The organism is Pontibacter litorisediminis, assembly GCF_029360645.1.
GTDB classification, from domain to species: Bacteria; Bacteroidota; Bacteroidia; order Cytophagales; family Hymenobacteraceae; genus Pontibacter; species Pontibacter litorisediminis.
The window spans coordinates 804,120-845,545 of sequence record NZ_JARDUA010000002.1 but is presented as its reverse complement, the minus strand read 5'-3'; the positions used below and the strand labels follow the sequence as shown (position 1 = coordinate 845,545).

General features: G+C 53.4%; 33 protein-coding genes and 1 pseudogene. 22 read left to right on the top strand and 12 right to left on the bottom strand.

The features are described 5' to 3' along the window. Positions 1–154 precede the first annotated feature (154 nt). The 12 genes from PXG97_RS09795 (at position 155) to PXG97_RS09740 (ending at position 15,497) form a co-directional block, all read left to right on the top strand. The gene (locus tag PXG97_RS09795; protein WP_276497575.1) at positions 155–2,152 is read left to right on the top strand and encodes a BatA domain-containing protein; all 1,998 of its coding nucleotides are present in this window, start codon (positions 155–157) and stop codon (positions 2,150–2,152) included. A 1-nt stretch (position 2,153) separates the two neighbouring features. After that, positions 2,154–3,419, top strand: a complete 1,266-nt coding sequence (locus tag PXG97_RS09790; protein WP_276497574.1) for a dihydroorotase — start codon at positions 2,154–2,156, stop codon at positions 3,417–3,419. A 62-nt stretch (positions 3,420–3,481) separates the two neighbouring features. Further along, complete coding sequence (locus PXG97_RS09785) at positions 3,482–3,991, top strand: DUF4199 domain-containing protein (RefSeq protein ID WP_276497573.1); 510 nt, start codon at positions 3,482–3,484, stop codon at positions 3,989–3,991. A gap of 27 nt (positions 3,992–4,018) precedes the next feature. After that, the gene (locus PXG97_RS09780; RefSeq protein ID WP_276497572.1) at positions 4,019–4,561 is read left to right on the top strand and encodes a DUF4199 domain-containing protein; all 543 of its coding nucleotides are present in this window, start codon (positions 4,019–4,021) and stop codon (positions 4,559–4,561) included. 3 nt (positions 4,562–4,564) lie between these two features. Beyond that, a complete protein-coding gene (locus PXG97_RS09775; protein WP_276497571.1) occupies positions 4,565–5,539 on the top strand; it encodes a glycosyltransferase family 2 protein in 975 nt (324 codons plus the stop codon). Then, positions 5,539–6,687: a glycosyltransferase gene (locus tag PXG97_RS09770; protein WP_276497570.1), complete on the top strand. Its 1,149-nt coding sequence runs from the start codon at positions 5,539–5,541 to the stop codon at positions 6,685–6,687. The genes PXG97_RS09775 and PXG97_RS09770 overlap by 1 nt, the downstream gene beginning before the upstream one ends. Positions 6,688–6,962: 275 nt before the next feature. Next, entirely contained in the window at positions 6,963–7,598 is a 636-nt protein-coding gene (locus tag PXG97_RS09765) for a hypothetical protein (RefSeq protein WP_276497569.1), read from the top strand. Between the two features lie 53 nt (positions 7,599–7,651). Further along, positions 7,652–10,432 (top strand): TonB-dependent receptor, encoded by a 2,781-nt coding sequence (locus PXG97_RS09760; RefSeq protein WP_276497568.1) that lies wholly within the window; start codon positions 7,652–7,654, stop codon positions 10,430–10,432. Positions 10,433–10,435: 3 nt separating this feature from the next. Beyond that, a complete protein-coding gene (locus PXG97_RS09755) occupies positions 10,436–11,590 on the top strand; it encodes a DUF4249 domain-containing protein (RefSeq protein WP_276497567.1) in 1,155 nt (384 codons plus the stop codon). Positions 11,591–11,620: 30 nt separating this feature from the next. Further along, positions 11,621–14,068: a hypothetical protein gene (locus PXG97_RS09750; protein ID WP_276497566.1), complete on the top strand. Its 2,448-nt coding sequence runs from the start codon at positions 11,621–11,623 to the stop codon at positions 14,066–14,068. A 15-nt stretch (positions 14,069–14,083) separates the two neighbouring features. Next, a complete protein-coding gene (locus PXG97_RS09745) occupies positions 14,084–14,605 on the top strand; it encodes a GNAT family N-acetyltransferase (RefSeq protein ID WP_276497565.1) in 522 nt (173 codons plus the stop codon). A gap of 106 nt (positions 14,606–14,711) precedes the next feature. Further along, positions 14,712–15,497 carry an SDR family NAD(P)-dependent oxidoreductase gene (locus PXG97_RS09740; protein WP_276497564.1) on the top strand — a complete coding sequence of 262 codons (786 nt, stop codon included), beginning with the start codon at positions 14,712–14,714 and terminating at the stop codon, positions 15,495–15,497. A gap of 81 nt (positions 15,498–15,578) precedes the next feature. Here the strand turns inward: PXG97_RS09740 and purB are convergent, their stop codons facing one another. Continuing rightward, positions 15,579–16,934 (bottom strand): adenylosuccinate lyase, encoded by a 1,356-nt coding sequence (purB, locus tag PXG97_RS09735; protein WP_276497563.1) that lies wholly within the window; start codon positions 16,932–16,934, stop codon positions 15,579–15,581. 361 nt (positions 16,935–17,295) lie between these two features. Here purB and PXG97_RS09730 point away from each other — a divergent pair, with 361 nt between their 5' ends. Together PXG97_RS09730 and PXG97_RS09725 are read left to right on the top strand one after the other, a co-directional pair. After that, on the top strand, positions 17,296–19,281 hold the full coding sequence (locus PXG97_RS09730) for a biosynthetic peptidoglycan transglycosylase (protein ID WP_276497562.1): 1,986 nt from the start codon (positions 17,296–17,298) through the stop codon (positions 19,279–19,281). Between the two features lie 93 nt (positions 19,282–19,374). Further along, positions 19,375–20,412 carry a bile acid:sodium symporter family protein gene (locus PXG97_RS09725; protein WP_420851762.1) on the top strand — a complete coding sequence of 346 codons (1,038 nt, stop codon included), beginning with the start codon at positions 19,375–19,377 and terminating at the stop codon, positions 20,410–20,412. 905 nt (positions 20,413–21,317) lie between these two features. Here the strand turns inward: PXG97_RS09725 and PXG97_RS09720 are convergent. The 8 genes from PXG97_RS09720 to hemG form a co-directional block, all read right to left on the bottom strand. Continuing rightward, a complete protein-coding gene (locus PXG97_RS09720) occupies positions 21,318–21,647 on the bottom strand; it encodes a DUF3817 domain-containing protein (RefSeq protein ID WP_276497561.1) in 330 nt (109 codons plus the stop codon). A gap of 130 nt (positions 21,648–21,777) precedes the next feature. Next, a complete protein-coding gene (locus tag PXG97_RS09715) occupies positions 21,778–22,893 on the bottom strand; it encodes a chorismate mutase (RefSeq protein WP_276497560.1) in 1,116 nt (371 codons plus the stop codon). Between the two features lie 2 nt (positions 22,894–22,895). Continuing rightward, positions 22,896–24,080, bottom strand: a complete 1,185-nt coding sequence (locus PXG97_RS09710) for a pyridoxal phosphate-dependent aminotransferase (RefSeq protein WP_338088603.1) — start codon at positions 24,078–24,080, stop codon at positions 22,896–22,898. A 2-nt stretch (positions 24,081–24,082) separates the two neighbouring features. Then, complete coding sequence (locus PXG97_RS09705) at positions 24,083–24,949, bottom strand: prephenate dehydratase (RefSeq protein ID WP_276497559.1); 867 nt, start codon at positions 24,947–24,949, stop codon at positions 24,083–24,085. A 226-nt stretch (positions 24,950–25,175) separates the two neighbouring features. After that, on the bottom strand, positions 25,176–26,282 hold the full coding sequence (locus PXG97_RS09700) for a chorismate mutase (RefSeq protein WP_276497558.1): 1,107 nt from the start codon (positions 26,280–26,282) through the stop codon (positions 25,176–25,178). Between the two features lie 329 nt (positions 26,283–26,611). Then, on the bottom strand, positions 26,612–27,553 hold the full coding sequence (locus tag PXG97_RS09695) for a TerC family protein (protein WP_276497557.1): 942 nt from the start codon (positions 27,551–27,553) through the stop codon (positions 26,612–26,614). A 238-nt stretch (positions 27,554–27,791) separates the two neighbouring features. Then, positions 27,792–28,526 (bottom strand): polyprenol monophosphomannose synthase, encoded by a 735-nt coding sequence (locus tag PXG97_RS09690; protein WP_276497556.1) that lies wholly within the window; start codon positions 28,524–28,526, stop codon positions 27,792–27,794. Positions 28,527–28,543: 17 nt separating this feature from the next. After that, entirely contained in the window at positions 28,544–29,890 is a 1,347-nt protein-coding gene (gene hemG / locus PXG97_RS09685) for a protoporphyrinogen oxidase (RefSeq protein WP_276497555.1), read from the bottom strand. Positions 29,891–30,025: 135 nt separating this feature from the next. On the opposite strand from hemG, the gene PXG97_RS09680 reads away from it, so the two are divergent. The 4 genes from PXG97_RS09680 to PXG97_RS09665 all read left to right on the top strand — a co-directional run bounded on the left by PXG97_RS09680 (position 30,026) and on the right by PXG97_RS09665 (position 32,304). Beyond that, the gene (locus tag PXG97_RS09680; protein WP_276497554.1) at positions 30,026–30,556 is read left to right on the top strand and encodes a D-glycero-alpha-D-manno-heptose-1,7-bisphosphate 7-phosphatase; all 531 of its coding nucleotides are present in this window, start codon (positions 30,026–30,028) and stop codon (positions 30,554–30,556) included. 127 nt (positions 30,557–30,683) lie between these two features. After that, positions 30,684–31,124, top strand: coding sequence for a hypothetical protein (locus PXG97_RS09675; protein ID WP_276497553.1), 441 nt, complete (start codon positions 30,684–30,686; stop codon positions 31,122–31,124). A gap of 48 nt (positions 31,125–31,172) precedes the next feature. Continuing rightward, a complete protein-coding gene (locus tag PXG97_RS09670; protein ID WP_276497552.1) occupies positions 31,173–31,571 on the top strand; it encodes a hypothetical protein in 399 nt (132 codons plus the stop codon). A 70-nt stretch (positions 31,572–31,641) separates the two neighbouring features. Beyond that, on the top strand, positions 31,642–32,304 hold the full coding sequence (locus PXG97_RS09665; RefSeq protein WP_276497551.1) for a hypothetical protein: 663 nt from the start codon (positions 31,642–31,644) through the stop codon (positions 32,302–32,304). 102 nt (positions 32,305–32,406) lie between these two features. Here PXG97_RS09665 and PXG97_RS09660 read toward each other — a convergent pair whose 3' ends face one another. Continuing rightward, positions 32,407–32,574: a hypothetical protein gene (locus tag PXG97_RS09660; protein ID WP_276497550.1), complete on the bottom strand. Its 168-nt coding sequence runs from the start codon at positions 32,572–32,574 to the stop codon at positions 32,407–32,409. Between the two features lie 85 nt (positions 32,575–32,659). After that, positions 32,660–34,054 (bottom strand): type III PLP-dependent enzyme domain-containing protein, encoded by a 1,395-nt coding sequence (locus tag PXG97_RS09655; RefSeq protein WP_276497549.1) that lies wholly within the window; start codon positions 34,052–34,054, stop codon positions 32,660–32,662. Positions 34,055–34,134: 80 nt separating this feature from the next. On the opposite strand from PXG97_RS09655, the gene rocF reads away from it, so the two are divergent. The 4 genes from rocF (at position 34,135) to PXG97_RS09635 (ending at position 38,652) form a co-directional block, all read left to right on the top strand. After that, entirely contained in the window at positions 34,135–35,103 is a 969-nt protein-coding gene (gene rocF, locus PXG97_RS09650) for an arginase (protein ID WP_276497548.1), read from the top strand. Positions 35,104–35,108: 5 nt separating this feature from the next. Then, a complete protein-coding gene (argS, locus tag PXG97_RS09645; protein ID WP_276497547.1) occupies positions 35,109–36,899 on the top strand; it encodes an arginine--tRNA ligase in 1,791 nt (596 codons plus the stop codon). A 227-nt stretch (positions 36,900–37,126) separates the two neighbouring features. Further along, positions 37,127–37,624 (top strand): glutathione peroxidase, encoded by a 498-nt coding sequence (locus PXG97_RS09640; protein ID WP_276497546.1) that lies wholly within the window; start codon positions 37,127–37,129, stop codon positions 37,622–37,624. 92 nt (positions 37,625–37,716) lie between these two features. Then, the gene (locus tag PXG97_RS09635; protein WP_276497545.1) at positions 37,717–38,652 is read left to right on the top strand and encodes a 1,4-dihydroxy-2-naphthoate polyprenyltransferase; all 936 of its coding nucleotides are present in this window, start codon (positions 37,717–37,719) and stop codon (positions 38,650–38,652) included. 189 nt (positions 38,653–38,841) lie between these two features. Here PXG97_RS09635 and PXG97_RS09630 read toward each other — a convergent pair. Further along, a pseudogene (locus PXG97_RS09630) lies at positions 38,842–41,301 on the bottom strand (outer membrane beta-barrel protein). Positions 41,302–41,426: the final 125 nt, after the last annotated feature.

Sequence of the window (41,426 nt, the reverse complement as noted above, 5' to 3'; positions counted from 1 at the left end):
CTTCTTCTTTTTCCCACCCCACCCACCCCACCGCCGCCAGCCTAACCGGCAAAGGAGACAGGCCAGCCAAGGCCGCAAAGCCAACTTCTCCCCCCCAATCCCAGTATAGCCTCTGGGCAATTGTTTTTTCTGTTGCTCCTCCTTAACTTGAGCTATGGCATTCCTGTACCCGTCTTTCCTCTTTGCACTGGCAGCTGTGGCTGTACCCATCATACTTCACCTGGTGCAGCTCAGACGCGCCAAGCGGGTGATGTTCAGCAACGTCCGTTTTATTCAGGTGTCAAAGGACCTAACAGCTAGCCAGCGGAACCTGAAGGAGCTGCTTATACTTCTTAGCCGCATCCTCTTCATCGTATTCCTGGTGCTGGCTTTCGCGCAGCCTTTCCTACCCGCCTCAAACATGGCAGTTGCCCCAAACGACTCAGATGTGGCCATCGCCATTGATAATTCCTTCAGCATGCAAAACCTTCATCAGGACGACGACCTTGCCCTGTTACAGGTAGCAACAGATAAAGCAAAAGCTATAACAGATCTATTTGCCGCTTCTGCTTCTTTCAAACTCTCTTCCACAGAAAATCTAAATCATGGAAAGGCCCTACAGAAGGGAGAGGCCGCGGCTGTGCTTGACCTGCTGGACTACTCCGCCAAAAGCTTTGATCCTTCCTCAGCTCTACAAAGCAAAGGGTCGCACATTTTTATACTTTCTGACTTTCAAAAGAACGGCTTTACACCAGCTTTGCTCGATGCAGTCGATTCAGTTTCGCAAGTTCATTTGATACCGGTGGCTGCGGCTAGTACTGCCAACGTCACGATTGATTCGGTGTACCTGGAGGATGAGTTTATCAGGGCTGGCGTGGAAAACAGGCTTCATGTGCTGCTCTCTAATACTGGTACGGAAGTAATAGAAGACGTGCCCGTTAAACTGTTTATTCAGGATGAGCAGGCATCTGCCTTAAGTATAGACTTAGCGCCAAGCCAATCCACTGCTGCGGTGATGTCGTTCAAAGCAACGGGCGATAGGGTTACAAAGGCCTATGTGCAGGTGGAGGACTACCCTGTAGAGTTTGACAACACGTATTACTTTGTGCTTGCCCCATCGGCTCCAATACAGGTGGTGGAAGTCACCGACGCGCAAAGCTCCTTGCAGCAGTTGTACAGCAACGAGCCCTTCTTTAAGTTTAGCTCTTTCCGGAGCGGAAACATTGATTACGCCTCGCTGGCTGCTGCTGATATGGTAATCCTGAATGGGGTGAGCTCTTTGTCGGCTGCCTTGGCGGCTACCGCGGCGAATTATGTACGCGAAGGAGGCACGCTTGCCGTGATTCCTCCTGCAGGGAGTGACCGTGGGGCACACGCTGCCTTGTTTCAGAATTTAAACATTGCTGCCTCTTTCACCGGAGCAGCAACATCAAAGACAAACCTGGCAGTACCAGATCCTAACAACCCTTTCTTCCGGAGCATTTTTTCTGATTTCAACGCAGATATGCAGATGCCTGCTGCAGCCAGAAATATCGCCTGGTCGAGAGCTTCAGACAACATCCTAAAGTACAGGGGTGGCGCTCCCTTCCTCTCGCGCTTTGACAGGGGAGGTGGCACTGTTTACCTCATGGCGGCGCCGCTGCAGGAAGAGTACAGCACCTTGCCCAACCATGCCCTTTTTGTACCCATTATGTACAGGATGGCCATCAGCAGCTACAAGCAGGCACAGCAGGTGGCCTATACGCTAGGTGGCGGCACAATTCAGCTGCCAGCCCCTGTGCAGACGAAGCGGGAGGGGATTTACGAGTTAAGGAAGGATACGGTGTCTTTTATTCCGGAGCAGCAGGTGCGTGGCGGTAAGTTGTACTTCAATGTGCCCCCGGATATGAATGAGGCAGGCTTTTATACGTTGCAGCTGCAGGACTCGGTAGTTGCTAACCTGGCCTTTAACTACGGCAAAGAAGAGTCTTACCTGGAGCAGTATAGCCCGGATGAGCTGCGGGCACTATTGGGGGAAAGCCGGCCAAACGTGCATGTTTACGACTATGGGGATGCTTTTTCGGTGAAGGGGGAGTTCGAAAAAAGATATTTTGGCGTAAAGCTTTGGAAATATTGCCTAATATTGTGTCTGTTTTTCCTGATGGCCGAAATAGCACTTATTAGATTCCTCTAACATGAAAGTACTTCTCCGAGCAGCAACCATTTACAACCAACAGTCTGAGTATCACCTGCAGCAGCAGAACATCCTTCTTGAAAACGGCACCATTACGTACATAGGTCCTGATGAACAGCAGGCCGATAAAATAATAGCCGCCGACGGATTAAGCGTATCGGCCGGTTGGGTGGACATGCAGGCGTATGCCGGGGAGCCGGGCCTGGAGTATAAAGAGGACCTGGAGAGCCTGGCCGCCGCCGCTGCAGCCGGTGGCTTTACCGAGGTGCTGCTGCTGCCCAACACGCAGCCGGTGGTGCAAACAAAAGGTGCCCTCACTTTTATACGCAACAAAAGCTTCAGCTTACCGGTAACGCTGCTACCCGCGGCTGCCATAACAGTTGATGCCGAAGGCAAAGACCTGACCGAGATGATCGACCTGCACCAGTCAGGTGCGGTGGCCTTTACAGACGGCACGCACCCGCTGCAGGGCGCTGATGTGATCCTGAAGGCGTTGCAGTACCTGCAGCCTTTTAACGGACTGCTGATGAACAGGCCGGAGCATACGCGCCTCACCGAAAATGGGCAGATGCACGAGGGAGAGGCCAGCACCCGACTGGGCATGAAGGGCATTCCCTCCCTGGCGGAGGAAGTAACCGTGGCCCGCGACCTACAGCTGCTGCGTTATGCCGGAGGCAAGCTGCACTTTTCTCTTATCTCTACGGCTGCTGCAGTAGAGGCTATCCGTAAGGCCAAGGCAGAGGGGCTGCAGGTAACCTGCGACGTAGCCAGCTACCAGACGGCCTTCACCGATGAAACCATCGAGCCATTTGACACCAACTATAAAGTAACGCCGCCCTTCCGAAGCGAAGCGGATGCCGCCGCCATAAAAGAGGGACTACGAGACGGCACCATTGATGCCCTGGTATCGGCGCACATGCCGCAGGATGTGGAGGCTAAGAAGCTGGAGTTTGACCTGGCGGAGTTTGGCATCACGAACCTGGAAACGGCTTTTGCCGTGGCCAACACCACGTTGGAGCTGCCGCTAGAGCAACTGATCGAAAAGCTGACCTCCGGCCCGCGCCGCATACTCGGTTTGCCGCAAGCGCGCTTTGCGGTGGGCGAGGCTGTTTCTATCACCCTGTTCACCCCTGACAAGCCCTGGACCCCAACGGCGGAGCAGAGTAAGTCAAAGTCGTACAACAGCCCGTTCTTTGGCCGCGAGTTGCGGGGCCAGGTACTAGGAACAATTCATAAAGGGCAGCTAGTGCTCAACGATTCTTTTTAATATATTTATACCTATATTTAAGAAAGGAGCGCTTGGCGCCGCTCTTGCCCAGGAAGAAAGCTATGTTTAATCAAACTGTTGTGCGGATAGGTATACGCTATGGCGTGCTGAGCGGGCTGGTGTGCTTTGCATTGGTGGCGTTGCTGTACTTTATCGGGTATAATCCCTTTGGGGACGTGGGGCGGATATCCTACCTGCCTATCCCGATCTTTATTTTCCTGGCCATCCGCAACTATAAAAGCTATATCGACACAGACCTTACCTTTGGAAGGGGCTTTCGGGTTGGGTTAGCCGTAACATTCTATACTGCCCTAACCTCGGCACTGTTGGTGCTGGCCTTCATCTACCTGGTAGGACCGGAGATATTGCAGAACCACATTGCCGAGATGCGGGCGATCATGGAGCAGACGCGCGAGCAGCAGGTACAGCTGCTAGGGGAGGATGCCTACCAGAAGGTGTATCAGGCGATGGGGGAGACTACTCCCACCACGCAGGCGGCCGATTTCTTTTTGTGGCGGATGATAGTGGGAAGCGTTTTTACGTTGGTGGCAGCCGTGTTTTTCAGGAAATGATTTATCTAAAACTATAACACATCAACTATGACTGAGAACCAACCCTTCGCGAGCGAGAAAGCTCCTTCTGTGTTTCCTGTTTCCCTGAAGTGGGGCCTGCTGGCAGGTGTTATTTCCATCCTGTTCTCGCTGTACGGGTACATTACAGAAAGCTTTGGGAATATTTTCTTAGCCTTTGCTGTGTCCCTGATCATTTCCATCACCATTATTGTGCTGGCCATGCGCGAGTACAGAAAAGCCAATGGCGGTTACATGACGTACCTGCAGGGGCTCATGGTTGGTATATTGACCATGGTGATCGCCAGCCTGATCTCCGGCCTGTTCACCATGCTCTACGTGCAGTTCGTGGATCCGACCATACCTGAGAAGATGGTGGATGCCGCCCTGGAACAAATGATCATGCTGGGTGTTGATGATAGTGTGATTGAGGAGCAGCGCGATGCGATCCTGGCGGAGAATACGCCGGTAAACCAGCTTTGGGGAGCTCTGAAGAATGGACTTATTGGAGGCTTTATCCTGTCGCTGATCATCTCTGCCATTATGAAGAGATCACGACCGGAGTTTGAATAGAACATGCAATACGCTTATGATATTTCGGTAGTAGTTCCGCTTTTTAACGAGGAGGAGTCGCTGCCTGAGCTCGTGCGCTGGATCAGGAGAGTGATGCACGCGCACGAGTTCTCTTATGAGGTGATACTGGTGGACGACGGCAGTACCGACCGCTCCTGGGACGTGGTAAACGCCTTGGGGGAGGAGGACAAAGCCGTGAAGGGCATCAGCTTTAACCGCAATTACGGCAAATCCGCCGCCCTGAACGAGGGCTTCCGCCGTTGTGAGGGCGAAGTGGTGATTACGATGGACGCTGACCTGCAGGATAGCCCCGAGGAAATCCCGGTGCTCTACGACATGATCAAGAACCAGAAGTATGACCTGGTGAGCGGCTGGAAAAAGAAACGCTTTGACCCTCCAAGTAAAACCATCCCTACCAAACTGTTTAACGCGGCCACGCGCAAGTTGTCGGGCATAGAGTTGCACGACTTTAACTGTGGCCTGAAAGCTTACCGGCAGCTGCTGGTGAAAAGCATTGAGGTACATGGTGAGATGCACCGCTACATACCCGTTATTGCCAAGTGGAACGGCTTTACCAGAATTGGGGAAAAGGTGGTGCAGCACCAGGAGCGCAAGTATGGCACCACTAAATTTGGCCTGGAGCGCTTTGTGTACGGATTTCTGGACCTGCTCTCTATTACCTTTGTGAGCCGCTTTAAGAAGCGCCCGATGCACTTCTTCGGCTCCTTTGGCACGCTTATGTTTGTGGTAGGTCTGGGCATTACGGTTTGGCTGATCGTGCAAAAGCTGTTTGGCCTCTATGCTGGTGGCCGCGTGCGCGATATCGTGGATCAGCCTTTGTTCTTTTTGGCTTTGGTGGCCGTTATACTGGGTGTGCAGCTGTTTTTGGCAGGTTTCCTGGCCGAGATGATTTCTATGGCTTCGAACAAGCGGAACGAATACCTCATCCGCGACAAAGTGGGCGCCATTAAGAAGTAATGGCGAAGCGGGTAACCATAGTTGGGCCGGCGCACCCCTTGCGTGGCGGTGGCATGGCTACCTTTAACGAGCGGCTGGCTTACGCTTTCCAGGAAGCAAGCTGTGAGGTGGAAATCGTTACGTTCAGCCTGCAATACCCTTCGTTTCTTTTTCCGGGCAAAAGCCAGTTAACCACAGAGCCGGCCCCTCCGGGGCTGCGCATCAAGGTCCTCATCAACTCCGTTAACCCCTTAAGCTGGTGGCGTGCGGGGCAATACATCAGCAAGCAAAAACCCGACCTGGTGGTGTTCCGCTACTGGCTGCCGTTTATGGGGCCTGCGTTAGGCACCATGGCCCGCCTCATCCGCCGTAACAAGTATAGCCGTATTCTGGCGATAACCGATAACGTGGTGCCGCACGAGAAACGGCCCGGCGATGTGCCTTTCACGAAGTATTTTCTCCGTTCCTGCCACGGGTTCGTGACGCTGTCGCGTTCGGTGCAGCAGGACCTGGAGCGGTTTGAGCCCAAGAAGCCAAATGTTTACCTGCCACACCCCCTCTACGATAACTTTGGCGACGCCGAGACCAAAGAGGCAGCCTGCGCAGCCTTAGGCCTCGATCCCAAGTATGACTATCTTCTCTTTTTCGGTTTTATCCGCGCTTACAAGGGGCTGGACCTGCTGCTGAAGGCGATGGCCGACCCGCAGGTAAAGGAATTGCAGCACCTCAAGCTGATCGTTGCCGGTGAGTTTTACGAAGATGCCGCACCGTACCTGCAGCTAATCCAGGAGCTGCAGCTGGAGGACAAGTTGGTGCTGCGTACCGACTTTATACCTAACGCGGAGGTGCGCCACTACTTCTGCGCCGCCGACCTGGTGGTGCAGCCTTACAAGCATGCCACGCAGAGCGGCGTGACCCAGGTAGCTTACCACTTCGATAAACCCATGGTGGTGACCCGCGTTGGTGGCCTCTCTGAGTTGGTTCCGCACGGCGAGGTGGGCTATGTGGTGGAGCCGCAGCCGGAGGCAATTGCCGCTGCCATTCATCAGTTTTATACTTCCGCGGCAGGAGCCGCCTTCTCAGAGAACAGCAGCAAGTATAAAAAGCGCTTTAGCTGGAGCCGCTTTGTGCAGGCTGTGTGGGAGCTGGCGGAGAAGGTGAAAGTATAGGTGTTTTGTAGCCTCCAGTCATATTACAGCTTGCTCAGGATAGAGCCAACCCCTTCGGCTTGTCCTTAACTAAGACAGATTAGAAGTTTGCAGCCAAAAAAAGTTTGTTATAACATACAATTAAGCATATATTAGCTAGAAATTGCCAGGTGCGTCTCTCTCTGTTTATGCAAAAGTATTTGTCTGTACTTATTATCGCTTTAGTTCTTGTAATTCGGCCGCAGCTGGTGGTAGCTCAAGTCCAACTTCCGGATACCAGCTTTGTGAGGGAAGCAATGGCAGGCGCTACGGAATCCTATAGAGACAGTGTAGAGCACCAGAGCCACCTGTACACTGGTGCAGAGTATTATTTTCTCTCAAAGCCCTACATGGAGGGGCACCAGTACTTTAAGAGCAAGACATATACAGCAGGTGCCGTGCAGTATGAGGGGGTCTGGCACGAGGAAGTACCCCTGCTCTACGATGTGATAATTGATGAAGTGATTACGATGCACCGTACCAGCGGGTATGCCCTGAAGCTGGTTAAACCGAAGGTAAAGTCTTTTGTGCTCAACGGGGAGACTTTCCTGAACATGCGTATTGACAGCACGCTTGGTTCACCCGCTCAGCCAAGTTTTTATGGCCTACTCTATGATGGCAACATCAAGGTTTTTGCACGGCGGCACAAAGAAGCGCAGGAGCGGGTCTCACCGGATGGGTTTGAAGGAGAGTACAGGAATGCCGACAGGTATTACCTGTACAAAGACGGCGTCTATCATCAGGTAAGGAAGAAGCGTTCAGTGCTGAAAGTACTGCAGGACGAGAAAAAACAGCTCAGAAAATTTATAAGGGAGAATAGGCTTAAGTTCAGAAAGCAGCAGGAGGAGTCGATTGTTAAAGTAGCGCAGCAGTACGATGCGCTGAAGAACTGATCCCGCTTTTTAAGCTTAGCTATTCCCCACCTATACTGTCGCCTCCACTTTATATGCCGCACATCTACCGAAAACTCTTTCTCTTCCTGTTATTTTTTGCCGGCGCCCTAACGCATGGCATTGCCCAGCAAAAGGAGCCACTTGTTTCAGGCAACTATTCCAACTCCCCGTTTCAGGAGTTTATTCAGAACCTGGAGACACAAACGGCTTACACCTTTTATTTCGATCCGGCAGCTGTAGACAGCATCTCGGTAAGCTTACAGGCAAATAACCAGCCCCTGAGCAAGGTGCTGGAGCTGGCGCTGGAGAACACACCGCTACATTTTGCCATAAGTGCGCAGCGCCAGGTGTTCATAACCAGGGAGAAAGCGGTGCTTACCAGCCTGCCGGAAGATTACTTCAACCACAACAATGAGGCGGAGGCGGTACCCCGCGAGCAGATAGCCGACCTGTACGTACCTCAGCAGGAAACCAAAAGAAAAGCGGTATCTGAACTGAAGCTCTATGAAATTGGCCTGCCAGGAAGCGGTGGCAAAACGGGGAAGGCTAACTTGGCCGGTACGATCCGGGATGCGAAGACAGGCGAGGCCATTATCGGCGCCTATGTCTACATCGAGTCGCCAAGTATAGGCACGGCATCCGACCAGTATGGCTATTACTCGCTTACCTTACCGGTGGGCCGCCATGAGTTGAGAATTCGTGGAGTGGGGTTAAAGAACGCCCGGCGCCAGGTAGTGCTGCACAGCGATGGCAAGCTGGATATTGAGATGGAAGAAGATGTGCGCCGGCTGAAAGAGGTGTTGGTGGAGGCGGAGAAGGACCGGAACGTGTCGGGCCTGCAGATGGGCATGGAGCGGCTGGACATCAGAACCATAAAGCAGGTGCCAACGGCCTTTGGCGAGACTGACATCCTGCGCGTGGTGCTGACCTTGCCGGGAGTGAAATCAGTAGGCGAGGGAAGCACCGGGATGAACGTGCGCGGCGGCTCTACAGACCAAAACCTGATCCTCCTCAACGATGCCACCATCTACAACCCATCGCATTTGTTCGGCTTTTTCTCCGCGTTTAACCCGGACGTGCTGAAGTCGGTGGAGCTGTACAAAAGCGCCGTGCCTGCCAAGTATGGAGGCCGCTTGTCGTCCGTGCTGGAGGTGGCAACGCGCGAAGGAAACAAAAAGCAGTTCTCGGGCTCAGGAGGCATCGGCCTGTTAACGAGCAGGCTAACGCTGGAAGGGCCGATCGTGAAAGATAAAACCTCTTTCCTGCTGGGCGGGCGCACCACTTATTCCAACTGGATCCTGAAACAGCTACCGGACAAATCGTTTAAGAACAGCGAAGCCTCCTTCTACGATGTGAATGCCCACATCAGCCACGAGGTGAATAGCAAGAACAGCTTATACTTTACCGGCTACCTCAGCAAGGACAAGTTTAAGCTGGCGGCTGATACGCTTTACCGCTACAAGAACCAGAACGCAAGTATAAAATGGAAGCACAACTTCCATAACAAGCTGTACAGCGTGCTCACCAGTACCTACAGCCACTACGGCTACGACATCACTAATGAGGAAAATGAAGTAAACGCGGCCAGGCTGGCCTTTGGCATCGAGCAGGCGGGACTCCAGCTAGACTTTAACTTTTTCCCTAACGCAAAGCACACGCTCGACTTTGGCGCCAGTTCCATTCTGTACCACGTGTCGCCGGGCAGCCTCTCGCCTAACAGCAGCGAATCACTGATCACGGCAGACAGGATACAGCAGGAGAAAGCTTTGGAAAGCGCCGTTTACATCTCCGACAGGTATGACGTCAGCCAGCGGCTCTCCCTCTCCTTCGGGCTCCGCTACTCCATGTTCAATGCCTTGGGGGCAAGAGAGGTATACGCGTACGCCCCCGGTGTCCCTAAAACAGTGTACTCCGTTACGGATACCCTGTCTTATGGGGCCGGAGAGTCCGTTGCCACCTACCACGGCCCTGAGTTCAGGTTTTCGGCCAGGTATGGCCTGGATGACAACTCCTCTGTGAAGGCAAGCTACAACAGGCTGCGCCAGTACGTGCACATGCTCTCCAACACGGCCTCCATGTCGCCTACCGATACCTGGAAGTTGAGTGACAGTAACGTTAAGCCGCAGCTAGGCGACCAGGTGGCACTAGGTTACTACCGAAACTTCAGGGCGAATACCATTGAGCTCTCTGTAGAGGGGTACTATAAATGGATGCAGGATTTCCTGGACTACAGAAGCGGCGCTTCCATCATCATGAACCACCATATCGAAACAGAGGTGGCCAACGCGGAGGGCAAGGCGTATGGCGTGGAGGTGATGCTGAAAAAGGCCACCGGCAAGCTGAACGGGTGGGTAAGCTACACGTATTCGCGCACGCTGGTGCGCGTGAACGACCCGGCTACTTCCGAAATCATCAACAGAGGGGAGTGGTATCCGAGCAATTTCGATAAGCCGCACGACTTTACCCTCATCAGCAACTACCGCTTTAGCCAGCGCTTCAGCACGTCGCTTAACTTTACCTATAGCACGGGGCGCCCGATCACTCTGCCGCTGGCCAAGTATTACGATGGCAGCACCCAGCGCATCCTGTACTCAGACAGAAACCAGTACCGCGTTCCGGACTATTACCGGGTAGACTTGGCTATGAACATAGAGGGCAACCACAAGGTCAGGAAGCTGGCGCATAGCTCCTGGACCCTGGCCGTGTACAACCTGACAGGGCGCAGGAATCCTTATTCAGTATATTTCAAATCACAGAACGGTAAGGTCAGAGGGTATAAAATGTCAGTTTTCGGCCAACCGATTCCTACCGTTACCTATAATTTTAAGTTTTAGCACATGAAGATCAGGATCTGGAACATTATAACAGGATGGCTCATGATGCTGTGTGTGTGCAGCTGCGTGGAGCCTTATTCACCTGAAGTGCTGGAGGCACCTAACAGCTACCTGGTGGTGAACGGCTTTATTAACGCCAGCGGGCCTACTACGGTGCAACTGCTCCGGACACAGAACCTGAGCGAGGAGACCCTGCCCCCGGCAGAGACACAAGCCGTGGTTAAGATAGAATCAGATAACGGGGAGAGCTACATGCTCCGCGAGACTGGAGCCGGGAACTATGAAACAGATAACCTGAGCCTGAATCCCGCAACGAAGTACAGACTCTTTATCAGAACCGCTAACGGGAAGGAGTATGCCTCTGAGTTTGTAGAGGTAAAGCAAACCCCGGCCATAGATGCGGTGACGTGGGAACCGGTAGATGACCGGGTGCAGCTATACGTTAGCTCCCACGACCCCGGCAACGACACTTGGTATTACCGCTGGGAGTTTGAGAACACCTGGCATTACAGGCCGGCCTTTTATACTTCGCTGAAGTATGCGAACGACACCATTGAGTGGCGGGATAACACTGACCCGGATATTTATAACTGTTGGAGAACCGAGCGCTCCAACACCATTGAGTTAGGCACTTCCATACGTCTCAACAAGGATGTGATCAGCAACTATAAGCTTTACTCTATCCCCTACAACTCCGAGAAGATCGCCATAAAATACAGCATACTGGTGAAGCAGTTCGGCCTTTCCCGCGAAGCCTATGAGTATTGGGAGATCCTTAAAAAGAACACAGAGAGCATTGGGACCCTGTTTGACCCCCTGCCTTCACAGCTGAGGGGAAACATTCGTTGCATAAGCGATCCGGAAGAGCCTGTGATAGGCTTTATAACAGCATCAACCATGCAGACAAAGCGGATCTTTATCGACTCAAAGGAGCTGCCACGGGAGTGGCGCACGTTCATCCCGCTGTGCACCATTGACACCATGTTCTTAGCTGAATCTAAAATCTCAGACTACTTCGACAATAACGCGATCATGCCGGTGTATGAGGTATATCCGCCCAATGGGGGAATGAGGCCGATCGGGTTCTCCTATGCCTCGGTGAACTGTGTTGACTGCAGGACCAGAGGCACAAACGTGAAACCTGACTTTTGGGAATAGATGATGAGCCTAACAAAAGCGCCCTACAACATGCTGCGAAAGAGATGGAGGCCAACGCCCAATGGCATATCAGGAAGCTGCCTGCAAGCCGTACTTTGCTGCCTGCTTTGCCTGGCTTGTGTTGGCGCGGCAACAGCCCAAACCACGCCTTTCAACAGTATAACGCAAGATTTTGACCTGTATCGGAAAAAGGCGTTGCAGGAAAAGCTCTTCCTGCACATCGACAGGCCCGTGTACGCTTGCGGCGAAACCATGTGGTTTAAGCTCTACAACGTGGACGGCACGCTGCACAGGCCCCTGGACCTAAGCAAAGTAGCTTATGTGGAGGTGGTGGATGCCGCCAGCAAGCCGGTGCTGCAGGCGAAAGTTGCTTTAAAAGCAGGGACGGGCAATGGGGCGTTTACGCTGCCGGCCACCTTAGCCTCCGGAAACTACACCGTTAGGGCATACACCAACTGGATGAAGAACTTCAGCCCGGACTTTTATTTTGAGCAACCGGTAAGTATCATTAACACCTTTCGGCAGCTTGAGACACCTGCTGCACCTGCGGCCCCGGCCTATGCCGCGCAATTCTTTCCGGAGGGAGGCAACATGGTAGCCGGCGTGGTGAATAAAATAGCTTTTCAGGTAGTAAACGAGCGCACAGGCAAGGGAGCCAGTTTTAAAGGAGAACTGCACGACCAGCACGGATACACAGTCGCCACGTTTGAGCCATACAAGTTCGGGATGGGGCATTTTACCTTTACTCCAGAAGCAGGGAAGGAGTATACCGCTACCTTAACGCTTGCAGATAGCCAGAGTATCAAAAAGAAATTACCTGCCGCGTATGCGCAGGGGTATGCCTTGCAACTGGAGGAGACAGACACTGATCGGCTGAAGATAACTGTCAGGCAGGTAGGGCTGCCGGGCGAACAGCTCTACTTGCTGGGCCACACCCGGCAAATGGTGGCAGTGGCAGATGCAGCTGCCCTAAACCAGGGGGCGGCCGTTTTCCTGGTAGATAGAAAGGCGCTGGCAGATGGCATTACCCATTTCACTGTGTTCAATGCAAACAGGCAGCCGGTTTGCGAGCGTCTGTACTTTAAGTCCCCTGAGCAAGGCCTGCAACTGAGCGTGGCTGCTGACAGGGCAAACTATACCACCCGCGATAAGGTGACCCTAAGTATGCTGGCGCAGGAGCCAACGGCGCAGGCGGCCACTGCCAACCTCTCGATGGCTGTGTACCGGCTCGATTCTCTGCAGCCAGGCATGGAAGCAAGTATAGAGAGCTACCTGTGGCTGACGTCCGACCTGAAGGGCACTATCGAGCGCCCCGCCTACTACTTTGCCGGAGAAGGCGCCACGGACCGTGAGGCTACGGAGAACCTGATGCTGACGCACGGGTGGAGCCGCTTTAAATGGGAAGAGGTGATCGGAGGAGAACAGGCGCCGTACCGGTTCCTGCCCGAATACAATGGCCATCAGATCCGGGGAAGGGTCACGCATAAGGCTACCGGTAAGCCGGCACCAGGTATCGTTACTTACCTAGCCTCCCCAGACAAGATGGCGCGCCTGTACAACTCCACCAGCAATAACGAGGGGTTGATCAGGTTTGAGGTAAGGGATTTCTACGGAGACAGGGATGTGGTGCTGCAAAGCGATTACACAAAGGACAGCACGTATCACTTCGAATTGTTTTCTCCTTTTTCTGATAAGTATGTGGAAAGAAAGCGGGCGGCGTTCACCATCTCCGATGGGTTGGAGCAGGAGCTAACGCTACGCCACGTACAGACACAGGTGCAACAGGCTTATTTCGGCAGCCAGCATAACAGAACCTTGCCAGCCACTGCCGACAGCGTTTCCTTTTACGGAAAGCCCGATGAGCGGTACTTCCTGGACGACTACAAGCGCTTTAAGGTGATGGAGGAAGTGATGCGGGAGTATGTGCCGGGCGTTCAGGTGCGGAGACAGAGCGGGAAGTTCCGGTTCATGGTCTTTAACAGACCTTACAGAAGCATATTCCAGAATAACCCGATGGTGTTGCTGGACGGAATTCCCGTTTTCGATATAGACCAGATCATGGCGTTTGACCCACTCAAGGTGCAGAAGCTGGATGTGATAACGAGCAGGTTTTTCAATGGGCTCCTGGTGTATGACGGCCTCGTGAGCTACACTACCTACAAAGGCGACCTGGCAGGTTTTGAGCTAAACCCCAAGGCGCTCTTGCAGGCGTACGACGGGCTGCAGTTGCAGCGGGAGTTTTACGCCCCCGCCTACGGAACGCCGGAGCAAAAGCAAAGCCGCCTGGCAGATCTCCGCAACTTGTTGCACTGGGAGCCAAACCTGGTGCTAGAGGCGGGGAAAGAAAAGCAAATGCATTTCTACACCTCCGACCAGGACGGTGTGTATGTAGTGGTAGTGCAGGGAATAACTGAAAAGGGGCAAGCAGGCAGTAAGGTACTTACGTTCAGGGTCGTGCAGCCACTTGTAAGAAAATAATTGTCTTCAACATTGATGATCAAGGCAGAAAAATACACGGAGCTCAGCGCTTCCACCAAGGGGGTGCTGGAGCAGTATGTAGCGGAGGAGTTCGGGCATGTGGCCTTTGTGCAGGAGCGGCAGTGGGCGCAGCCAGACTGGGTGCTGGTAAAGTATGAGCTGGATGAAATAGCCACGTTTTGCCATGTGGTGCTGCGCGAGGTAAGTATGGACGGGCAAAAGTATAAAGTAGGCGGCATCAACAACGTTATCACGCCCAAAGCCCACCGTGGCAAGGGCTACGCCAGCCAGGTGCTGCGCCAAGCCGCGCCGTTCATCTTCAATGAGTTCGGCTGTGCCTATGGCCTCTTGCTTTGTGCCGACGCGCTGCTGCCCTTTTACAGCCGCCTGGGCTGGTATACGCTGGACGGCTGTACTTTATACTACCACCAGCCTGCCGGGGAGCAGTTATACGATTCCAACACCATGCTGCTGTCGCCGGCCGGGCAGCAGGCTTTTTACCCGCAGCACATACACCTGGACGGGCTGCCCTGGTAGCACCCGCTGCATTCCGTCTGCCACTTATGGTTGTCTGTCTGCCCGCTTTCCATACTTCCCCAGTGGCAGGTTTATTTTGCCGCACACTTAACCACACACCTATACTATGGAAAAAGGAAGTTACATACTGGTGCTGGGCGCCGGAGGCAACATTGGCGGCAAAGTAGCGCAGCAACTGCTCAAACAGGGCGCAAAAGTAGCCGTGGCAGGCCGCAGCCGTGGTCGCCTGAGCCAATTTGAGGAAAGGGCAACCATCCTGGAGGGAGACTTTAACGATGACGCTTTTCTGCAGCAGGCCTTTGGTGGAGCCATCAGCCTGTTCCTGACGGTGCCCGATGAAGCTTTTGCGGATGTCCCGGCCACGGCAAAGCGCCTGGCGCGGCTACTGCACGGCACCCCTGTCACGCACATCGTCAACATCAGCAACAGCATTGTGAAAAAGGCAGGGCAACCTACCCGATTAGTGGCGCTGGAGCAGGAGCTGGACAAGTGCCTGCCGCAGCACATTTTGCACCTGCGCTGCGGTAACTTCTTTGAGAACCTGAACTGGGGGCTACACACGCCTTACGCACCAGACCTGATGCTGCCTTACATCTCCTCTTATGAGGTGGCCTTTGAGGCTGCCAACCACCTGCAACGGCAGGATTTTACCGGAAAACAGGTAAAGGCATTGCTAGGGGAGCGCGAGTACAGTATGGCAGAACTGGCAGCAGCGGCAGGGGTTACCTATCAGCAGCTGCCTTACACTCCGGAGAACATCCACTTCTACAAGCCTTTTAATGAGGGGGACTTTCAGGTGGAGCCACGGGCTGGGAAGTATAAACCAGGAAGAGATGAGCGCTTCACCCTAGCCTATTTTCTGCAGCACGGCCTGCAGCGAAGCGAAGTATAGGGGCAACGTATAACGGCACTTAAAACAGGAGCCCCGGTAGTCTCAACTGCCGGGGCTCCTGTCTGTTAGGGCAATATTCCTTTATGTCAGTTGCTCCACGCCGGTGTAGTTAAACGGAGAGATCTGCTTCAGCTCCGCCTTTACCTCCTCGCTTACCTGCAGCGTGTCGATAAAGGTGTGGATGCGCTCCTCCGTCATCTTCTCGTTTTTACGTGTCAGCTCCTTCAAAGCCTCGTACGGCTGCGGATACCCCTCACGGCGCAGCACCGTCTGGATGCCCTCGGCCACTACGGCCCAGTTATCCTCCAGGTGCGCGTACAGGGCAGCTTCGTTCAGTTCCAGCTTGCCAATGCCTTTCTCCAACGACTTCAAGGCGATAAGGGCGTGCGCCAGCGGCACCCCTACGTTGCGCAGCACGGTAGAGTCGGTCAGGTCGCGCTGCAGGCGGGAGATCGGCAGCTTGGCCGACAAATGCTCCAGCAGGGCGTTGGCAATCCCCAGGTTGCCCTCGGCGTTCTCGAAGTCGATTGGGTTCACCTTATGCGGCATGGCCGAGGAGCCCACCTCACCGGCTTTTATTTTTTGCTTAAAGTAGCCCATGGATACATACTGCCACACATCGCGGGAGAAGTCGAGCAGGATAGTGTTCAGGCGCTTGAGTCCGTCGAAGTAGGCGGCCAGGTTATCGTAGTGCTCTATCTGGGTAGTGTACTGGCTGCGGGTAAGGCCCAGCTGCTCCTGCACAAAACGGTTACCGAACTCAGGCCAGTTTATACTTGGGTAGGCCACGTGGTGGGCGTTAAAGTTACCGGTTGCGCCGCCAAACTTGGCCGAAAACGGCACCTGTGCCAGCAGGTCGAGCTGGCGCTGCAGGCGCTCGGCAAACACCATGATCTCCTTGCCCAAGCGGGTAGGGGAGGCCGGCTGCCCATGCGTGTGCGCCAGCATCGGCACGCTTTTCCACTCCTGTGCCAGCCCCTGCAGGTTCTGCAGTATGGCCTGGTAGGTTGGTAGCAGCACGCGCTCGTGCGCCTCGCGCAGCGACAGCGGAATGGCCGTGTTGTTCACGTCCTGGGAGGTAAGCCCGAAGTGGATGAATTCCTTGTGCTCGCCCAGGTACAGGGCATCAAACTTCTCCTTCAGAAAATATTCAACCGCCTTTACATCATGATTGGTGGTTTTCTCCGTTTCCTTGATGGTCAGGGCGTCCTGCTCTGTAAAGTTCTCGTAAATGGCGCGCAGTTCCGGGAAGATGCTGTGGCTTACCTCCTGCAGCTGTGGCAGCGGCAGCTCACAAAGCGCGATAAAATATTCAACCTCCACCAGCACACGGTAGCGGATCAGGCCAAATTCTGAGAAAAAGGGGGCAAGGTCGCTGGTGTGGCGGCGGTAACGGCCATCCACCGGCGAGATAGCGGTGAGTGTTGTCAGGTTCATGTTTTGGGGATGTGGTTCTCCTGTTCAAAGATACACACGTTTGCCACACGAAGCCAATTCTACGGTGTCCGTTTATAGGATAGGCAGCGTTATACGGCACCGCTGCCTACGGGGAAGGTGCAACTAATTGGCTTTTATATAAGTTAAGGTGCTGTGCATCAGTTTATTTTGGCACTATGCTTGCGGCTGTGGCTGCAGGCGGCATATCCTAACTGGGCCACAGCCGTAATAAGTGGTAAAATAGGTATATAGGTTGATTTGGGGACCGCTATATAAGGATCAGCCTTTATAATTGACCGCCACTTTTTTAGATACAGATCTTATTACTTAATTCGCATCGAATTATACCTTGGACCATCGTTTGAAAAATAAAATTCTGATTTGGGTTGGCGGCGTGCTAGCCTTCTTTGTGCTCCTGTTTGCATTACTTTTTGCCTTCCGTAGCAAATTGCTGAGCTATACCGTAGACCGCATCATCACGAAAGTGGAGAACCGCTACCCGGTAGACCTGAACATTGGGAATGCTGCGTTTGTAGGTTGGAACGCCGTAGTGCTTAACGATATCACACTGGTGCCGAACGGCCGCGACACCCTTTTCACTACAGACAGCGTGCACGCCACTGTTGGCTTTCGCTCGCTTTTTAAGGGGCGCATCGTGTTCCGGCGCCTGGAGGTGAATGACGGCTACCTGACCGCCGTGAAGAAGGGCAACGAGACTAACTTCGATTTCCTGCTGAAAAAGGATGAGGACGCGCCTGCGCAGCCCAAAGACTCTACCGCCGGCCGCAACTACGGCCAGTTGCTTAACCGCCTTATCGAAACAGCCTTTGATAACGTGCCTGACCAGGTGGACTTCAAGAACCTGAATGCCTCCTACGTATCTACCAACCGCACCATTGATGTGAAGATGCCCTACCTGCTGATAGACGATGGCAACATTGAGTCGGATGTGCTGATCAGCATGGATTCTTTGGTAAACAACATGCATGTAAAGGGTACCATAGACCCGCGCAAGTATAACATCACGGCCAGCATTTATGCCAACGACACGGTGGGTATACGCCTGCCTTACGTAAAGCAGCGCTTTGATGCCACCGTGGCCTTTGATACCCTGCACCTTAGCCTTCAGGATAAGGAGTACCGCAAAGACAACCTAACCATGCGCGGCAACGCCATGGTGAATAACCTGGTGGTGAGCCAGCCAAAGATAGCATCGGAAGATGTGCATGTGGCCGAAGGCGAAGTGGACTATGTGGTGACTATTGGACCGAACCTGTACGTGGTGGATAGCCTGACGGAAGTGCGCGTGAACAAGGCCAAGGCCAAGGTGTACGCTTCCTACCAAACCCGCCCTTCCAAAATATATGACCTGAAGGTGAAGTCGGACAAGATACAGGGCAGCGATTTCTTTAACTCCCTGCCGCAGGGCCTCTTCGAGAACCTGGAGGGGATACAGGCCGAGGGATGGCTGCAGTACGACCTCAACTTCCACCTGAACATGGACAGCCTGGAGCAGGTGGTGTTTGACTCGGACCTGGATGCCTCCGAGGACTTTAAGATTGTGCAGTGGGGCAACACGAATTTGCAGAAGATAAACGGTTCGTTCACCCATACCATGTACGAGTATGGCAAACCTATCCGTACGTTTACAGTAGGGCCGGCCAACCCGTTTTATGCTCCTATCAGCCAAATCTCGCCCTATTTGCGCAATGCTATACTTTCTGCCGAGGACGCGGGCTTCTACAGCCATAACGGTTTCCATGAGGAGGCTTTCCGGCAGGCCATTATCAAGAACCTGGAGGAGGGCGAGTTTGCCCGGGGAGGCAGCACTATCTCTATGCAGCTGGTGAAAAACGTGTTCCTGACGCGCCAGAAAACCATTGCCCGTAAGGTGGAGGAAGCCATCATCGTATGGCTGATCGAGAACCTGGACCTGGTGTCGAAGAACCGCATGTTCGAAGTATACCTCAACATTATTGAGTGGGGGCCGGATGTGTACGGTGCCAAGGATGCCTCCCGCTTTTACTTTGGCAAGCAGCCTTCGGAACTGAACCTGGCTGAGGCGATCTTCCTCACCAGCATCATCCCAAGCCCAAAACGCTACCGTGCCTCTTTCGACAGTTCGGGCAACCTGCGCAGCTGGAAGTCTGGCTACTACCGCATGCTGGGGGGCATTATGCGCCGCCGCGGGCTAATCTCGCAGGAAGAGTACGAGAACCTGTACCCGAACGTGCGCCTCTACGGCCGCGCCCGCGACCTAATCGTGACCAACCCCGATACTACCACAGTGGAGGAAGAGGAGACAAATCAATTTGAGCTGGAAAGTATTGATATGCTGGATTTTTAAGCATTATCAAGTATAAACGCAAACAGCCGCGGCAGCTATGGTTGCAGCGGCTGTTTGCGTTTAAAACCTATAGATTGCGTATACTTGCGGATGATGAAGAAAGAAGCAGACCCAACGAAGCAGGAGCCCATTGGCCTGATACCAAGAGCAAGTGCCATGGCCGCGCGCGTGGGCCTGGACTGGTTCCTGCTGGCGCTGATAGGCATGATTGTGCTGGCTTACCTCTGGCCAGAGCTGGGCGTGGACCGGGAGCCGATCTCGCTAAGTGATGTGGCCAACTACGGTGTATCCGTTATCTTTTTCTTCTACGGCTTACGCCTGAGCCCGGAAAAACTGAAGGTGGGGCTGAGCAACTGGAAGCTCCATATGGCAGTGCAGCTAAGTACGTTTGTCCTTTTTCCATTGCTCATACTCCCGCTACATGCCGTGTTTAAGGATACACCGCAGGAGCTGCTCTGGCTGGGGGTGTTTTACCTGGCGGCGCTGCCTTCCACCGTGTCCTCCTCGGTGGTGATGGTCTCCATTGCCGGGGGAAATATTCCAGGCGCGATCTTTAACGCCAGCATCTCCAGCCTGATGGGCATTTTCATCACGCCGCTCTGGATGGGGCTCTTCCTGACCACCAGCACCGGTGAGTTTGATATGGGAAGCGTAATGGGCAAGCTGGTGCTGCAGGTGCTGATGCCGGTGGTGTTCGGGGTGATTCTGCATCGTTACTGGGGAAGCTTTGCCGAACGCAACAAAGGCCGCTTGCGCGTGTTTGACCAGGTCATCATTCTACTCATTGTCTTCACCTCTTTCTCAGAGTCGTTTGCGCGCAAAATGTTCAGTGGCTACAGTGTGGGCGATATTTTGCTGCTCGGCGCTGCCATGATTGGGCTGTTTTTCCTGGTGTACGGCATTATAATAGGCATCACAAAACTTCTGGGCTTTAACCGTGAAAACCAGATCACGGCCGTCTTTTGCGGCTCCAAAAAGTCGCTGGTGCATGGCACAGTCATGTCAAAGGTGCTGTTCCCGGGAGGCACGATGGTGGGAATCATCCTGCTGCCTATCATGATCTACCATGCCCTGCAACTGCTGGCCTCCAGCATTATTGCCCAGGCAGAGGCACGGCGTAAAGAGGTATAGCAGCAGATTCATACCCTTAGCCGTATCGGTTTCTACTGTCTCCTAGCGCTCCGTTCGTTACCATAGATTCTACATTTTGGAAGTTTATGAAGGCCAGTTATCTTACTACCTCTTCTTGCGCCAAGTAGTCCATATACTTCTATTACCCGCTTAGGAGTTGAAAACTCCGAGGCTGTTTCGGGGAATTCTGCGGCACCGGCTCCAACCACCCCTGCCCCTCCTTAGCCAAGGAGGGGAGCCTGTAACTGCTCTGGCTAAAGTATAAGTTTCATAGTTGCTGCCGTTGCGTGGGCAGGTCGCGACCTGTCCACGCAAGTATAAACCCACCCCTTAGCCCCTCCGAGGAGGGGAATTGCTCGTGAACGATTATCATCCCCCTGCCCCCTTCCAAGGGCGACTTTGGGTCAAGTTGCATAAGCGGTGGCTATCGAAAACTGTTCCCAGTCCTTGGGTTGAGCGCCTTCTAGATTTCCGGTTTCGCTTCAGCGAAATTGCGACGTCAGGAGCAAAGGAAATGTAGACAGCGCGATGCCCGAGGACGAGCCCTCTCGGGCTGGAGAGCACCAAAGTGTGAAATGCAACAAATTGGTTGTAAGGCCGTGGATGAACAGGGGTTAGCAAGGATAGCTTATGTCAAGCTACGGGAAGCAGTGGCAATAGAGAAAGCACGAGCTATAAGCTCGCGCTAGCGGGAGGATCAGCAGCAGCTAGAAGTATAGCTTGTATCAAGTTGCAGAATACAGCGACTAAGGAAGTGTAGCTAATGTACAGTTGCAGAAAGCCACTGCCGGGCACAAACGAACGCCTACTCCAGAGAAGCAAGTACTAACAAAGAGTCTGCATAAAAGAAAAAATCCCACCTGCTCTACAAGCAGATGGGACTCACAAGTATAGAAATCGCAGAATTAAGCTACTTGTTTCTGTTTTTGCTCCTGTTGCGCTTTTTGCTCCTCCTCGTGCAGCAGTTTCTTATCGAGTATAAACGGGCCGAAGGGCAGGAGGGAGGCGATAAAGCCAGCCACTACCTTGCGGAGGCCCCAGTTGTGCGCCAGCGTTACCTGCAGCAACGCCAGCATGTACAGCACAAACAGCACACCGTGCGCCCACCCTACATACTTTACAAACAGCGGCATGTCAAACATATACTTCAATGGCATGGCAATGCCTAGCAGTAGCAGGTAAGACAAGCCTTCGTAAATGCCAACAGTGCGGAGGCGCGAGATAGGAGTTTTCATGAGTGTAAATTTCTTGTTAAGTATTGCTGCCTTGCAACAAGGTAAAGGTACAAAACGTGCCCTGTAACGCTTCTAAAATTCGACGGAAGTACGTTCCCGGCAGCTACTCAACTCCAACAGTATAGGTGAACTACGCCTGCCCCACAGGTTTGACTGCAGCCGGTGCCGCAAACACTTCGTTCTGTATGCCCAGCGAGAAACCATGGATCGCATCGAAGATAGCTTTTACAAAATCCTCGTCCAGGCCTATGTCGCCGGCTGTTTTTAGCCTGTTTTCAATGATCTGCTTCCAGCGGCCTGCCTGGTAAATATCCAGGGCATTGGCGCGCTTGTACTCCCCAATGCGCTTCGACACATCAGCCCGCAGGAACAGCACGTTCAGCAACTCATGGTCCAGCTTATCGATAAGGGTGCGCAGGTCTTGTAGCTGCTCCGGCTGTGCCACTTTCTCCGACTCCAGGTCCAACGCGGTCAGCAGCTTATCCAGCCCTGCGGGGGTTACCTGTTGCGAGGCATCGCTCAGGGCCACATCCGGGTTAATGTGCGTCTCGATCATCAGGCCGTCTGCCCCAAGGTGCAGTGCCTGCTGGCTCACGGTCTCCAGCAGATCGCGGCGCCCGGCAATGTGGCTCGGGTCGCAGAGCAGCGGAATGCCAGGGGCAAGGCTGCGGATCTCCTGAATTGTCTGCCATTTGGGATGATTGCGGTAAGGCTTGTTGCTGGGGGTGGAGAAGCCACGGTGGATTAGCGCCAGGTCCGTAATACCCGCACGGTTCAGGCGCTCCAGCGCCCCCAGCCACAGCTGTATGTCGGGGTTAACTGGGTTTTTTACCATCACCGGAATATCCACGCCCTGCAATGCATCCGCCAGTTCCTGCACCGAGAAAGGGTTAACGGTGGTGCGCGCGCCCACCCACAGAATGTCCACGCCGTGCTTCAGCGCTTCCTCCACGTGCTGGGTGTTGGCCACTTCCACAGCAGTTTGCAGCCCTGTCTCCTGCTTCACCGTCTGCAGCCACTCCAACCCCACAGTGCCCACACCCTCGAACATACCCGGGCGGGTGCGCGGCTTCCAGATGCCTGCCCGGAAAATGGATACGCGGTGGTCTTTCTTTAGCTCCCTTGCCGTTTGCAGCATCTGCTCTTCTGACTCGGCGCTGCAGGGGCCGGCAATTACGGTTGGTAGCGGACCTCCGTTCAAGATCTTTGTGGTAGCGGTGGTGTTCAGGTTAGTTGTGGTTGTCATGGTTATAATTGTGTTATGATTTCTACTGATGATTTAACTCTGTTGATGGCTTCTTCAAGCTGGTCGGCCGGGGCGCAAAGCGACACGCGCAGGTAGCGCTCGCCCTGGCTGCCGAAGATTTTTCCGGGCGTCAGGAAAATACCCTGCTCATAGAGCAGTTTGTCGAGGTACGCCTCTACATCTGTTACCTCCTCCGGCACGCGGGCCCACACAAACATGCCTACCTGGTCTGGCTGATAAGTGCAGTCAAGCGCATCGAGGAGAAGGTGCGCCAGCTGTTGCCGGTGGGCGTACGCTGCGTTTCGCTCGGCATGCCAAGTGTGGCTGTTTTGCAGGGCAGAAACAGCTGCTTCCTGCACCGGCAGCAGCTGGCCTGAGTCGAGGTTGCTCTTCACGGCAAGTATGGCAGAGAGGTATTCTTGCCGGCCCAGCACCATGCCTACACGCCAGCCCGCCATGTTATGCGATTTGCTTAGTGAGTTCAGCTCCAGGCAATTGTCTTTAGCGCCTGCTATACTTAAGAGGCTGAGTGGCTGCTGCTGGTGCAGCACCAGGCTATAGGGGTTGTCGTTGATGAGCAGCAGGCCGTGCCTTTGGGTGAACTCCACCAGCCACGCCAGGGTTTGAGCGGCGGTAGCCGTGCCTGTGGGCATGTGCGGGTAGTTAATCCACATGATCTTGCAACCGCCCTGCGCCACCAGTTGCTCCAGTTCCTCCCGCTGCGGTAGCCAGCCGGTCGCCTCGTTCAGCGTGTAGCTTACTACCTCAGCGCCAGCCAGGCGTGCCGCCGCTGCGTAGGCAGGGTAGCCGGGGTTGGGCACCAGCACCTTATCGCCGGGGTTCAGAAAGGCCATGGATGCATGGAAGATGCCTTCTTTAGAGCCTGCCAGCGGAAGTATTTCCTGCTCCTGCAGTGCCACCTGGTACAACTGTGCATACCATTGCTGCATGGCCTGCCGTAGCCTGGCTGTGCCGTTGTAAGGTTGGTAGCCGTGGCTTTCGGCCTGTTGTGCCGATGCTGTAAGCGCCGCTACGGTAGCTGAAGAAGGAGCCATATCGGGGCTGCCGATGCCAAGGTTAATGACATGCCTGCCTTGCGCCTGCAGTGCCCGCACCTCTGCCAGCTTGCGCGAGAAGTAGTATTCCTGCACGTGCTGTAGCCTGTCTGCCTTAGGTATGATCATCATCTTTATAATATGGCTGCTGTTTCTTTTTCTGTGGGGGCTGTGGCTGGGCGTGCTGCTTTTTGGAGCAAGCCCAGCACCTGTAGCTCTTCCACCAGCGGCTTTACCTGTGCAATTGCTTCCTGTAGTGGCTCTATATGTGCTGCCTCCAACTCTGCTACCAGTTGCCCCCGTGCGTCGTGCGCTGGTAACGTTTGCAGCAGTGTCAGTTCTACCTGATACTTCTGCAGCAGGCTCAGGAGCAGCGTGAGAGTAGAAGTATGGAGTGGCTTCCGGAAGGTAAGTATGGCTTTGTCGGCAGCGGCTGGCACAGCAGGCTGTTCCCGCTGTAGCAGCAGGAAGCGGGTATGGTTGTGGGCAGTGTCGGCGATGTTCTCTGCCAGTACCTCCATTCCATACAGTGCTGCTGCTGCCTTACCCGCAATCGCAGCAGTTACCGGTAGTTGCTGCTCCCGTATTATTCTGGCGCTGTCCGCAGTGTCATGGGTTTCCTGGGGTTTCAGGTAATGGTGCTGTTGCAGAAATCCGCCGCACTGCGCCAGCGCCACCGGGTGCGACAGTACGGTGCGTATGTCGCTTATACTTTGCCCGGGCAACGCCATCAGGTTCTGCTCTATAGGCAGCCACAGCTCTGCCGCAACGTGCAAACGGTGCTCCTGCAGTAGCGCGTAGTTTGGCAGCAGGCTGCCGGCCAGGGTGTTTTCAATGGCCATCACGGCGGCATGAACCTGCGCCTGCTCCAGTTCCGAGCAAAGGCTGCGGAAGGTGTTGCAGGGCACCGTCTCCGTGGGTGTGGCGCAAAGCAGTTGCCTGGCAGCTGCATCATGGAAGGAGGCCGGGCCGCCCTGGATCGCTATTCTTGTCTTGTTCATGTTTTATGGTGAGGGGGTAAAAAGAAAAAGCCCCGCTTGTGGCGGGGCTTCTCTGGTTTATACTTTAGTTTTACGCAAACACAATAGCATTACCTGTGGAGCCCCGGCGGAGTACCAAAAAAGTAATAGCTAAAATAAAAAGTGTTGTGCGACATCTGTGTTTACAATTCTATCTGCTGCTAAAGCTAGTGTGCTAACGTTAGAAATCCAAAATAAATATTATTTTTTAGGCCACGGCCGTGGAGCCCACACCGCTTTGCGGGCTTTGGCGATGCTGCTGCAGCGCCTCCATCAGCGACTTTACAAACTGGCTGTCCATCTCGGTATAGTCGTCGCGCTGCAGCCAGGCGTCGAGCTCCTGCTGCCAGCGGCTTACCTGCAGGCTCTCCTGCACATCGCCCATCTGGTGCAGGCTTATCTTCTGCGACACCTCGCGCCGACGCAGCAATAGCTCCATCAAAGCTTTGTCCATGCTGTCCATTTGCTGGCTCAGGTCATCAAGCTGTTCCACCAGGTGGTTGGTGCCCTCCAATTTCACCTTTGTCTCGATCGCGTTGATGAGCAGGTCCAGTTCCTGCGGCATCAGCTGCTGCTGTGGGCTGCTAAGGGCCGCAGCCGGATTTGCGTGCGACTCGAACAGCAGGCCATCGGCCCCCAGGTCTACCGCCTTCTGGCTAACCGGGTACAGCAGGCTGCGGCGGCCGGCAATGTGGGCGGCGTCGCAAAGTATAGGCAGCTCCGGGTGCATGTCCTTCAGCTGCAGCATGTGGTCCCAGCGCGGGTGGTTGCGGTACGGGTACTGCTCGTCGGCGGCAAAGCCACGGTTTATCAGGCCCAGGTCCGTGATGTCGGCCTGGTTGAGGCGCTCCAGCGCCCCCAGCCAAAGGCCCAGGTCCGGGTATACCGGGTTGTTCACCAGCACAGGCATGTTGGTTCCTCTCAGGGCAGCGGCTATCTCCTCCATGGCGAAAGGGTTTACCGTAGCGCGTCCGCTGATGCTCAGGATGTCTATGCCATACTTCATGGCCTCCTCGGCATGCTGTGCATTGGCCACTTCGCAGGCGGTGCGCAGGCCGGTTTCTTTTTTCACCATTTCGAGCCACTGTAGCCCCACCGTACCGACACCCTTGAAGGAATTAGGGCGTGTGCGCGATTTCCAGATACCAGCGCGCAGCACGTTAATGCCCTTAATGGACTTAAGCAGCTGGGCTGTTTTCAACATCTGTTCTTCGCTCTCGGCACTGCATGGTCCCGCAATTAGCACCAGGCTGCCGTCTGCGTGTCGGAAGCTGCTTTTTTGTGCTACATTGATCGGTGTTCTACTTGCTCTCATGGTTTTGGCATGTTAAATAATTTTGGTTTTGATTTTGGTTGATATAAGTTTGAGATACGGTTAAAACAAAAAAGCCCCGCTTGTGGCGGGGCTCCCTTGGTGGTTTATATCTACAGCTCTTTTGCAGCGCACAAATACATTACCTCGGAAGCCCCGTATGAGGCACCTTAAAGGAATTCGTATAAATGCAGGCTAGTTGCTGAAGCATGTCTTTGTCTATATTTACAGCAAGTATAAAGTATTTGTGGCCAACAAAGCAAATGTTTGCTTAAAAATATTTTTGTTCCAGCAAAGCTGATTACCTGTTTTCAGGCCTGCTAGTCAGGGAGTTACTCCTTAACTGGCGGCTCTGGCAGGTCGCTCTCTTTCTTGGGGAACAGCAGCGAGGCGATAATGGAAATGGCTAGGATAGCCCCGACAGCGATCAGAGCGTAGCGCATGTCGATGTGGTAAAGGTCGCTGAGAAGCAGCTTGACCCCGATAAAGGCCAGGATGAGCGACAAGCCGTAGTGCAGGTAGTGGAATAGCTGCATGATACCCGCCAGGGCAAAGTATAAAGCACGCAAACCCAGCAAGGCAAACACATTAGAGGTATACACAATAAACGGATCCTTGGAGATGGCCAAAATGGCCGGGATAGAGTCGGCGGCGAAAACAACATCCGTGCTCTCGATCATGATGAGCACCAGGAACAGCGGAGTGGCGTACCACTTGCCATCTACCTTGGTGAAGAATTTGCCCCCTACGGCCATCTTTGTGATGCGCAGGTGTTTGCTGGCCCACTTCACCAACGGGTTATTCTGCGGGTCCACGTCATTATCTTTGGTAAAGGCCATTTTGATGCCTGTATACACCAGGAAGGCACCGAGGATGTAGATAAGGAAGTGGAACTTAGCGATGAGCGCCACCCCCACAAGTATAAAAATGGCCCGCAGCACCAAAGCCCCAAACACGCCCCAGAACAACAGGTTGTGCTGATATTTGAGGGGCACTTTAAAGTAGTTGAAGATCAGGATGAAGACAAAGAGGTTGTCCACGCTCAGCGACTTCTCGATCAGGTAACCCGTCAGGAACTCCATGGCCGGCTGCTGGCCTTTCCAGAAGTAGATGAGCACATTGAAACCAAGGGCCAGCAGGATCCAGAACAGGCTGGTAAGCAGGGCCTCCTTTATTTTTACCTCATGCTCTTTGCGGTGGAACACGAACAGGTCCAGAACGAGCAGCACAATAACAAAGGCGTTGAATATAATCCAGAAATAAATGCTATCCATAGAGGTAAGGATGTTGTGCTAGGCTATAAAATACCAAATATAGTCAAGGGAAAGCAGACTTGCTTTATTAGTGTTTGGGGGAGCGGCAGTATATGCGCCTCTTGGGCAGTAGCTTATACTTTAGGCTGCGGCCCTGCGTGCCAAAGCATGAGGCCGAGGCGCTACAGAAGCTTGCCTCACCAGAGACATTTGTAGGTTTGTGCTTTTGGGTAGCTCAAGCTGGGTTTGAGCGTCGAGCTTAGTAGCGGTCGAAGTGGTGGAAATAGCTACTTACCTTCATCTTGATCACCCCTAGCACGGCCTCCTTAAAAATGCCCGACGACATTTTGGAGACACCCTTGGTGCGGTCGGTGAAGATGATGGGCACCTCTTTTATCTTGAAGCCATACTTGTAAGAGAGAAATTTCATCTCGATCTGGAAAGCATAGCCCACAAAGCGGATCTCGTCGAGGGGAATGGTTTGGAGAACCTTGCGGCGGTAGCACTTAAAGCCGGCTGTGGTATCGTGAATGGGCATACCGGTTACCAGGCGCACGTACCAGCTGGCAAACCATGACATCAGCACCCGGTTCATGGGCCAGTTAACCACGTTTACGCCCTGCACGTAGCGGCTGCCGATGGCTACATCGTAGCCGTTGTTGGCGCAGGCATCGTAGAGGCGCAGCAGGTCCTCAGGGTTGTGCGAGAAGTCGCAGTCCATCTCAAAGATAAACTCGTAGCCGTGGCGCAGGGCATACTTAAAGCCGTGGATATAGGCCGTGCCGAGGCCAAGCTTGCCCTGGCGGGTTTCAAGGTGCAGGCGGCCGGGGAACTCGAGTTGCAGGTGGCGCACAATGTCGGCAGTGCCGTCCGGGGAACCGTCGTCGATGATCAACAGCTCAAACGGGTGAGGCAAGGACATGACCTTGCGCACCATCGCCTCTACATTCTCCCTTTCATTGTAAGTTGGGATGATCACCAACGCGTCCTTCATGCCACAAATATAGCTAATCAGCTATTGTGGGCATGACGCAGAATCGAATTAATTTTACCAGATAACTCCTTGGCGGCCCGGACGCAGTTAGGGACAGAAATACCGGAGTGCCAGTTGGCGGCAATAAACATGCCCTCAGCCTCCAGTGCCTGGGCCATCTCGTGGGCATCCTCTATGTGTATGTCGTACTGCGGCACCGACTGCTGCCAGAGGTGCGCGTACTGGAAGTTAGGCTTATCGGCCGAAATCCCGTGCAGCTCCCTCAACTCCTGGTGTACCTGCTGCAGTAGCCCTTCTTGGTCGGTTAAGGCGTGCTGCTCCGACTGTGCCCCGCCCACAAACGTGGTGAAAAGCACCTCATGCGGCCGGCAGCGGCCACTGAACACGGAGCTGCTCCAGATAGAACGAACCGAAAAGGCATCCTCGGCCTTGGGATGCATGGCTCCAAAACCTTCTAATGGGTTGCTCACCTCGCGGCGGTTGTAAGCCGTATGCACCACCGCCAGGGGCGGGTAATGGACGTTTTGCAGGGCGGCGGCCATGCCCGGAAAAGTATAGTGCAGAAGGTCGGCAGCCTTGGGGGCAGGCAGTGCCAACACCAGCAGGTCGTACTCCTCGGCGTCGGTTTCGGTAGGGGTGGCGCAGCTCACAATATATTTACCCTCGCAGCGGGTAACCATTACCACACGGTGCTCGGGGTGCAGCGATATGAGCTTATCCGCAATGGCTTGCGGCAGGGTTTCCATACCCTCCACAAACGAGAACGACTGTAGCCGCTCGGCTAACTGGCGGCGTTGGGAAAGTCCTTTCAGAACCGACCCGTGCTCCAGCTCCATGTCCTTTAGTTGGGGCAACGCTTTGCGGACCAGCAGCTTACGCGCGTCTCCGGCGTAGATGCCGGAAATAAGCGGGTTTACGGCATACTCCAGCACACCGGGGCCAAAGCGCCGCTCAAAGAACTCCGCCACAGTTTCATAGGCATGGCCGGCAGGCGGCACGCTCCTTTCCTGCAGAATGCGGTAGCGGGTTTTCCAGGAGAAATACGCATCAGACAATAGCGAGAAGGGCGTGAGGGGCAGCTGCCGGTAAGTGCCATCGCGCAGCACGTACTGCTGGTGGCTGCAGGCGGCGGCCGGCAACACCTCCTGTTCCAGCTTCAGCTCGCGAACCAGGTCGCTGATCTCCGGCGAAAATTGGATTGAATTCGGCCCCAGCTCCAGCAGGTAGTCACCGGTTTTGACTGTGCGGATATTGCCGCCCACTTGGCTGCTTGCCTCAAACAGGTCGTAGGGGATACCCAGCTTTTGCAGGTAATAGGCCAGCGCCAATCCCGAAATTCCCGCTCCAATAATCGCTACTCTCATCTCTGCTGCTGTTCCTGTTGGTGTTATACTTTAAGGCACTTTTTCCGCCGGTTGCCAGGCTAGTACCGGGCTCACCCATATTAGCTTAAACGTTTATTTGCGTAATTTAGCGCTTCACCCACAGAACTGTACCACATGCAAAAGCAAAAGTGCGTTTTCCTGGACCGCGATGGTGTGCTGAACCGTGAGCGGGGCGACTATACGTATGCGCTGGAAGATTTTGAGGTGCTGCCCGGTGTGCCAGAGGCGCTTAGGTTGTTGAAGAAGAACGGCTATCTGCTAATCGTGGTTACAAACCAGGGGGGCGTGGCCAAAGGATTGTACAAAAAAGAGGATGTGCTGGCATGCCACCAGAAGCTGCAGGGCTCCTGCGAGTCCCTGATTGATGCGCACTACATGGCGCCCGGGCACCCCAGCTACTCCGCATCCCTCTCCCGTAAGCCTGACAGCCTGATGTTGGAAAAGGCCATTGCCAAGTATAACATAGATCCTGACCAAAGCTGGCTCGTGGGCGACTCCATCCGCGACTTAGAGGCTGCCGAGAAAGTAGGGGTACGGGGTATACTGGTAGGCGATAAGTATAAGTCCGGCGCGCATGTTTGGCAGCTACGTGATCTGTGGGAGGCGGCGCAGTTTATTGTAGAAAGCAAGGCTGGGGAAGTATAGGGAATGTGTGCTATTTTGGGTATGCCTAGGAGGCAGGGAAGGTTTGAAAGCAGGAAAGACAGTCCCTCATATAGAGCAGATAAGCGTATGTTTACGTTTATCTGGTAGTTGTAGCACATTCTAATTAATGATGAAGAAATACTTAAAGCTTTGTATAGCGGTAGGTTTCATAGGGGTAATCTTAGCCTTATTAATGTATCCGATAGTTCTCTTGCAATCTCTGAAGAAAAACCAATCTGTAATCTATCAGGGAGAAATTAAAGTATCGGGTACAGCGCTTAAAAAAGGTAATTACGTTTTTATCGGTAAGGATAAAAGAACTGCAGAGTTGATTCGTGATTATTACTTGAGTGATTCTGATACTTTAGGTTTTGATTTAGAAAAAGTAAGATTGGTTGATTTAGGTTCAAAATTTCGAGTGTTTGAAATAGTAAGTCCAGATTCATCAATTCTTTTCATTGAAACAGAAGCAAGAACAGTGAAGGGTTCTCATGAAACTGTAACAGGATTTATACCTTTGGAACTGACTGTAAAAGGAAAAAATAACGAGCTACAACAAAACCTATAAGGTAGCTATGCCACCTCATAGCCAAGTACGTTGTCCCCAGTTAAAATTATGAAAGTAGAAGTTCTTCAAATAGATTGGTTTTTAGGAAAGGAACCTGCTGAAGGTACAGTTACGGTAAAAGCAAAAGACGGCTGCCCTATATCTGCCTTTACTTATGGAGAAGAGTTTATTAAGGGAGAAGTCATTAACGTTGAGTTTGATTCGATTAATGAAGACCTTGATTGGAATATACTTTTTGGTGAGAATAAGAACGAAGAAAAAAAGCTAGTAAAATCCACAAATGATTGGGAATACGAAGGGTATGGACAAATAAAATCTATTGAGCCTGTAGTTATTGACTTTGGAGATATAGAATTGGAAACAGGCAATTGGACATCTGATAAAAAAGTGGTTGGCGAGTTTATCTACTGGAAAATCAACAGGCTTGATATAATTAAAATAGAATAACTAGGTACAACCACACCCATAAGCCTGCTACGCCGCCTTATGGCCAAATCCGTTGCACAAAATCCTATGTATGAACAAACCTGTACTTACGTTGCTTCTCCTTTGCCTTAGAGTGTGCCTCCCCGGCCATGCACAGGTTACCCACCCTGAACAGTACAAAAGCCTCGAAATACTTGCAGAAGCAACAGGCGACCTCGATAAAGATGGTATCCCCGAAAAAGTAGTAGTTTATAATACTAGCCGAAAAACCGGAGAAGGCAACATTCGGCAACTACACATCTATAAGCGAAAAGGCAAGGAGTGGCAAGTATGGCAAACGTCTGAGAATGCTGTGCTCAGGAGCGAAGAAGGCGACATGATGGGCGACCCGTTTGAGGGCATTGCGATAGAAAGTGGTATTTTAAAAATCCACCATTTCGGGGGCAGTAGCTGGAAATGGCGCGAGACCCACAAGTATAGATTTCAAAACGGAGATTTTTTCCTTATCGGCAGAACCAGCGTCTACGGCAAACCCTGTGAGTACTTCACCAAATCAGACTTTAACCTATCTACGGGTAGGGTAAGCTATGAGAAGCAGTATGAGGAGTGCGATGGGGATGGAGAGCAGGTGTCATCCAACGTAGAGAAAGAGGCGTTTACGCATAAACTGGCCAAATTGCCAACACTTGGTAACGTTACCTTCGGGAAGCATAAGCTTGTTTCGCCACAGCTGAAGGCGGAAATATACTACTAGCGTAAGTAAAGTATAACTCGTGCCGCTTCCCTAAAACAAAAAAACCGGCCCAAGAGCCGGTTTTATATGTATGGTTCAGTAGTTTTTCGCAAGTAGGGGGAGTTAGATGCTGGCTTGCTCTGTAGCCAACTCCTCAGCCGAGGCGGTTACAGCTGCCTTTTCCTGCGCCGGTGTTTCAACGCTGGCGTAGTTGTAAGCCGGGCAATACGTTTTGCAAGAGGCCATGCCCATTGCCAGGCACAAGCTACCTAATAGAATAACTTTCTTCATGATATAGTATTTGAAGGGTTTCACACCAAAAATAGTATAAATACTTTAAAAGCAAAAAAAGTGTTTCAAAAATATAGGCAGTGGCCTATACTTCATAACCCAAAATTCGCATCATCGATTCGCTCGACTGCTCCGGCGCAAATTGCCAGTGCTTCAAGTTTCCATTCTCGTCTCTGTCGATCAGAATGTGCTGTGGTGCAGGAATCAGGCAGTGTTTGATGCCGCCGTAGCCACTCAGTTGCTCCTGGTACGCTCCCGTATGGAAAAAGCCGATGTACAGCGGCTCGCCCTTCGGAATCTTCGGCAGGAACACCTGGAAAGAGTGCATTTCGGAATTGTAATAATCCTGGCTGTCGCAGGTCATGCCGCCTAGTTGTACCTTACGGTATTCCTTGTTCCAATGATTCACGGCCAGGAGCGGCCAGCGCTGGTTCAGGGCCCAGGCATCCGGCAGGTTGGTGATAAACGAACCGTCGATCATGTACCACAGCTCCTTGTCGTTCTGCAGTTTCTCGTCCAGGATGGAGTAGATGTTAGCCGCGCTCTCACCCACGGTAAAGATGCCGAACTCCGTGAAGATATTTGGCTCCGGCACGCCCTCCTCGTTGCAAATACGCTTGATGGTGCGCAGGATCTCCTCCGTCATGTAGCGGTAATCATAATCCGCCTGGATAGAGGTCTTGATCGGGAAGCCGCCGCCGATGTCGATCGTGTCCAGCTCAGGGCATACTTTCTTCACCTCGGCATACTTATGCACAAAGCGGCTCAGTTCCGACCAGTAGTAGGAAGTGTCCTTTATACCGGTGTTGATAAAGTAATGCAGCATTTTCAGCTCAAACCGCTCATCCGGCTTTATCTGCTGCTCATACAGGTCGATCACGTCGTTATAGCGCACACCCAGGCGCGACGTGTAAAACTCGAACTTCGGTTCCTCGTCGGAGGCCAGGCGGATGCCAACTTTGGCCTTTACCTTAACGTGCTCCTTGTAGTAGTCGATTTCGCCCAGGTGGTCGAGTATCGGCATGCAGTTCACGAAGCCATCGTTTATAAGCCCGGATATGTGGTGACGGTAGCGCTCGCGCTTAAAGCCGTTGCAGATAATGTAGGTGTTCTTATCGATTTTGCCTTTCTTGTACAGCGCCTTTACGATCTCCATGTCGTAGCCGGAGGAGGTCTCGATGTGCACGCCGTTCTTCAGGGCCTCCTCCATTACAAAGGAGAAGTGAGAGGCCTTGGTGCAGTAGCAGTACGTATAAGTGCCCTTGTAATCGAGCTTTTGCATGCTTTCGTTAAACATGCGCTTGGCCTTCTGTATCTGCGAGCCGATCTTTGGCAGGTAAGTCAGTTTAAGGGGGGTGCCGTACTGCTTAATAATGTCCATCAGGGGGATACCGTTAAACAGCAACTCATTATCTTCTACCGTAAACTCTTCAGTAGGGAAATCAAAAGTTTGGTGGATCAGATCCGTATATTTATCCATTCTGTTGGTTAGGGGAAATTAAGAAAACATGCAATATTGATCGTATTTTACCATCTTTGCAAAAAGTTTGTTCTAAATCTATGAAAAAAGTAAAACTGATAGAAGTCAGGTCTGAGCTGGGGGCCGGAACACGTGGGGCCAGCATGGGAATAGAGGCATTACGCGTAGCTTGCTGGGACAAGGGTTCTGACTATTTCAAGCGGTTTAACTCTATCAGCGTACCGGATCTGAACTATACTTTATTTGACAAAGATGTATTCCCGAACGCGCACCGCATCGACAGCATCCTGACGGTGCAGAAGAACATTGCCAATGCCGTGGAGCAAACCATCAACATCGGCATGTTTCCTTTGGTTCTGTCCGGTGATCATTCTAACGCACACGGTACCATTGCTGGTATAAAAGCCGCCTACCCGGATAAAACTTTAGGGGTGATCTGGATCGATGCGCACGCCGATATCCACTCGCCGTATACCTCGCCGTCGGGCAACGTGCACGGCATGCCGCTGGCCATGGCCCTGAACATCGATAACCTGGATCGCCAGATAAACGACCCGGCCCCGGAAACCGTATTCTTCTGGAACTCGCTGAAAAAGTTGGGCTACGATGGCCCGAAGCTGAAGCCGGAGCACCTGGTTTACATCGTAGTGCGCGACACGGAGGAGCCGGAAGATTACTTCATCAGTAAGTATGGGATCAAGAACTTTACGTATGATGAGGTGAACCAGAAAGGCATACCACAGGTAGCGCAGGAGGCCCTGGAGCGCCTGCAAGACTGCGACATCATCTACGTATCGTTCGACGTGGACAGCCTCGACTCCAAGTTCTCGAAAGGCACGGGCACGCCCGTGGAGACCGGCCTTACCGTAACGCAGGCCAAGGAGCTGAACTACCTGCTGCTGCAGGACCCGCGCGTGGTGTGTTACGAGATGACGGAAATTAACCCGACGCTGGACACCGAGAACACCATGGCAGAGAACGCCTTCGACATACTTGAGACAGCCACAGAGGCTATCCTACAAAAAGAATCTAAAAGTACAGCCATATAATAGTAATGCACTTACAAAACGCCATTAGCCAAAGTATAAGCCAGGCGCTGCAAGCCCTGTTCGGAATCACCGTTGATGCCATTGCCATAGCCCTGCAACCTACCCGCAAGGAGTTTGCCGGCTCGTTCACCTTCGTTACCTTCCCCTACACCAAGCAGGTGGGCAAAGGCCCTGAGCAGATCGGGCAGGCCCTGGGCGAGTACCTGAAGGAGCACGCTAAAGAAGTAAAAGACTTTAACGTGGTAAAGGGCTTCCTGAACCTGGAGGTGGAGGAGCGGGAGTGGCTGCGCCTTTTCGGCGGCATCATGTCTGATGCAGACTATGGCTATGGCGAGCCGAGCGGCCGCAACGTGATGGTGGAGTACTCCTCTCCGAACACCAACAAGCCGCTGCACCTGGGCCACCTGCGCAACAACTTCCTGGGCTACTCGGTGGCCGAGATCCTGAAGGCCAACGGCCACAAGGTGATGAAGGTGAACCTGGTGAACGACCGCGGTATCCACATTTGCAAGTCGATGCTGGCCTACGAGAAGCTGGGCCACGACGAAACACCTGAGAGCAGCGGCCTGAAGGGAGACCACCTGGTGGGCAAGTACTACGTGCTGTTCGACAGGGCTTATAAGGAGCAGATTGATGCACTGGTAGAGCAGGGCATGGACAAAGAGGAGGCCAAGAAAAAAGCTCCCTGGATGCTGGAGGCGCAGGAAATGCTGCTGAAGTGGGAGCAGGGCGATGCGCACGTGGTAAAGCTTTGGAAGATGATGAACGGCTGGGTGTACGCCGGCTTCGACGAAACCTACCGCACCATCGGCGTTGATTTTGATAAGTTCTACTACGAGTCGGAGACCTATACTTTAGGGAAGGCACGCGTGGAGGAAGGCCTGGAGAAGGAAGTGTTCTTCAAAAAGGAAAACGGTTCGGCGTGGGTAGACCTGACAGACGAAGGGCTGGACGAAAAGCTACTGCTGCGTGCCGATGGCACCTCGGTATACATCACCCAGGATTTGGGTACCGCCGAGCTGAAGTATAATGACTTCCCTTACGACCAGTCGGTGTACGTGGTGGCCGATGAGCAGAACTACCACTTCCAGGTACTGAAGGCCACGCTGAAGAAACTGGGCAAACCTTATGCAGACGGAATTTACCACCTGTCTTACGGCATGGTGGACCTGCCTTCCGGCAAGATGAAATCCAGAGAGGGCACCGTGGTGGACGCCGACGAACTGGTGCAGGAGATGATCGATACGGCTCGCCAGCAAACTGAGGAACTGGGCAAGATTGAGGGCTTCACGCCGGAGCAGGCGCAGGAGCTGTACCATACCCTGGCCATGGGCGCCCTGAAATACTTCCTCCTGAAAGTGGACCCGAAGAAGCGCATGCTGTTTAACCCGCAGGAGTCCATTGACTTCCGGGGCAACACCGGGCCTTTTATCCAATACACGCACGCCCGTATTTCGGCCATACTTCGCAAGGCCGGTGAAATGGGCATCAAGTATGATCCTGCCTCTTTTGGGGATTTCGAGAACCTGCACGAGGTGGAGCAGGATGTGATCACGCAGCTGGTGAACTTTCCGGCAGTGGTGAAGGAGGCCGGTAACCTGTATGCGCCATCCATTATCGCTAACTACGCCTACGAGCTGGCAAAGGCTTACAACCGTTTCTACCAGGAGATCTCGATCTTCAACGAGACCGATGAGCAGGCGCGTAGCTTCCGCATCGCCCTCTCGGCCATGGTAGCCCGCTTTGTGCGCGAAAGCATGAAGCTGCTGGGTATCGAGGTGCCGGAGCGCATGTAAGCAGGTAACGATGGGACGGATCAGTGACTATCCCGCAGGGGAACTGACCACGGCTGTGCACCAGGTAGCACCTTACAGAACAAGCATACAACAAGTTTCATCATACTTCATAAGCCATAAAAACCATTAAAATGAAAAACCTGCATAAACTTTTAGCGCTGGTGCTTGTAGTAGGTGTATCTGTTTCCTGCTCAAGTGGGGGCAGCACAAACCTAAAACAAGAAACGATGGCTACAGAACCTACCACCACTACAAAGACAAGTGAGTTTTATACATTCAAGATGAAGTCGCTGGACGGCAAAGACGTGGACTTCTCCCAGTTCAAGGGCAAAAAGGTATTGCTGGTGAACACCGCCTCTGAGTGCGGCTTCACACCGCAGTACGAAGACCTGCAGAAGCTGCACGAAGCACATGGCAACGAGGTGGTGATACTTGGCTTCCCGGCAAATGACTTTGGAGGCCAGGAACCGGGCTCCAACGAGGAGATCGCCTCTTTCTGCCAGAAGAACTACGGCGTTACGTTCCAGATGCTGGAGAAGATCTCTGTGAAGGGGGAGGACCAGCACCCGCTTTATACCTGGCTGGCACAAAACGCCCCAGGCAAGGAGGAGCCGAGCTGGAACTTCAGCAAGTACCTGGTTGACGAGGATGGCAAGGTGGTAGCCTTTTACCCATCCAAAGTGAAGCCGATGGACGAGGAGCTGCTGAGCGCGATCAAGCAATAATATTTTATCTGGCCCAAGCGTCCGCTTTTGCCTTTTATAGGCCCTAGCTCTTGTGGCGCGTAAGAGCAGCCAGTTTTTAGCATCAACAGAAATTGAATACATCCCCACAAACTAGTACCCAAAATCCAGGCCTGGCGAAGGCCTGGATTTCGGCTTTTAGGCCACGCACCCTGCCCTTGGCCCTTTCCTGTATCAGCATGGGCGGCTTTATGGCGGCTGCCAACGGGTATTTTAATGCCGCCGTGGTAGGCCTCTGCGTGCTCACCACGCTTTTTTTGCAGATCCTCTCCAACCTGGCCAACGATTACGGCGACTCCAAGCACGGGGCCGACAGTGTGCACCGGGAAGGGCCGATGCGCGCCGTGCAGGCGGGGCACATACAGGCCGAACAGATGAAAAAGGGGATGCTGGTGTTCAGCCTGCTCTCGCTGGTGTCGGGGCTGGGGCTGCTGTGGGTGGCTTTTGGTGCCGAGGGCATGCTGCTGTTCCTGCTATTTCTGGTGCTGGGGCTGGCCTCTATCTGGGCGGCCATCAACTACACCGCCGGCGATAAGCCCTATGGCTATGCCGGCTTGGGCGATATTTTCGTGTTTACCTTTTTTGGGCTGGTGGGCGTGCTGGGCACTTACTTTCTGCAGGCGCAGACGCTGGAGCCTACGGTTATACTTCCGGCGCTGGTCTGCGGCTTCTTCTCTACCGCCGTGCTCAACGTCAACAACATCCGCGACATCAGCTCTGATGTGCTGGCCGGCAAGCGCTCTATACCTGTGCGCCTAGGGCCAAAGAAGGCGCGCGTGTATCACCTTATACTTCTGGCGGGCGGTGTTCTAAGCGCTTTTGCCTACGTGCTGCTGAACTACGAGAGTCCGTGGCAGTGGCTGTTTATACTTGCCCTGCCGCTGGTGCTGGTAAACGGCCTAAACGTGTGGCGCAAGCAGACCTCAAGGGAGCTAGATCCTTACTTAAAGCAAATGGCCATGACCACGCTGCTGTTTGTGCTGTTGTTTGGGCTGGGGCAGGTGCTGTAGCCTGGCTAACCTAAAACAGAAAGCCGCCGGCACCCTAAGTGCCGGCGGCTTTCTGTTTTAGTAGAAGAGCAGGGTTACTTCGAATAACGCCCTCCGCTTTACAGGTGAGCTCAGGATGCAACCACGAAGTAGAGGGGCTGTGTACTCTTCAGAAGTATAACCAGCAGCCCTGGCGCTTGCCGCACAGGCTTAGTTACCGCCCCCACCGCCGCCGGTGTCCCCGCCGCCGCTTTTCAGGTCATCGTTCTTGATGCCGCGCTTGGTGCGTTTGATGTCTTCTTTCAGCTTGCCGAACTTGTAGCTGAAGCCAAGACTAATGCGGCGGCGCTGGTAGGTGTATTCGCTGCGCTGGTCAAAGTTTTGCCCGCTCAGGTCGCTGTAGCCGGTAAAGTACTTATTAAAAGGATTCTGTATTGATAAACTGAGGCTTGCCTTCTGATCCTTCAGGAAATCCTTGCTCACAGAGAAGCCGCTCCAGAGCTGCCCGTTTGAGCGGCCTTGCAGCAGCACCCTTGGCGCATAGTAGCCGGCGTTAATGCTGGCGCGCCAGTTCTTCTCGAAGCGGTAGCTGGCGTAGCTGTACATGTAGCCGCTCACCCCATTGTTCTCCAAATTTTTGCCATCTATGTTGCCGCTTAGCTGGCTGTACGACAGGGATCCATTCAGGCTCAGGCTCAGCTTCTTGAATAGCGTAAAGTTGCCGTTGAGCGAGAGGGTGGTGGTGCTGTTGCGGCCAATGTTGCCAAAGGTGGTGGTACTAACCGAGTCGGATGGGTTATAGGTGGTGTAGTTCTGTATGGCGTTGTTTGTAAAGCTGTGGGTTAGCGTGCTGTTAAGCGAGTTGCTGTTTTTGAACATGCTGTGGCCCAGGCTGAATACATGGCTGGTGGCTGCCTCCAGCTTCGGGTTACCGTAGGATATGGCCTTCTCGTTCTGGCGGTTCACGTACGGGTTCAGGTACCACAGGCTGGGCCGCTCGATGCGCTGCGTGTAGGAGACTTTCAGGCTGGCCATGTTCTTTAGGGTGCGTGTCAGCGTCAGGCTGGGGATCAGATTCAGGTAATCCTGCTCCGCCACCGACTTGGATGATTTGAAGTTGGCATCCACCACGGTCCGCTCCAGGCGTGTTCCGGCGCGTATTCACCATTTGTCGTAGCGCAGGCTCGCGGAAGTATAGGCCGCATAAATATCCTGGTTATAATCGAACTCGTTGCTCAGCTCAGGCACCTCTTCAAAGGTCTTGGTCTCGTCGTTGTAGTTGCGGTAAAAGTAGTCGCTGCCGTTATCACGAAGTATGGTTTTGGCGCCTACTTCCAGGGTGTGCTTCTCAATGGGATGCACGTAATCTACCTGCATGGTCTGCTCCACGGATTTGCCGTCGTTCAGGGTGCGGGTATCGGAGGGGCCGCGGTAGTTTAGAATCTCCTCAAAGGCAAGCTCGGTTTCACCGCGGTTAATGTTATCGCCGATCTTGTAAGAGAGCGTGAGCAATTGGTTTTTGTTGCGCTTGAAGGTGTGCTGGTAATCCAGGCCTGCTTCCATGCTGCCCCATTGGCCAATGCCGTTCTGGTTGCGGTTAAATGCCTGCGTCAGGTTTCCGATGGCGTTCAGCTGGTCCACTGTCTGCAGGCCCAGTTGCTCCCACTCACTTCTGTTGATGCTAAACTTGGCAGACACCAGGTTGAGCGTGTCAATCTCGTAGCTCATCTCGCTGTCCAGGTAGCTGAACCGGCTCTCGCTGTTGCCCTCGCTTTGCTGCAGTAACCGGGTGCCGGTGTTCTTGTCCAGCCGCTCAAAGCTATTGTTAGCGGTAGGGCTGGTAAACCTGTTGCTGCCCCCATAGGCCGAGATGCCGAATTTGCCCATCTTTGCTCTGATGTTGGCCGAACCAAAGCGGCTATCGGGGGTCGTTTGCGATAGATGCACACTGCCGTTGTAGCCGTTGGACGGCTCGTCATGCGTAATTACGTTAAGTATGCCGCCGACGCCCTCGGCATCATACTTGGCAGGCGGGTCGGTGATCACCTCGATGCGCTTGATGCTACTGGCGGGCATGCTCCTGAACACATCCTTCGGGCTGCGGGCAAACAGGGTGGAGTTGCGGCCGTTTACCAGCACCTTATAGTTGCTGCTGCCATTCAGCTGTATGTTGTCCTCAGAGTCGAGGCTGAGCATAGGCACCTTACGCAGCATGTCCAGGGCCGATACTGTTTTGCTCTCCGGGTCAAACTCCACGTTATAGCTGATCTTGTCGATGTCCTGGGTGATGAGCATCTTCTCGGCTGTCACCTCCACCTCCTGCAGTTGCTTGGCCAAGCTGGCTACACTTAATTTACCCAAGTCCGCTGGCTTGCCGGCTTCGAGTGCCGGTACCTTCATCGAGAAAGGTTTGTAGCCCATGTAGTTAAGTATAAGCTTGTAAGGAGCCAGTGGCAACCCGGTAAACTCAAAGCTGCCGTCGGCTTGGGTAAATGTGGTTTTCAGGACTTCGTCTTTGTCTGGCGGGCTTACCACCACGGTTACATAGCTCAGTGGGGCTTGGTTGGCGGAGTCTACCACCACCCCTTTGATGGAGCCGGTGGCCGGGTCTTGGGCCCAGGAGATAGAACAGAGCAATAGGCACAAGGCCAGTAGTACGGTTTGTTTCATGTATCGTTAGGTTAAGTGAGTATGCTACAATCCACCGGGCATAAGCTGGCCTACGCCCATACTTTCAGGTCTTCACTTCTCCTAGATACCTCAGGCCGTTGCACCTATCCTTTCCCTAAAAGCTC

Bases quoted from the DNA above. Each gene is read 5' to 3' on its own strand.
- PXG97_RS09780 (WP_276497572.1), top strand. From the start codon at position 4,019: ATGACTGAGAACCAACCCTTCGCGAGCGAGAAAGCTCCTTCTGTGTTT.
- PXG97_RS09680 (WP_276497554.1), top strand. From the start codon at position 30,026: ATGCAAAAGCAAAAGTGCGTTTTCCTGGACCGCGATGGTGTGCTGAAC.
- PXG97_RS09765 (WP_276497569.1), top strand. From the start codon at position 6,963: ATGGCAGGCGCTACGGAATCCTATAGAGACAGTGTAGAGCACCAGAGC.
- PXG97_RS09755 (WP_276497567.1), top strand. From the start codon at position 10,436: ATGAAGATCAGGATCTGGAACATTATAACAGGATGGCTCATGATGCTG.
- hemG (WP_276497555.1), bottom strand. From the start codon at position 29,890: ATGAGAGTAGCGATTATTGGAGCGGGAATTTCGGGATTGGCGCTGGCC.
- PXG97_RS09700 (WP_276497558.1), bottom strand. From the start codon at position 26,282: ATGAGAGCAAGTAGAACACCGATCAATGTAGCACAAAAAAGCAGCTTC.
- PXG97_RS09740 (WP_276497564.1), top strand. From the start codon at position 14,712: ATGGAAAAAGGAAGTTACATACTGGTGCTGGGCGCCGGAGGCAACATT.
- PXG97_RS09655 (WP_276497549.1), bottom strand. From the start codon at position 34,054: ATGGATAAATATACGGATCTGATCCACCAAACTTTTGATTTCCCTACT.
- PXG97_RS09720 (WP_276497561.1), bottom strand. From the start codon at position 21,647: ATGAAAACTCCTATCTCGCGCCTCCGCACTGTTGGCATTTACGAAGGC.
- PXG97_RS09710 (WP_338088603.1), bottom strand. From the start codon at position 24,080: ATGATGATCATACCTAAGGCAGACAGGCTACAGCACGTGCAGGAATAC.
- PXG97_RS09760 (WP_276497568.1), top strand. From the start codon at position 7,652: ATGCCGCACATCTACCGAAAACTCTTTCTCTTCCTGTTATTTTTTGCC.
- rocF (WP_276497548.1), top strand. From the start codon at position 34,135: ATGAAAAAAGTAAAACTGATAGAAGTCAGGTCTGAGCTGGGGGCCGGA.
- PXG97_RS09795 (WP_276497575.1), top strand. From the start codon at position 155: ATGGCATTCCTGTACCCGTCTTTCCTCTTTGCACTGGCAGCTGTGGCT.
- PXG97_RS09715 (WP_276497560.1), bottom strand. From the start codon at position 22,893: ATGACAACCACAACTAACCTGAACACCACCGCTACCACAAAGATCTTG.
- PXG97_RS09775 (WP_276497571.1), top strand. From the start codon at position 4,565: ATGCAATACGCTTATGATATTTCGGTAGTAGTTCCGCTTTTTAACGAG.
- PXG97_RS09640 (WP_276497546.1), top strand. From the start codon at position 37,127: ATGGCTACAGAACCTACCACCACTACAAAGACAAGTGAGTTTTATACA.
- PXG97_RS09750 (WP_276497566.1), top strand. From the start codon at position 11,621: ATGCTGCGAAAGAGATGGAGGCCAACGCCCAATGGCATATCAGGAAGC.
- PXG97_RS09665 (WP_276497551.1), top strand. From the start codon at position 31,642: ATGAACAAACCTGTACTTACGTTGCTTCTCCTTTGCCTTAGAGTGTGC.
- PXG97_RS09785 (WP_276497573.1), top strand. From the start codon at position 3,482: ATGTTTAATCAAACTGTTGTGCGGATAGGTATACGCTATGGCGTGCTG.
- PXG97_RS09705 (WP_276497559.1), bottom strand. From the start codon at position 24,949: ATGAACAAGACAAGAATAGCGATCCAGGGCGGCCCGGCCTCCTTCCAT.
- PXG97_RS09660 (WP_276497550.1), bottom strand. From the start codon at position 32,574: ATGAAGAAAGTTATTCTATTAGGTAGCTTGTGCCTGGCAATGGGCATG.
- PXG97_RS09690 (WP_276497556.1), bottom strand. From the start codon at position 28,526: ATGAAGGACGCGTTGGTGATCATCCCAACTTACAATGAAAGGGAGAAT.
- PXG97_RS09725 (WP_420851762.1), top strand. From the start codon at position 19,375: ATGAAGAAAGAAGCAGACCCAACGAAGCAGGAGCCCATTGGCCTGATA.
- PXG97_RS09745 (WP_276497565.1), top strand. From the start codon at position 14,084: ATGATCAAGGCAGAAAAATACACGGAGCTCAGCGCTTCCACCAAGGGG.
- PXG97_RS09770 (WP_276497570.1), top strand. From the start codon at position 5,539: ATGGCGAAGCGGGTAACCATAGTTGGGCCGGCGCACCCCTTGCGTGGC.
- PXG97_RS09695 (WP_276497557.1), bottom strand. From the start codon at position 27,553: ATGGATAGCATTTATTTCTGGATTATATTCAACGCCTTTGTTATTGTG.
- PXG97_RS09675 (WP_276497553.1), top strand. From the start codon at position 30,684: ATGATGAAGAAATACTTAAAGCTTTGTATAGCGGTAGGTTTCATAGGG.
- PXG97_RS09670 (WP_276497552.1), top strand. From the start codon at position 31,173: ATGAAAGTAGAAGTTCTTCAAATAGATTGGTTTTTAGGAAAGGAACCT.
- purB (WP_276497563.1), bottom strand. From the start codon at position 16,934: ATGAACCTGACAACACTCACCGCTATCTCGCCGGTGGATGGCCGTTAC.
- PXG97_RS09790 (WP_276497574.1), top strand. From the start codon at position 2,154: ATGAAAGTACTTCTCCGAGCAGCAACCATTTACAACCAACAGTCTGAG.
- argS (WP_276497547.1), top strand. From the start codon at position 35,109: ATGCACTTACAAAACGCCATTAGCCAAAGTATAAGCCAGGCGCTGCAA.